Source organism: Paenarthrobacter sp. NPDC090517, from assembly GCF_044769165.1.
GTDB lineage: Bacteria > Actinomycetota > Actinomycetes > Actinomycetales > Micrococcaceae > Arthrobacter.
In genome coordinates this window covers 1,654,385-1,695,067 of the sequence record NZ_JBIVXN010000001.1, presented here as the reverse complement: position 1 = coordinate 1,695,067, position 40,683 = coordinate 1,654,385, and the positions used below count along the sequence as shown (strand labels likewise).

The window sequence follows — 40,683 nt, the reverse complement described above, 5'->3', positions numbered from 1 at the left end:
CACGCTCTCTCATGTCCCGCGGGGTTGGGCGGGTCGCTCTCTCATGTCCCGCGGGGTTGGGCGCAACGCTCTCTCATGTCCGGCGGGGTTGGGCGCAACGCTCTCTCATGTCCCGCGGGGTTGGGTCAACTGGCCGGAATTTCCTTCGGGTCGCAGCTCTCGGACTTAACCGGGACTGTGAGTTCGAGGTAAGCCGGGAACTTTGATCGGATGCTCAACGTGGCGCCAACAGCATCTGTGCTGCGCGTTACCACCCACCCGCCGGGAACGGGATCGATGCCGTCGAAGGCAGGGAATCCGTGCTTCTCCAGGACGGGATCGGCCGCAGCGAAGAGATCCTCAAAGTTCCTGGACGGTTCCACGATATCCGCACTGCTTTGCATGCTTTTCGGGTAGAGCATGCATCTGCCGTCTTGGGCTGGGCTCATTTGTGCCGAATCGTCCACGGCCCAGGTGATGCCGGGCATCTTCTCTTCCAGGGCGGCAACGAGTTCCGCGGTCAGAGCGCCGTACTTGGCGATGCTTTCAGGCACAGGAGCAGGTTCGGAAGTAACGGGAGGCGCCTTGCTGGGTTCCCGTTTGGTTTCGCCGGGGGCGCTGCATCCGGCAACCCCAACAGATCCCATGACAAGGGCAGCGGCCAGCGCCAAGGGGCGTGCTGATGTTCGAAGCGTGCGGCAATTCATTTAGTCCCCAGTTTCGTTTAGCGCTCGACGGCGGATCTCACCGAATGCTTTCACGCCGAGTCGCCGCGCGGCGATGGGCAGAACAACCCGTTGCTCCTCAATGCGCAGAAGGTGAGTGAGCGTTCCGCTCAAGTACGCGGGAGGTGAGCGAGCGTTTCGCTCAAGCACGCGGGAGGTGAGCGAGCGTTCCACTCAAGAACGCGGGAGGTGAGCGAGCGTTCCACTCAAGCGCGCGGGAGGTGAGTGAGCGTTCCGTTCAAGAACGCGGGAGGTGAGAGAGGATCAGGTGTTGCGGGTCAGGATCCACGTGTTGGTGCCGTCCTGGCGCTCGAAGGTCACAGTGGTCACCAGCGCCTCGATGAGAGCCAACCCACGCCCCGACTCAGCATCCTCGTCCGGCATGTTGGCTTGCATGTCGTTGGCGAACGGTTCCCGGGCGTTAAAGGCACTAACCCGGGCGACCAGACGGGTGGGACGGACGCTGATGTCGACGTCGATCTCCACGGGCTTCTCTGCCACAGGAAGCGCATGTTGCACGATGTTCGCCGCAGCCTCGATGACCGCAGTAGCGAAGGTCATCCGGTCCATGTCGGGCACGAAGGAGGCATCGTCCCACAGGGCGTCCAGCTCATTATGGATGGCTTCGATAGCTTCCTCGTTGGACGGCCCATGGAAGCCCCGGCGTGCGATTACCTCAGTCATCGCCGAACGCAGCTTCGGCCGTGGGGTAAGCCGTGAGCACCCGGTCCATGTTGGTCAGTTCCAGGACCATTTTGACCTGCGGCTGCACGCCTGCGATCCGTAGGTCACCGCCTGCCTGACGCGCAGCTTTGAGGCAGCCAATGAGTGCACCGAGCCCGGAGGAATCCATGAAGTCGGTTTCTGCCAGGTTCACCACCACTCGGCTTGATCCACCGGCCACAACCTCGGCCACTACTTCCCGAAGCTTGGGTGCGGCCACCATGTTCAGCCGGCCCACGCTCTTCACCTCCGCGTAAGCGTCGTTGACCTCATAGCTAAACTGCATCTGCATTCCTCTCCTCGGGGCGCTCCGGCCCGACAACTTCGGGCACGAAGCCCTTATACAAAACTGCTTTGACCAGCACGCTCAGGACCACAAGGTCGAAGGCAACCCACGCCACGTTCACCAGTGTGCCCAGGGGCTCCGACATTCCTGCCAGAAGCCGGATAAGGCCAATAACCAGCGCCACCGCCAGCAGCACCGCGACGATGATCTGCGGCCGGATCAGGCTCCAGCTGGGTCCGCCGCTCTGGCGGGCCTTGGGGGTGACGGCGAACCCGAGGGGACGGCCGAACCAAACGTTCCGGGCCGCCGTCGTGCACGCCTTGATCCAGGTGGGGAACAGCGCGAGGCTGTACTGCTGTCCGCGCCAGGTGGGAATCCCGTGTCCGGCCACCAGGAAGAGCAGTTGATTCACCACCATGAAGGGAATGAAGCGGATGAAGAAGTCGTAACTGATGCTGCTGACCGGGAGGATGCCGAGCGTCAGGTAGATGATGGGCGCCGCGAAATAGACCACGGCAGCGAAGCCGCTCAGGTACGTCCACATGGTGGAGAAGTACATGAGCCGCTGGCCCCACGTGAGCCGACGCTGGACCAACGGGTTCTCGCGCAGGAGGACCTGCATGGTGCCTTGGGCCCAGCGGAGGCGCTGCGTCAACATGGTTTTGACGTCCTCCGGGGCCAGCCCGTTGGCAAGGATTTCGTGGTGGTACACGCTCTTCCAACCCAGACCGTGCAGGCGCATGGCGGTGGCCATGTCTTCCGTGACGGAGATGGTGGCCAGCGGCATGATCGGCTGGGCCTCGTCGGTACGTTCCACCGAGATTGCGTCCAGGACAGCGTGAACCGACTCCAGCGCACCCAGGGGGGACCAGTCGCGTCCGGACATACGGTCGACGGCGTCAGTCGCCACAGTGGTCACGCCTGACTCACCGACGTGGGCGAGTTCCATGGCTGCGATCTCTTCGAGGTCGGACTGGAGCGCGGAGAAGTCGGCGGCCACGAGGGTGCGAACGGCTTCGTTCACTTGGCTGCGAACCCGGTACGTGATTTCGCTGAGGGATGCTCCGGCTTCGAGCTCCTTCTGCGCGGATTCCGTTGCGGCTTCCACCTCGTTCAGCATTTGCTCCACGAGCGGGTTCCCGGCTTCGGGTGATCGCCGGGCCTTCCTAATGGCGGTGCGTGAGGCAGCGAGGGCTCGTCGGACACTCTTCTCGGTGGCTTTGACGTAGCCCACCAGGCCCAGCTGCATGAGGGCTTCCCGCCGGAGGATCGCATTGGACCCGCAGAAGAATGCAGCGTTCCAACCGTCCTTGCCCTGCTGGATGGGGCCGTAGAACAGGGGAGCTTGGCTGCCCAGGGGGTCGTCGGCGGGGACGTTGATGAAGTACTGCGGGGTCTGGACGAGCGCCACCTGGTCATCATTGAAGTAGCCCAGCGTCTTGTCCAGGATGTCCGGCTCGGGGATCTGGTCGGCGTCGAGAATCAACAGGTACTCGCCCGAGGTGACCATGAGTGCGTTGTTCAGGTTGCCAGCCTTGGCGTGCCGCGGCATATCCGGTGTCCAGTCCGCGCCACGCGTCACGTAGCCGATCCCGTTCGACTCGGCGAGTTCGCGCATCTCCGGGCGATCGCCGTCGTCGAGGATCCAGGTGCTGTGCGGCCAGTGGATGTCCTTGGCCGCCATGGCCGTGGTCATCACCAGGTCCAACGGCTCGTTGTAGGTGGTGATGAAGACGTCCACAGTTGCGTCGGCCGGGGCAGGGGGCGGTGGTTTCCGGTATTTGATGTTCCATACGGTCAGGCCGAACAACATGACGTCGATCAGGCTGTACGTCTCGGCAATCACCAACGGAACGGCGATCCACCACGCCTCCCAGTTCAGCGACGCCATCCAACGCCACGCCACATAGTTGACGCCCAGAATGACCGTCAGCACAACGATCAGCCGAGTCCAGAAACGTGTCACAAATCCCCCCTTTTTGCGGTTTACAGACCTGAGTTTGATTTTCGGCGTACGACGACGGCGGTCACGTCATCTTCGGCGGTGGCTGCTGGTGCCAGCTCGAGCAGGGCGGCGCACACATCGTCCGAAGTAGCACCGTTACGTGCCACCTTCTCCACGTTCCGTTGGAAATCTTCCAGGGAATTGTGGGCGTCGAGCACGCCGTCGCTGACGATCACCAGGGAATCGCCCGGTTCCAGGTCCAGTTCCGAAGCGGGCCACAATTGGTTTTCCAGGATGCCGACGGGCGGTCCAGCTGAGACCAGCCTCCGCGCCGCCCCCTCAGCGGGAACGTGCAGCGCAAGCCCATGGCCGGCGTCGATATAACTGAGTGTGCCTGAGGCGCTGTCCAGCCGCGCGTGGAACATGGTGACGAAAGAGCCGGACTGGTCCAGGTCAGAGGTAATGGTGGCGCTGGCTGAACCGAAAGCTGCGTCGATGGCAGGGGTGTCCGCTACTGAACGCATCACGGCCCGGACTGTTGCTGCAATGAGCGCGGCACCCATGCCCTTGCCCATGGCGTCGGCGAAGGTGAGATGCATGCCGTCGCGGGTTTGGTACCAGTCGTAGAAGTCCCCACCCACGCTGCGCGATGGGCGGAAGGCGCCAGCGACGTCGTAACCGCTGAGGCGGACCGTTTCGCGCGGGAGGAGGCTTTTCTGAACCACTGCCGCCCGGGCGAGTTCGTCGCTCTGGCCGGTGTCCTCGGGGGTGGCGGGCGTGCGCGGGCGGCGGAACAGGGCACGGATGCGCGCCTGGAGTTCCTTGGGGCTGAACGGTTTGTTGATGTAGTCGTCCGCTCCGGTGTCCAGGCCGTTGAGCCGGTCGATCTCGTCGGCCCGGGCGGTGAGCATCAGGATATAAGCGTCGGAAAACTCGCGAAGGCGGCGGCAGACTTCCATGCCATCGATGTCCGGGAGGTTGATGTCCAGCGTCACCAGTTCAGCGTTGGTTCTGCGGACAGCTTCGACGCCGGAGAGACCGTCCGGCGCTTCCGTCACCACGAAATCGAGCTGCTCGAGGACGAGGACGAGGAGGCCGCGGATGTCAGCGTCATCTTCGACGACGACAGCGTGGCGCACGGGTGGGGAAGAGACCATGGCTCCATTAACTACTGCTGCCGAAGTTTTGTCACGTTTAGTCACGACACATGAAACGCCCGCTCACAGAAGTGAGCGGGCGTTACACGATTTGTGCAGTTATGTGAGAGAGGGTTTCCCTCAAGCACGCGGGATGTGAGAGATGGTTAGACGCCCAGCTCTTCCTTAAGCGCCTGGACGTGGCCCTGCGCGGAAACCTGGTACTGGGTGAGCTTCACGGTGCCTTCGCCGTCGAGGACAACAGTGGAGCGGACCAGTCCTTCCACGATTTCGCCGTCAACCAGCTTCTCGCCCCAAGCTCCGTAGGCGAGGGCCACGGAGTGGTCTTCGTCTGAGAGCAGCGGGAAGGTCAAAGCGAATTCACCGGTGAACTTTGCGAGGTCCTCCGGGCCGTCCGGGGAGATCCCGATGACGTCGTAGCCCTTGCCCTGCAGGCTGGCGAGGTTGTCGCGGAAGTCGCAAGCCTCGGTGGTGCAGCCGGGGGTGGCTGCCTTCGGGTAGAAGTACACAATGACGTTGCGTCCGCGGTAATCGGACAGCGAGACCTTGGTGCCGTCGGCGTCGAGAAGCGCGAAATCAGGTGCTTGCGTTCCGACGAGGAGTTTCTGGGTCATGGCGATCCTTTACGTTTCACCGGCAAACAGCCGGCCTTCATTTCAAACAACAGCGGTCATGCAAATTGCGGGCGTTGATCTTTTACAACAGCGAACTTAGATGCTGTATTCCGCAGGTCCGCGCACTGTGGCATAGGGCCCTGGCACGAACTGGTAGCCGCCACCACGGACGGTGGCGACGGTGTGTCGGGCGGAGCCTAGCTTCCGCCGCACCCTTCCAACATAAACGTCGATCGAGCGAAATGCCGCGCCGGGGAGGTCAAATGACTCCAGAAAACGTTGCAATTCTTCACGACTGATGGCCCGTGAGCAGTTGACCACGAGGTAGCGCAGCAGCTTGTATTCCATGCCAGTAAAGGAAACCGGCTCGCCGTCCAGCAGCACTACTTCAGCGGCGAGGTCCACCGCAAGTTGGCTGCGTCGGCTCGCCAACGTTACGGGCTCGACGGCGGTGCTGTCGCCAGATGCGGCCTGGCCCCCGCCAACGGACAATTCACCCTCGCGTGCGCTGGTGAATTGTCCGTTCGAGGGTGCACCTCCACGGGCACGGGCCTCCAAACGGGCCTCCGCCAGGGCATCGGCGAGTGAGACGGTACCTGCGCTCGGACCGTTGGTACCGGCGTCGGCGGCTTCCTGCGGAGTGCCGCCCCAGGAAGTGTCGCCGACGCCGGAGTGCTCTGCCCCGGTGGCGGGCCAGATGCGGACTTCCGCCTCCGGGGCAAGTTTCATGGCGCGGGCCAGCACAAGGCGTGCGGCCCGCTCCCAGACTGCGGGATCGATCTCGTCGCCCTCGGCCGGGTTGACCCAGAGCGCAAGACCGTGTGCGGTCAGGCCGTTCCGATCATTCAGGCCATTCCGCCGCCCCGCGGAGGAACCGCGGGTTGTGAGGCCGCGTGCTGCGGGTCCTCGCGACGGCGGCGGCCCGTAGGCATTGACTGCCATGACGGTTGACCTAAACGTTGCCGCGGCGGAGCAGCTTGCCGCCGGGGTTCTGGCCGTCGATCGGGGTGCCGCGCAGGTAGGTCTTGCGGACGACGCCGGCCAGGGGACGGCCGTCGTACGGCGTGATCGGGTTCTTGTGCTTGAGCTTGGTGACGTCCACAACGAAGGCTTCGTCCGGAGCGAAGATGGAGAAGTCGGCGTCGTAGCCCAAGGCGAGCTGGCCCTTGTTGTGCAGGCGGGCCAAGGCGGCGGGCTTCTCAGCCATCCAGGACACGACCTGCTCCAGCGGGATGCCACGGTGCCGGGCTTCGGTCCAAATGAGGGACAGGCCCAGCTGCAGCGAGGAAACGCCGCCCCATGCCACTGCGAAGTCGCCGTTTTCCAGGTCCTTCAGATCCAGTGTGGAGGGGGAGTGGTCCGAGACGATGCAGTCGATGGTGCCGTCCTGCAGGCCCTTCCACAGGAGCTCGCGGTTGGAGGCCTCACGGATGGGCGGGCAGCACTTGTAGGCCGTGGCGCCGTCGGGGATTTCTTCGGCCATGAGCGTCAGGTAGTGCGGGCACGTCTCAACGGTGAGGTTGACGCCGTCGCGCTTTGCTGAGGCGATCATGGGCAGCGCGTCCGAGGAGGAGAGGTGCAGGATGTGGGCGCGGGCGCCGGTCCAGCGGGCACGTTCGATGACCTCTGCGATGGCCTTGTTCTCGGCACCGCGGGGGCGGGAGGCGAGGAAGGTTTCGTAGTGGTCGCCGCCGGGGTGCGGGGCGCGGTCAATAGCGTGGGAGTCCTCTGCGTGCACGATCATGAGGGAGTCGAAGGACTTGAGTTCCTTCATGTCCTCTTCCATCTCATCCGCGTCCAGGTGCGGGAACTCGTCCACGCCGGAGTGCAGGAGGAAGCACTTGAAGCCGAAAACGCCTTCGTCGTGGAGCGGGCGGAGGTCGCTCTTGTTGCCCGGGATGGCGCCGCCCCAGAATCCGACGTCCACGAACGCCTGGTCCTTGGCGACAACGCGCTTCTGCTCCAGGCCGTCCACGGTGGTAGTGGGCGGGATGCTGTTCAGCGGCATGTCGATGATGGTGGTCACGCCACCTGCAGCTGCGGCGCGGGTGGCGGAGGCGAAGCCTTCCCACTCGGTGCGGCCGGGCTCGTTGACGTGGACGTGGGTGTCCACCAGGCCGGGGATGAGGGTTTCGTCGTCTGCGAGTTCGATGACCTCGTTGCCCGTCAGGCCGTTGCCCAAGGGTTCGATTGCGACGATGATGCCGTCGCGGATACCAACTTCGCGGGCTGCGAGGCCGGCGGTGGTCAGGATGCGCTGGCCCCGGATAACGAGGTCATAGGCGCCGATTGCTTCAGACATTGAGGTACTCCTTGTTTTCGGTCCGTTCCGCCAGGTACACGCCTATGTGCTTACCTAATTGTTCAAGCAACGGACCTGCTTCAGCGATACATTTTTGGACATCTTTTTCCAGATCGGTCAGTGCATGGACCGTGTGGAAGCCGGCATCCGTGAGTTGTTCCCGGCTCAGGGTACTCCGACCGCACACCGCGATCACGGGAACCCCGTTCCTTTGTGCCGCGCGGGAGACGCCCATGGGCGTCTTGCCGAGCAGGCTTTGCTCGTCAAGGCTGCCTTCTCCGGTGATCACCAGATCGGCGCCCTTGAGCCTCTTCTCGAGTTCAGTGAATTCAAGCACGACGTCGATACCCGGCCGCCGCTCTGCCTTCAGTGCCGCGATGGCAATGTAGCCAACGCCGCCCGCTGCTCCGGCGCCTTCTGCCTTGGCGGCGTACTTGGCGTGCTGGCCTGTGGTTGCCGCGAGCACGTCAACGAAGTGGCTTGCTGCTTTGTCGAGTTCGGCGACGTCGTCCGGCGTCGCGCCCTTCTGTGGACCGAAGATGGCTGGGGCTCCGCTTGCCCCCAAAAGGGGATTGTCGACGTCGGACGCCAACACGAACTCCGTTGCCTCGACGCGGACGTCGAAGTTGGAGAAGTCGATGCTGTCTATTTCTGCGAGGGCCGCGCCGCCTCCGGGGAGCTCGTTGCCGTTCTTGTCCAAGAAGACCGCGCCGAGGCCCTGCAGGACTCCCGCGCCGGCGTCGGTGTTGGCGCTGCCGCCCACACCCAGGATGATCTTGCGGCAGCCGAGGTCCAGCGCGGCCCGGATGAGTTCACCCGTGCCGATGCTGGTTGCGGTCTTGGCCGTCTGGGAAGTGGGGCCGTCCGGGAGGAGGGCGAGACCGGAAGCTGCCGCCATTTCGATGACAGCTTCCTGGTCGCGCACCGCGAAGTCTGCCTTCACTGGCTCGCCGAGCGGGCCGGTGACGGTGGTGGTCCGGCGGGTGAAGCCGGAGCCGATGGCGGCGTCGATGGTTCCTTCGCCGCCGTCGGCCACCGGAATGCGTGTTGCTTCTATGCCTTTGCCGAACCCCGCCTGCAGTCCTGTTGCCAGGTGCTTGGCGACGTCGGGCGCGGACAGCGAGCCCTTGAATTTGTCCGGGGCGATGACAACACGCATTCCGGTGCCTCCTTACTTATTCTCTTTACGCTTTGGTCAGGATCGCGGTGGGTGCGTCCGCCGCGGTTTCTGCCAACTCTTCGAACTCGTTCACGCCGTTGATCTCAACGCCCATGGAGATGTTGGTGATCTTTTCCAGGATCACTTCAACCACCACGGGAACCTTGAACTCGCCCATGAGTGCCTTGGCCTTGTCGAAAGCGGCCGGCAGATCGTTGGGGTCCTCAACGCGGATGGCCTTGCAGCCCAAGCCTTCGGCAACCTTGATGTGGTCCACGCCGTAGCCGTTGGTCTCCGGGGAGTTGATGTTCTCGAAGGCCAGGGAAACGTTCTGTTCCATGTTGAAGCCGCGCTGGCTCTGACGGATCAGGCCCAGGTAGCTGTTGTTCACCACAACGTGGATGTACGGCAGGTTGAACTGTGCGCCAACGGCCAGTTCCTCGATCATGAACTGGAAGTCGTAGTCACCGGACAGGGCAACAACGGTGGCATCCGGGGTTCCACGAACAACGCCCAGGGCTGCGGGAGCGGTCCAGCCCAGCGGTCCGGCCTGGCCTGCGTTGATCCACTTGCGGGCACCGAACACGTGCAGCATCTGTGCGCCGGCGATCTGCGACAGGCCAATGGTGGACACGTAGGTAGTGTCGCGGCCGAAGGCTTTGTTCATCTCCTGGTAAACGCGCTGCGGCTTGATGGGCACGTTGTCGAAGTTGGTCTTGCGGTGCAGGGAACCCTTGCGCTCCTGGCACTCGGCAACCCAACCCGAGTAGTCCGGCAGGGTCTTTGCAGCCTGGCGTTCGCGAGCCAGCTCCAACAGACCGTCCAGCGCCGCACCGGCGTCGGACGCAATGCCCAAGTCCGGGGAGAATACGCGACCGATCTGCGTCGGCTCGATGTCGATGTGCACGAACTTACGGCCGGCCGTGTAGGTGTCCAGGCCGCCGGTGTGGCGGTTGGCCCAACGGTTGCCGATGCCGATCACGAAGTCGCTCTGCAGGAACGTCTCGTTGCCGTAGCGGTGCGAGGTCTGCAGGCCAACCATGCCGGCCATCAGCTGGTGGTCGTCCGGGATAGCGCCCCAACCCATCAGCGTGGGGATAACCGGAACGTTCAGGATCTCGGCCAGCTCAACCAGCTGGGCCGAAGCGCCGGCGTTGATGATGCCGCCACCGGCAACGATCAGCGGGTGCTGGGCCGAAGTCAGCATGTCCAAGGCCTTTTCCAGCTGCTTGCGGGAAGCCTTGGGCTTCTCCACCGGCAAGGGCTCGTAGGCGTCGATGTCGAACTCGATCTCGGCCATCTGAACATCGATGGGCAGGTCCAGCAGAACCGGGCCCGGGCGACCTGAGCGCATCAGCTGGAAAGCCTTCTGGAACGCGCCGGGAACCTGGCCCGGTTCCAGAATGGTCATGGCGAACTTGGTCAACGGCTTGGCAATGGACTCGATGTCCACAGCCTGAAAGTCTTCCTTGTGCAGCTTGGCTACCGGTGCCTGGCCAGTGATGCAGAGCATGGGGATCGAATCGGCCTGGGCTGCGTACAGGCCAGTGATCATGTCCGTGCCTGCGGGGCCCGACGTGCCGATGCAGATGCCGATGTTGCCATCAGCTGCGCGGCTGTAACCGTCGGCCATGTGGCTGGCGCCTTCAACGTGGCGGGCCAGCGTGTGGCGGATGCCGCCGTGGGCACGCATTGCGGAATAGAAGGGGTTGATCGCTGCGCCTGGCAGGCCGAAAGCCTCGGTGGCGCCTTCCTTTTCCAGGATGGCGACTGCCGCATCAACGGTGCGCATCTTAGCCATGGTGTACTCCTTGTTTTTTGCCCTTGCGGGCGAAGTCTGTGGTGTTTTTGGGTGTGGTGAGGGAGCCGCCGTCGTGTAAGTACGACGGCGGGTTCCCTGCTTGTGTTGCTTTGCTGGCTTTTGCCGGGGTGCTTACTTCCGGCCGCTGAGCTGGAGGACCTGCTTGAAGAGGCCCGAGTGGTCGAGGCCGCCGTCGCCCTGGTTGACGGTTGCGGCGACGAGCTGGGCGACGACTGCGCCGAGCGGGACAGCGACGTTGGCTTCGCGGGCCGCGGAGGTGACGATGCCGAGGTCCTTGTGGTGGAGGGCCAGGCGGAATCCGGGGTCGAAGTTGCGGTCGAGCATCTTCTGACCCTTCTGGTCCAGGACCTTGGAGCCGGCCAAGCCGCCGCCGAGGACCTTCAGTGCTGCGTCGGTGTCTACGCCGTAGGCCTCGAGGAAGGCGATGGCCTCGCCGAGAACCTGGATGTTGACGGCTACGATCAGCTGGTTTGCAGCCTTGACGGTCTGGCCAGAGCCGGACGGGCCGACGTGGACGATGGTTTTGCCCACTGCGTTGAGGACATCCTGTGCTGCCTCGAAGTCCTCCGCGGAGCCGCCGACCATGATAGACAGGACGGCGTCGATGGCGCCCTGTTCGCCACCACTCACCGGGGCGTCGAGCGGACGGATGCCTGCTGCGACGGCATCCTCGGAGAGGCGCTTGGCGACGTCCGGGCGGATGCTGGATGCGTCGATCCAGATGGTGCCCTTCTTCGCGTTGGCGAAGACGCCGTCCTTGCCGCTGACTACACCCTCAACATCGGGGGAGTCCGGGACCATGGTGATGACGACGTCGGCGTCCTTGACAGCGTCCGCGATGCTCGTGGCACCCTGGCCGCCCTCGGAGACGAGCTTGTCGATCTTGTCCTGGCTGCGGTTGAAACCGGTGACCGTGTGGCCGGCCTTGACGAGGTTGATGGCCATGGGGAGGCCCATGATTCCGAGTCCGATGACTGCAACGTTGCTCATTGTGGTTCTCTTTCTGGGGAAGTCTGTGTGTGTTTTAACCCGGGTGTGCTTACCCAACTAGGTCGCAGTTCGCGTCGTTCTCAGCTCTCAGAACGCCCTGATCTGCTACTTAGTTGGGTGCGCGGTGCTTAGTTGGCGTTGGCGCGCTGGCGGATGGCCCAGCTGAATGCCGATTCCTGCGGTTCCTTGTACTCGAGGCCGATGTAGCCGTCGTAGCCGAGTTCGCGGCTGCGGGCGATCCATTCGCCGAGGGGGAGGGTCCCGGTTCCGGGGGCGCCGCGGCCGGGGTTGTCGGCGATCTGGATGTGGCCGAAGTCCTTGGCGTGGTTCTCGATGACGGATTCGACGTCGTCGCCGTTGACTGCAAGGTGGTAGAAGTCGGCGAGGAGCTTGATGTTCTGTGCGCCGGATTCTGCCTTGACGCGGGCGATGACCTTGAGTGCGTCTTCGGCGGTGAGGAGCGGGTACTTGGGTGCGCCGCTGACCGGTTCGAGGAGGACGGTGCCGCCGATCCGGGCGACGCCCTCTGCTGCTGCGGCGAGGTTCTTGGCGGCGAGTTCGTCCTGCTCTTCAGGGGTGAACTCGTCCTGGCGGTTGCCGTAGAGGGCGTTGAAGGCCTTGCAGCCGAGGCGCTCACCGATGCCGGCTACGACGTCGATGTTGTCCTTGAACTCGGAGCAACGTCCCTTCCAGGAAACCAGGCCGCGGTCGCCGCCGGGCATGTTGCCGGCGTTAAAGTTCAGGCCCGTGAGCTGAACGCCGGCGTCCTTGATGGCTGTTTCAAACTCGGTTACTTGTGCGTCGGTGGGGACCGAGGTCTCGAAGGGCCACCAGAACTCGACGGCGTCAAAACCGGCTGCCTTCGCGGCGGCGGGGCGCTCGAGCAAGGGCAGCTCCGTCAGGAGGATGGAGCAGTTCACTGTGTACGTCATCGTAGGTCCTTCCGAGGAGGGGGCTTGGATCTATCTTCCTCTGTGCTTCGGCTGGGCATTGGTGCTTGGCCTCAGTTTCCGCTTTGTGGAATTTAGATTCTGCTTTATGAAAAGTTTAGGGAAGGTGGGGGTGGGAGTCAAGGGGGTGGGTGGGGAGGTGGGGGTTTGGGATACCAAAGGTGATCTGCTTGGCTGGGTCGCCACAGTGCGGCCCGCCTCTTCGTTCCAGTCGTGCAAAGTAACTGTGCTGGCTTTTGGGCCGACGATCTGGGTGGGCAAGCGCCGACTTCGCTTACTCCCTGTGTGCCTTGAACGGTCCGTAGGATTGCCATCGTGTCAGATACAACTTCAGCCGTCCCGCCGTGTCCGCTGAGCGTCGGAGACATCGTCGTTGGTCCGAATGATCTCGTTGGTAAATGGCGAGGACGACGCATCAGATCGCGACATGCCGTCCCCGACTAAGACTTGCCGTTTTGATTTCATTTGATGAAGTACGCCGGCTCTTGCACGACATATGCCTTGTTCTCGGCGAAGGGGCCGGTCAACCTCCCGATAGCGACGCGGCGGCAGGCCGCATCGAAAACTGTCCTGACTGTCCATCGATACAGCATGCTTTTGGACAGGGTCACAAGGCAGTCAGTTAGGTGTACACACCCGGGTGCGGGTTCGCAGGGGAAGAAAGTGGTCGCGACGTCAAAACCAAAGGAATTGGACGATTCACCGGCGTGGACTTCATAGACACCTTGACCAGGAGCTTTCGAACTAACCTGCTGTCATGGGCACTGAGACTATGATCGAGTTCGACCCCACCGGAAACCACCCAGATCCAGATCTGGCGAGACGGCGAGCGGCATGGTTGGCTCACATCCCGCTGAGTTGTGGTGTGCTATTTATTGGCGAAGCACCTCCACCAGAGGCCAGGTACTTCTACTACCCGGAGAGCATCGGGCACGACTACCTATTCTTGCAGCTGCTTAAGGTTCTCTATCCAGAGCTGCAGACTGTTAGCGCAGCTCATATGAGAGCGATCAAGCCGACGCTATTACGTCGTTTTGCTGACGATGGCTATCTATTGGTCGATGCAGTGGAGGGACGAATCCCGCTAAACGGATCCTCGCATCGAATACGGGCCATCCGCGCCGCGCAGGAGGACCTGCTAGATCGGCTGAACATCATCGGACATAACGACTTCGTGGCTATTCCTTTGAAAGCGACTGTGCACGATGGGCTAAGCGCAGGAACCAAGTCGCGCATCGGAGAGCGATTCATCAACGATCGGATACCGTTTCCGAGTAACGGGCAGCAGGAGAATTTTCGGAGGAGGCTGAGCTTGGCCTTACAAAGCCTGAATGTCTGAAATTGAAGGTTCGGGACACCATGAGATGGCACCTCCCTGTTGGACCCTCATGAGTGGCCTGGGCGTGCGTCGGGATCTGGACTTCGCACCTCCGAGGCAGAAGAGGGCATCGACATCCCTCGCGGACCTCGTGTGCCCGTACTGGCTTGCCGTTGACCGCCAGATCTGCGACGAGCTCCATATAGCGTCCGTACCTCCCGCGTGAAGCGGAAAGTGATAGACCTATTGCCTCTAATCCAGTTTGAGCACGCTCGTCATATATCGCCATTCGTTCAGGGGCAGAATTCCGGACCTAAAGGTCCCTCTGAGGGACTCAGGCTTTCGGGGATCAGGGAGCCGTGCTTTGCGTCGGTCGGGTCTGGCTCCATCGTTCCGCGGTAGACGTCCACGCGTGGAATGACCTCAGAGGCTCCCATGTCGACCGTATCTGCTGCCTCGCTCGGTAGATTATCTACTTGGGTGCCTATCGAGCTGGCAGCAGATTTCTTGAAGCGATCGATTAGTCCCTTAACTTGAGCATAGTCTGCTCAAGGGCACGTCCCGAACTACTGATAGGTCGGCGCGTTAGTTGGTTAGTGGGACTACGTTGTTGGGAACGGTTGACTCGATGTGAGCCCAGGACAGCTCAGCCTCCGGTTCGTCCAGGAACCAAGCATGAGTTCCCACGGCCAAGGAAGGAATGAGCTTCTTGGCGGTTGAATGGTTTCTTGATAGGAATGCAGTCAGATAGCGAAGATTCTCGGGCGGGAGACCTTCCTTTTCGGCCCATTCGACAAGTTTTCGTTTCCGGCGTTCATTGATTGGTCCGTCTGTGGCCACAACTTCAATAACCCAAATGTCTAGTGGGTCGGTGTCCATGTCTACGATCAGAACATCGGGCAAGAGTTTACTTACGTCGAGGCTGATGCCAGCCGCGGCGAAGAGGGCAGCGTCGCCGGTATGAAATTTGTTGCCTGGCTCGCTTATGGCGAGGACAGCGGGTTCCTTCAGACGTATTTGGGCCCATCCTTCGACTACACCCTGAATGATTTCAGATGATCGACCGGGTGCAAGGTCTCGGATAGTCCCGTCAGGCATTCGAACGGGCAAGCTGAGTGTGGCTCGAGCACGGGCATTCGCCAAGCTGGCGCGCAGACGACCCGAGGACGACATATGCGTTTGGATCCAGTCATCGACAGCGCTCTGAAGTTCTGCCCCCTGAAGGTCAGGATCAAAGAGTCTGGCAAAACTGCGGCGAAGAAGCCAACGCGGTCCCGGGGATGTCGTGTCCATTAAGTACGCGCCGTCATATATAGCGCCGAGCTCTGCCCATGGGCCGAAAATGTCGTCCCTGAGAGGCTCCCTGGAGGTGTCGGCGTACCACTGCGTCACACCGATGTCCCATGAAGCCATGAGCGCGTGCGTTCGCTTCTTTGTGCTTCTCGAAATTGTGTACCACTGACGCCGTCGGCCATCGTCCGTGATATTAAGAAGCTCATCGTTCATCCAAAGAACAGTGGATGGGCGAGCGAAGGGGAGCTCAGGTGTTAGTTCATCAGTGTCTGTTGGCGCAACACATCCTGCCCAAATAAGCGCAGCTACTGCCGTGCCTGCCATTTGGCCACGAAGGAAGCCAGGCATGGCTTCGGCTGGAAAGACCATTTCCAGCCGGTGGATGCAAAGCTCAATCGGGACTACTGGTAGAAGGGGTGGCGTGGTGGTCATTGTGCGACTCCTGGAGTGTAAGCCTTTGTGACAGCGCTCTCTAGTGCAGCCCCGGAAAGACCTTCCCAAGAGGCAAGAACCGCAGCGTTGGGCAAGGGGAGGGAATCGATTTCGTAGGAGCTGACGGCAACCGAACCGGAAATGCAGCGCATAAGCCTGTCGAAGGTCTTCGTCTGTAGGACTCGCGCCAGCGTGGACCGGGACACCAAAGGCTTTTCGGTTGTGGGTCGTAGAACGTTTACGTGATTTTCGATGACGACACGGCCGCCAAGAGAATCCAACATCTCCTGGCTGAGATCGGCGGCCACAACGCGTCGTTCTTGTTCTGGTGCTGTGGTTCGCTGCACTAGCACTGCTGGCGTATCGAGGACCATTACGTTCAGGTCAGACTTAACGGTTAGCGAAAGGTACCGGAGACTGTCCCGAGCGGGGTTGCGATGGACCCTTCCACCGTCTATATCGGCACCCCAGAGAACCATTGCGCGGTTCTTCCCCGGATTTACATGGAGGTCGTTCTTTCTGCGGTTCCACACCAGAGGTCCTGTCGAGGCGTGCCAGCCAGCTTTTTCTATAGTCAACGGCATCTTACCGGCCGATGCGGCCAAGGCTGCATCGCGTGGTTCCCGGGGGAGTAACCAAAGCCCTTGCCCTTTTGGGACGGGAATCTCTGCGACGTACTCCACCTGCCCATTGGACCGAGTGATCTTAACTCGTCGGGCCGCTCGGCGTCTGAACGTAACTAAGCAAGTTTCTTGCAGGACGCCGTTGAAGATCCCGTTTCGCCCGTCAACGAAGTTGATAGAGTGCATGGGCATTGTCTCCGCCAGATATCCACGCAATTTATGAAAGTACCGACCAGCGGTGAAGCTGGTGGGAACAAGGCAGGACAGTACGCCATCATTTGTAGTGCCGTCGGCTCCGGAGGCCATGAACATGCCATAGATATTTGCGTGCCCATATAGAACATGCGCAAAGTCAGCCCTTGTGTCTTCGGTGAGCCGCAGGCGACCGTACGGAGGATTCATAATCGTCGCTCGCGCCTTCACGTCTACGGCAGCCAAACCGTCACCGCACGTGGCTATCAAGGGGATTGGTAGCCGCAGCGCCTCGGGCACCCTGGCCAGGGTGGGGAGCATTTCAGCGCCAAGAATGACATTCGTGATCCAAGCAGACCACGGGTCCATGTCGATTCCCTGGATCAGCAAGCCCAATCCCCGAAGGGTGATCGCTGGATCATCTTTGTATGTGGCTCGAAGATGCTCCCGGAGCGGAGGAAGAAGCAAAGCACCGGCGCCGCATGCTGGGTCGCGGACAAGGCCCGGGAGACGGCGGTCACGTCCCCTAGTGAGCCCTAAGGATGCTCTTGTCATCTCCCATAAACGATCGGCAAGAAACGTTGGAGTGTAGTGCTTACCGTCTCTGGAGCGCTCAACAATAGCAAGCGACTCGACATAAAGACGTCCCAGTTTTTCCGCTGAAGTTTCGGCCCCTACATCAGCCAACGGTTCGACAGCTGAGATCTTGCCTGGCGGCCTGGCGCTCAATGCGTACGTAACATCACTCCAGGGGCCCCCAATGCCGGCCAGTCGCGCTTTGGCGGCCCACCACTGACCTACTGAAGCAATTACTGCTTGAGTCTCAGGGAGTGCGGGAGAGGCAGCATCGACCCGCAGGGCAGCTACTGCCTGAACCGACACAAGGACTCCAGTTTCTGCTTCGATCAATCGCTTGGAACTCAGGATTGGATACCATGTTGTGCGCTCTGAGCCCATCTCCAAGCCTACTAGGCCTAATCCACTGTTCTGTGCCAGCGAGACGTAGAAACAGCGATTGGGACGGAACGTGCCGCCCTTGCCGTGTTATTTTCACGGGGCGGGGCGGGGCGAGGGTACGACGGGTCCCTTGTGCACTGCTGGCACGCGACTCGTAGAGACTAGGCTGGACTGGACAACTGAGTAAGGGGACCATCTATGACTCATAGGCCGGCTGGGTCACGTGCCAAAGGGTCGCTCCTGCTTGATGGAAAGCCCCTGTCGGCCGACAGCCGTGGTTTGCTTCTGTCGCGCTTTGAGCACGATCAGGAGATTGCGAAGACGTTGAGGACCTTTCCTCAACTTCAAGCGGGCAGTGTGCTGGAGGAAGACGATCGAGTTCTTGGCGATTATGCGCTTTCACGCCTAGTCCTGGAACTCTTGCGAACTGCAACACATATTTCCGACACTCTCCAGGCGATGGTCGTCGTAGAAACCGAGGACGGCTACGATGTTTCGGCGCCCCTGCACGGTCCCTATGCTCTGGTTCGTGCCCACTTGGAATCGACGAGTCAAGCCTTGTGGCTGCTGGCCCCGCAGTCGCGTCGAGCCAGGATAAAGAGGTGCATTCAATACTGGAGCGGCGACGTGAAGCTATTCAAAGGGTTTCAACATGAATGGTCGAAGTCGTTCGCTTCGAGGGCAAGCATCGGGTATGAAGATCTACGAACGATAGCTGCGGAGGTTGGCCTTTCGCTCGACGGCTTCCCTGCGAGCAAACTGTGGTCTCCAATCGGGTCGGGAGACATCCTAAAGTCTATAGAATTTGCTCATCAAGGAGCCATGACCACCTGGTTCAACGCGTGGCAGCTGTGCAGCGGCTTTGCCCACAGTAAGCAATGGGCTTCGAGGTACTTCAATGAACACAACAGGACTAGTGAGGGCGCAGCGCCTCACTCATACTCGGAAAGCAGGATTTCTTTGCCTGTGCTGGCTACTGTTGTACACGAGGCCGGAGTATTTCTTGATGAGGCATCGAGGCGTTATGGTCAACTGTCATCCCGTCCCCATGCGGCATGGCCACACTAGCGGCGTTCATCCAAGCGGGGGCTAGGGGCCGCTGGCATTGAAGACCTAGTGACTTAGCGAACAAAGGATTCTGTTGTGATCAAGCTGGCCATTGGCGCGTCCCCCAAAGCGGCGCTTAGCAGCCTCTCCCACGCTGTGATGGAAGCCGAAAACGCGAGAGGTGCTGGAGGGCACGCAATAGACCGTTATAACCGCTACCTGGAATGGGCCGGCGACCAGATCTACCAGCTCACAAGCGCTCTCAGCAATGATGAGATTGAACGGCTCGTGGCTACGAACCTCTATTCGATGTTGCTGTCACTTGATCCCTCAAGCGTGTCGACGGTGACCCTTCGGCGCCTTGTAGACGGTGAACTTGCGCAGTGCGTGCGGCGGTTGGAGGCTGCCCGAGAGCGCATCTCCGCAGAGCAGCTGAAATGGGACCATGGTAATGCGGTTGCTGTCATACTCGATACCAACGTCTGGTTGAAGTACTATGCGGACCCGCTCCAAGTAGATCTGAATCAGGTGCTTGGTGAGAGTGCAACTGTTCCCTTGGTGGTTGCTGTTCCTATGAAGGTCGTTGACGAGCTCGACGGCCATAAACGAAATCGCGCTAATCCTCCCAAGGGTGGCCTGCCCATCAGGCGTCGCGCTTCATTGGCGCTCAAGTTTCTCGAGGCGAAGGCTTCCGCTCCTGGCCAGAGGATCTTGTTAAGAAAGCAGAAGATTGCCAATCAATTCGCGTCCTCAGACATCCACCTGACTGTACTTGAACAGCCTCTGCATCAGTCGTCAAACCCGGATGCCGATCTTGAAATTATTGATAGAGCCGCCGCCATCAGCCCTTATGCGAAACGCGTCAGGATAGTCACCACCGACTACGGCATGATTTACCGGGCTAGACAAGCCGGCCTCGAAGCAACACGAATCACCGACTACGAAGAGGAAAAAGACAGTCCCGGTGAGGTTTGAGGCTTGAAAGCCGCCTTCAACATGCACTTTGCTCAGGCCGGTCTCATGTTCGTCAAACGTGACGGATCGAGAGAGAATCGTCATGGACACGAGCGCAGCCACGCTCGTACGTGCTTGAGGTCCCCTGCCACCACCGGTGCCAGCCTGCCTTGGCTCTATCGAAGTGTCGGTCGAACTCATTGCGGTCAGCGTCCTAACCCAAGGCGAAAGCTCGATGGCGCCCCTGGCAGCCTAGTCTGGGCCACTCGTGGGCTAAATCACTCATCCCTAATTAACTCATCCCTAGTTAGCGGCACCGTCGTCAGGCGGGCTCACACATACACTGACTGAGCAGACGACTGGCGCAGACTCAACGGCGCTTCTCGTTTCAATGCGATTTGATGACTTCAGCTTCCTCCTGACGGCAACACCAACTCGCCAAGGTATGCAAACTTCCGGCCAGAGGCCGAATCTTCGAAGCAGCACGCGTCGTTCCGCAGCCGAGCTTGCAACGATCTCCGGGAGTTCCAGCATTGCCAACCTCCGAAGACGGTGACTGTACGCGTCAAATCCCTGAAAGTCGCAATCCGATCGATGTGTGCGACGGGGAAGCTGGAAGGCGATACAGTAGGAATTCATTAGAAGTCATGGCCCATCAATGCAGGATGAAATGTGTGGGCTTTCAGCAGATGTGACGAAGGCATAGGGGACGCAATGGCCGACGAGCCACTTCGCCGAGTAGAGCGGGTTGTAACAACATACGATGTCACTTGGCTTTTGGACCTTCATAAGAATGGTCAGCTGAATCTAGACCCTTCCTATCAGCGAAAGAGCGTTTGGACTCCGAAGGACCGAAGATTCTTTATGGACACGGTCTTTCGTAACTATCCATCTCCGGCTATTTTCCTCCATAAGACAATCGATGACTCCACCGGCAGTACCACTTATCACGTGGTTGACGGAAAACAGCGGATCCTGACGATTCTCATGTTCGTTCAGAGTCGATTTAGCCTCGCATCGGACTTCGGAGATCAGAATTTTAATGGTAAGCGTTGGAGGGACTTTGACAACACACCGTCGATCAAACGGCTGCTGTGGAATTATCGAATTACAATCGAGGAACTTGATGACACAAGTTTGTTTGATATTAATGACGTATTTTCGAGACTGAATAAGAATGCAAATAAGCTAACGCCGCAAGAGCTGCGTCATGCGCGCTTTGATGGTTGGCTTATAACCTTTCTCGAAGCGGAAGCACAAGACGATCTATGGAAGTCATTCAAGATTCGCACCGCTGCAAAAGAGAAGCGAATGGCTGATGTTCAGAATCTGGCTGAACTGGCTGCGGTCATCCTTCGCAATGATGTGTCGGGCTTCAGTCAGGATGACCTTGACCAGCTATTCGCAGATCACGATGACCCTAGCGGCGAAGAAAGCGAATTCGATACAGAAGCCTTTGTCGAAAGCTTCTTGCGGGTCCGCGGAATGCTTGCAAGACTTGAGGCTGAATGGGCCGTAGTTTCAAGTGCTGCGCAGCCATTCTTCAACTTCTACACTCTTTGGGCCGCTCTGACGAGAAACCTCGTTTCTGATGATGATCTTCAAGAATTTGCCAAGGCTTATGTTTCGTTCATGGAGGCCGTTAAGAACTACCAGTTGGATGAAGCGATTGAGGATGCCCCGGAATTCGAATCGCTGAACGGACTGGATTTGCATATCGCCACGTACAAGGCGGCGACGCTTGGTGCTACAACTGAGGAACCGCAACGTAGAGAACGACTGAAGGCATTGGAAGCTGCGCTTTTCCCCCTTTCATCCTCTAATGAAAATTGATGACGAACTGCGCAAGGCCTTTAGAGAGCAGCGCAGAATTGCCGAGCGCCTGAAACTTGAAGTCGATGCGGAGATTCAGTCGCGTAAGCCTAGAACTTGGCACTATGAGAGTCGACCAAAGGAGGAGGAGAGTTTTGCTCTCAAGGTCGAGGCCGGTCGTGCCAAAAACCCGTATGCGATTGAAGATGCTTTTGCATGTGCGCTGATCGTTCCGAACTATTCGGATGTGAGAAAGGCTGAGGAGCTCGTTATTGAGCTGTACGGACCTCTGCAATATAAGCGTCCAAACTCTCATATTGTGACCTCAAAATCACCATCGGATTTCAGGTTTGATGATTTACGACTTTTTGTGAGATATCGGGATAAAGGCTTCGGTCCGCCTAGTGGTCTGGAGGGAGTGTTGTTTGAGATTCAAGTTCGCACCTTTCTGCAGCATGCTTGGAATATTGCCACACACGATGTGGTCTATAAGGCGGAGGATGTGAGCTGGCGTCGGGAGCGGATCGCACATCATGCGAAGGCTGCTTTGGAGCAGGCTGAGGTGACAATTGCAAGCATGGCCGCTCTTGAAGCAACGGAAGCGCTTCCCCAGACGAATGCTCAGTTCACTCTGGTCAATGGCATAATCCAGTCTCTCAAGTCTCATTGGAGTCCTGAACAGTTACCAGTTGACTTACGGCGTCTGGCCGATGCTATTCATGACCTTCTTCGGAATCTTAATCTGAATAGTGTCAAGACTTTTCAAAAAATTCTTGAATCGGGACGTATTCAATACGGTGGTACCCATAACCTCAATTGGTCCCCGTACAGGGCTGTTTTGCAATATATTTGTGAACAACATCCAGATCGATTCAAGGAGTTTTTGTTGAATGACGAAGCCAAGGGTTCGGTGTTCGTGTACGACGAGGTTCTGGAGCGTCTGGGTATCGAACCAAGACTTGCATCTCGTGCCATTCTCCTAAAGCGGGTATCCACGAGCCCGCCGCAAGGTCAATAGGGACTGATGACTTCCTGTGTGTAGACGAAGATTTGTAGGCTTCCCACTTCGGTGATCGTGCCTTCCATCAGGGGGGCTCGGCTGCACCTGGTCCAAAGGAGCGCATTCGGTTTGTAAGACTGGACAGTCTAGGGCGAGCTATCAGTCGTAGTCGACCGACGCGGCTGTGCAGCAACCTGCTGCACAGCACCATCATGCCCGCTCAAGAGATGTGCCCGTAGTCAGTTGGGTCTCGTAAAAGATCTCGTGACGCGACCACTCTCCTAGGGTCATGGTCCAGTCAATACATCTCTGAATCGGGGTTTGCGGCGCCCACGCAAACTACTTGATTTTGATTTTCTCAGGGCTAATAGTTCACCCCCTTATTGTGACTTTGGGTGCATGTTCAGTTGCGATGAACGCCTGCCGTGGCGAGGCCCGAGGCAATCAATGAGTTGAAACCCCTGCGCAGCTTTCTGTGACGGCTCCGGCTATCGAACTGCGACTGACCGTCGGACCTGAATGCTTTCCATACTCCGGCTAAGCTGAGGAATGCCGGCGGGCACGGCAGAGACGTGGCGGCAAGGACCATCGGCACTGCTCGCGGAAGGACAAACGAATGGCTCGGCCGACAGTTCAGGACGTCGCCAGAACGGCGGGTGTGTCCGTGGGGACGGTGTCGCGCGTCTTGAACGGGAGTTCAGCTGTCAGTGCGGCGGCCAAGGAGAAGGTCAACGCCGCCATCATGGAGTTGAGCTATCGTCCTCTCGCCTCGGCGCGGGATCTCCGAAGAGACCGCACGATGCGCGTCCTGGCCCTGGCCAAGAACCTGGACTCGCTCGTGATCAGTGAGGTCTTCCGAGGTGTCGGCGACGCTGCGGCCGACTCGGGTTACGTCAGCCTCATCGCAGCCACCGACGGAGACCTCGATCGCGAGCAGCAGCTCGTGGATATGCTGCGGAACGGCTCCGTGGACGGGCTGGTGATCTTTTCGCCGACAATGCCGGACGAGGACGTCAATACGGTCGCCGAGCAAATGAGCGTGGTCCAGGTCTGCGAGATTGTCGACGCCGAGGCGGCATTTGGGGTGTCCATCGATGACCGGCAGGCCGCTTACGACATCACCAAGCACCTCATCGACACCGGTGCCAAGAAGCTGGCCATGCTCGCCCACGGGGGAGCCCGCTCGGGTCGGCTCCGTGAGGAAGGCTTCCGCCAGGCACTCAAGGAAGCGGGCTTGGAAGACGACCAAGTCCTGCTCGGTGAAGGCAACTTCGGGTTCCATGCCGGCCGCAGCCTCACGAAGAAGCTCCTGGAAACAGAAGACCTTCCGGACGCGATCTTCTGCGGCACCGACGTAGTCGCCGCCGGCTGCGTCCGAGAGCTCAGCGATGCCGGACTAAGAGTTCCCCAAGACATCGCAGTCGCTGGTTTCGACGACTCGGCCCAGGCAGAAATGTGCGTCCCGGAGCTGACCACGGTCCGCCAGCCGGCCTACGAAATGGGCCGTGTAGCCTTCGCTGAACTTCTGGACCGGATGACCGTCGAGGGCTCACATCGCAAGGGAAGAACCTTCCTTCCGCACGAATTAGTCATCAGGAACTCCACCAGATAACGAGGGTTGACAGCCCTCAGTGGTCCCTGTCACACTATTTTGGAATCGATTCCACGGCCGCAAGGCCGATTCTTTTGAACACTTTTGGAATCGATTCCATGGATGACAAGAACCACCGGCAAAGAAGCCACCCTCAGGACGCGGGACAGCCAGAACGCGCACTGAACCCTACCGCCCACAGCCACCAAAGGAGCCACTTGTGGACTTGAACCGACCTGCTTCCCCGCTCCAGAACCAAGCATCGCCCCGAAACCGAAAAGCGCTGGCGGCTACCGCAATCGCAGCAGCAGCCCTCCTTCTCAGCGCGTGCGGCGGGGGAGCCGCACCCCAAGGCGCCGAACAAGCGGCAGCTGCCGACCCGGCGTCGGGCGCTGATGCCAGCGGCAACGTGAACATCTGCGGCGTCAAGGACGCGAGCGGGATCTACAAGGGCACGGCGGAGGCGTTCACCAAGGCGAACGGCAAGGTCACGGCCAAGTACACCGAAATCGGCGCCACCACGGATGAAGCCCGCACGCAGATCGTGCAGCGGCTCGAAGGCAAGTCCACCGAGTGCGACATCTTCATCACGGACGTCATCCGGACCTCCGAGTTCGCCTCCCAGGGCTGGCTGCTGGACCAGACCAAGCTGGTGGAAGCCAACAGGGACCGGCTCATTCCCTCCACTGTGGAAACCACCAAGTATGAGGACAAGTACTGGGGCTCGCCGTTCTTCACCAACGCCGGATTGATCTACTACCAGAAGGACAAGGTGGCCAAGCCCGAGACCTGGCAGCAGCTCTACGCAGAAGCCGCCAAGGCTCCCGGCAACGGCTTCGTCTACCAGGGCAAGCAGTACGAGGGCCTCACAGTGAACTTCCTCGAAATGCTCTACAGCGCAGGCGGCGAAGTCCTTGATGACCAAGGCAACGTCAAAATTGATTCCGAAGAGACCCGAGAAGTACTCGACTTCATGAGCAAGGGCCTCAAAGACGGCTCTGCCGACCGCGCCGTCCTGACCTACAACGAAGACCCGGCCCGCCTCGCCTACGAGTCCGGCGACTTCGGATACCAACGCAATTGGCCGCACGTATACCGCCTGCTCAACGCGACACCGCTGGCGTCCAGCTTCGCGGTCGCGCCGCTGCCGGCATGGGAAGGCGGCAAGGCCTCCGGCGTGCTGGGCGGCTGGAACCTGGCGATCTCGGCTCACTCCACCAACCAGGCCGGGGCTGTCGCGTTCATCGACTTCGCCACCACCCCGGACTGGCAGAAGCACGTGGCCATGGATTACTCGCAGGCTCCGGTCAACGAAGCTGCCTACTCTGATGCCGCGGTACTGCAGAAGATGCCGTTCGCCACCGAACTCCTCGCCTCCGTGAAGGGTGCCAAGCCGCGCCCCATCTCCCCGGTCTACCCGCAAATCAGCCAGGCGATCTACAAGAACGTCTACGCAGTCCTCTCCGGCACCGCCTCCAGCGAGGACGCCGTGAAGAGCATGGCCGAGGAAATCACTAGCGCCAAGGCGAGCTTCTGATCATGACCACCAGAACAATCTCGCCAAGCCGCGCAAGCGGCCGCGACCGCGCCGAGCGCAAGCTCGCGCTCCGCATGACCGCGCCGTCACTGGTCATCATGGCTCTGGTGGCCGCGGTCCCCATCGGCTACGCAATCTGGCTCTCGCTGAACCAGTACAGCGTCCGCACCGCCGGTCTGTCCCGCTTTGTCGGGTTGGACAACTACATCGCCGCGCTCACCAGCAACGAATGGTGGGCTGCGTTCGGCCAGACGTTTCTCTTCGCGGGCCTCTCCGTCAGCCTGGAACTCGTCCTCGGCACGGCCATGGCGCTGCTGCTCAACCTCGCGTTCAAGGGCCGCGCCGTCCTGCGCACCGTGGTTCTGCTGCCCTACGCGATCATCACCGTGGTCAGCGCCATCACCTGGCAGACCATGTTCCAGCCCAACATGGGCCTGGTCACCAACGTCCTTTCCACACTGGGGCTGCCCGGCGGTGACGTCGTCTGGCTCGGAGAGCATGGCTACGCGATGGCCGTGATCGTAATGGCCGACGTCTGGAAGACCACGCCCTTCGCGGCGCTCATCATCCTGGCCGGCCTGCAGGTCATCTCCGCAGAAACGTACGAGGCCGCCGAACTCGACGGTGCCAGCAAATGGCAGACCTTCGTGAACATCACCCTTCCGCTCCTGCGTCCGGCAATCGTCCTCGCCGCCATCTTCCGCACCATGGACGCCCTCCGCGTCTTCGACCTGCCGTTCGTCCTCACCCGCGGCGCCAACGGCACCGAATCCATGTCCATGCTCGCCTACACCCAACTGCGCGAAAACCGGCTCGTGGGCGAAGGCTCGGCGCTGTCCATCCTGACCTTCCTCACCGTCATGGTGGTCTCGGTCATCTACGTCCGCTTCGCCGGCGGCAACATCCGCGACGTCGCCAAGGGGGAACAATGAGCACGCTGACTGCAGAACGCCCGACGCCGGCACTCACCACCGGGCGCAAGTCACCAAAGCGCCGCTTGCGTGGGGAAGCGAAGCTGCACCCGTTGGTGTGGGTGTTCGTGGTGGCCGTCATGGGTTTCTCGCTCATCCCGTTCTACTGGCTGGTCAACACCTCCCTTAAGAAGGGAGCGAGCCTTTCCCAAGGCGAGCTCTTCCCGAGCCAGCCGACGCTCGAGAACTATCTGGTCGTTTTCCAGAACCCCGAGTTCCTCCTGGCCTTGCGCAACTCGGTGATTATCGCCGTCGTGACTACAACGGTGGCGCTGGTGTTCGCATCCTTTGCCGCGTATGCGCTGGCCCGGTTGAAGATGCGCCGCAAGGCGATGATCCTGACGCTGATCCTCTCGGTCACCACGTTTCCGGCCATCGCCATCGCAGCCCCGATGTTCTCCATCTGGCGTGAAATCGGCCTGTACGACACCCTGCTTGGCCTCATCATCCCGAAGCTGACATTTGCGCTGCCGCTGGCGATCTACACGCTGACGTCGTTCTTCAAGGAGATTCCGCGCGAGCTCGAGGAATCCGCGTATATGGACGGTGCCACACCGTTTGTCGCCTTCCGGAAAGTCATCCTGCCCTTGGCCGTTCCGGGGCTGGCGACGACGGCGATCCTGGTGTTCATCTCGGTCTGGAACGAATTCCTCCTGGCCGTCACGCTGACCACCTCGCCGGAATCACGTCCCGTCCCGGTAGCGATTGCGTTCTTCAGCGGCACGAGCGAGTTCGACCAACCCCTCGGCACCATCAGCGCCGCATCGGTGATCATCACCATCCCGCTCGTCATCCTGGTGCTCCTCTGCCAGAAGCGCATCGTGTCCGGCATGACTGCCGGCGCCGTCAAAGGCTAGCCCTTTTTCAACCCGAACCTAGAAACCCCAGAAAGAACAGGAACAACGTGAGCATTCAGCAGCAGGTCCCGTCCGCAACCCTCAAGGTGGGAGTTGTGGGCATCGGTTGGGCCGGCCAGCAGCACCTCAAGGCGTACAGCAACATTGACGGCGTCGAAATTGTCGCCGTCGCCGGGATGGAAGAAGAACTCCTGGCCCAGCTGACGGCGGAGTACAGCATTCCTCACGCCTTCGCCCGCTGGGAGGACATGATCGAGCTCAAGGACCTCGACGCCGTCAGCATCGCCGTGCCCACCTTCCTGCACGCGCCCATCGCGATCGCTTCACTTGGGCGGGGGCTGCATGTGCTGAGCGAGAAGCCGATCGCACGCAACGCCGTCGAAGGCCAAGCGATGGTGGACGCCGCCCGGAAGGCGGGACGCGTCCTGGACGTTGCATTCAACCACCGCCGCCGCGGAGACATCCAGGCGCTCAAAGAAGTGATCGACGCCGGCACGCTGGGACGTCCCTACTACGCGAAAGCGTCGTGGCTCCGTCGTCAGGGCATTCCGATGCTGGGCAGCTGGTTCACCAATCCTGAGCTCGCCGGCGGTGGTCCACTGGCTGACATCGGCGTCCACGTGCTGGACTACTCCCTGCATTTGCTGGGGGAACCGAAGGTCGTGTCGGTCTCGGCGTCGACCCATTCCGAACTTGGCCCGCGAGGCCTCGGCGGCAACGCCCGCTATACGGCGTCGAACTCCAGCCATAAGTTTGAAGTGGAAGACTTCGCTTCGGCGTTCATCCGGCTGGAAGGCGGCGGTACTTTGATCCTGGAAGCGGGATGGGCTACTTACCGCGACGAGAAGGACCTGATGGACTTCACCGTTTACGGGACCGACGGCGGAGCGGACTTACGCTCGGTCGGCGCCTCGGAGAACCCCGTTGCGGATGTGCACGTCTTCACTGAGAAGGACGGCGAGAACGCCGATTTCGAGGTGGTGGCCGAACCCGGACGAGCCCATCAGGCCGTCGTCGACGATTTCATTGCCGCGGTGCGCGGCGGCGAAACTGTGTGGGGGAGCCACGACGGCTCGCTTGCCCTGAGCCGTGCTTTGATACTCGATGCTTGCTACAAATCCGCCCTCGAACAACGTGAAGTGGTGCTCTGAAATGACTGATTCGAAATTGAAGATTGTCGTCTGGAATGAAGCCGTGCATGAGGCCCGGAACGAGCCCGCGACAATCGGCGAGATGTACCCGGAGGGGATCCACGGCGCCATCGCCGCAGGGCTCCGCGGCTTCTACCCGGACTCCGAAATCTCCACCGCCACGCTGGCTGACCCGGAGCATGGCCTGTCAGAGGAAGTCCTTGAACAAACCGATGTGTTGCTGTGGTGGGGGCATATCGCGCATGGGGAAGTGGCTGATGAGGTGGTTGAGCGGGTGCAGCGGCACGTACTCGGCGGCATGGGCCTGGTGGTTCTACACTCCGGGCACTTCGCCAAGATCTTCACTCGGCTGTTGGGGACCACCTGCTCACTGAAGTGGCGCAACGAGGGCGAACGCGAGCTCGTGTGGACGGTCAAGCCTTCGCACCCGATCGCGGCCGGTATCGAGAGCCCGATCGTGATCCCTCAGCAGGAGATGTACGGCGAACTGTTCGACATCCCCGAACCCGACGACCTGATCTTCATCAGCTCGTTCACCGGGGGAGAGGTGTTCCGTTCCGGCGTGACCTTCTCCAGAGGCGAGGGCCGGATCTTCTACTTCAGCCCCGGCGACCAGGAATACCCGGTGTACCACCAGCCGCAGATCCAGAAGGTCATCGCCAACGGTGTTGGCTGGGTTGCTCAACCGGGTGTTTTCCGGGCGGCACCCGAGGTTTCGAACGCTGCGCGAGGCTGGTTCGAGGGAGCGTAAGAAGTTGGTGCCGTACAACGCTGAGGAGGAAATGAAAAGCCGCGGCGCAGTCTACGAGAAAGCCCTGCTCCCGTTCGTCTCCTACGCCATCGCGGACGGCAATCTCGTTACCGGCTAGAACCCAGGTTCAGCCAAGACGACTGCGGAGAAAGTAGCCGCGCTTCTCTGAAGCGTCGGGTGGGGCTAGCGCACAAGGCGCGTGCCGGCGTCGTTGGTCCTTGTGATCCGGAGGGCTGACACCAGCATTTAGGCATACCGCAAGGGCCGCGACCCCCGAGGGTCGCGGCCCCGATCGGCACGGACTGCTATTTGATCAGTGCTGCGGCCTGCTCCATGAGGTCGCTGGCGGTGGCAACACCGTTGGCTTCAGCGCCCTTGCCGGATGCCGTCGCGGAAATCAGCACCCCATCCTTGATGGCGTAGGCCATGTAGGTGGTTTGTGCCGAGCCGCTGGCTGTGGACATTTCGGTCTTGTACGCCACAGTTCCGGGGACCGTGCTGATGCCGTCGAACTTTTCAGTTGAGACGTTCATCGATTGACCGGACATGGACAGCGTCATCTTCGCGCACTTCTCGGCCTGGGCACCGCTTTTATCGATGCTGTCCTGAAGCTTCTGCTTTTCGAGCCCGGACGTCAGCGTCACCATTGTCATGACCCCCGATTCAGAGTCGAGATCCGCGCCGGCCGCCGTGGTTGAACCGGCGAGGGTCTCACTGCTGCCCAGCGTTGCAAGGTCCTTGCACTCAGCAGGTTCTACGGTGAACATGCTCAGGAGCGCCTTCATGGGATTCTCCTGGGCGAGTTCCTCGCTGGAGGCAATGGTCAGGTCTTTGCCGGACTTCGGCTTGATCTGCTTGACCAGTTCAACGAGCTCGTCGTTGGTGTACTGCTTGGCGACGGTGGGCGTAGGCGACGCCGTAGCCTCCGGCGAGCCGGTGCCAGCGGAGCCTGTTGACCCACCACATCCGGTCAATGCCATCACGATCAACGCCGATATTCCGACGCTCTGCAGCGCAATCTTCTTCACTCTATTTCCCCCATTGGGTCTGATTTTACGGCCGGGCGGTTCCCAGCTGAGATAACACTATCGGTCACAAACGTCTGGGCCATGCTGCTGGGTTGGAGGAGACATTCACCATTCAAAGACCTATTGCAATGCCCGTGTGCCCGCCAGCTCCCAACCCAGTCCCGCGTCCGGCCAGAATCAGCTTCCGCCGCTGAATGCTCTGCTCCACATTGGATTTAGCCGGCTCCACTAAGCCGGATTCATCTGCCCGGGTCCGAAACGAGGGAAGGAAATGCAGAAAGCGCGCGTGGCAGCTGTGCTGACGTGGATCTACGCTGCGGCGTTCGGGATCCCGGCGATACCGGTCAGCATTTACCTCCTCCAGAATGGGTTCCTCCCGATGTTCATGGACCTGTTCCTGATGTACGCGGGGCCGTGGGACGGCCTGCAAAGCTGGGCTTTCGTGGCGCTGCTCATGGTGTTCCTCCTCGTAGTCCTGTGTGCGTCGTGGGCGGCTTGGCTGTCCTGGAAGGGGCGTAGTTCCGGGCTGGTTCTGGGCCTGGCTCTCCTGCCTGTGGAAGCGGTGTTCTGGTTGGGCTTCGACCTGCCGTTTCCTTGGTTGTTTGGGGTGGCCCGCGGCCTGCTTTACGCGCTCGCCTTGATTTCCTGGCGACAACATCCGGAGGGGCGGCTGGCTGGGTAGTCGAGGTCCGGACCCGACCGGCAGCAGGAAGGGGTGATGCAAACACCGGGTCGTCAATCACTGTGATCTGGTCCGGCTGCTGGCTGGCTAGGCGGTATGTGCGCTGCCAGTCGAGTAAACCTGATCAAGTTTTCGTCGTTGTCCCGTGGGTTGGGACCGACAATCAAAAGATCCTGATTCCAGGGAAGAGGAGCGAAAAATTGTGAAGCGTTTAGGGTACCTTCACCGGGCAGTTTTGAGGGCGGGTCTTACGGGAATTACCAAAAGCCGGAACGGTGGGCTTATTGGAAAGTGCGGCTAGATCTCTAGTAGCGGGCGGTGGAGGACCGGCTTACGGGCGAGGCTGAGTAAACCAGAGTGGGTTCACGAAATCCCTATTTGGTGGCGCTTTTTCTCATATTGGCGCGCAACGCGTTTACGTCGGCCCTTGCCGGTGTCGATCTTTACGCCCAGTCTGGCTGTGGGGGCGCTGGCACGAGCATCTGGGTGAGCCGTTCGGGCATGATCTCGGCGAATTGATCTTCTTCGTGGGGGTTCGGCACGGCCATGAGTTCGGCGGGAACCCATTGGGCGGCTTCGGGCCAACGTTCGATGATTTGTTCGCGGTCCAACGGTTCGTCTCCGAATCGGTGTAGCAAACCTTCTGGATGATCCTCAATTGTGCCGCGCAGGTGGGGGCGGACGAGGCCGGTGTAGATCGGAGAGAACCAGGCCATCCATGTCGGATGGGCGGTGAGGCCCTGCCAGCGGCCCCATGCCGTCTTTTGGTAGTAGTTGTGAATCGGTGACGGAAGCGACCATAGAGTGCGCCCTGTCCATTCCCATCGTCTGGGGTCTACCTCGGCTGTTGCATAAAAGCTGCGAAGCTCGAGGGCGACAGCAACAAAGAACCGTTTGAATGTGGACTGCCACTGCGGGTCCTCGAGAACGTCACGGTGAATCATGAGTGATACGGACTGTATGTCGCCTTGACGGACAGGGCGGTCCTGATTCCAATTGCCGCCGAACACGCCACTAAAGCTTGTGCTCGTGACTGGGAAGGTCCCGACAGTCGAGACGTGGTTATCCTCAGCAAAGAACTGTGTGAACGACTGGTCGCCGTCCCGAGATAGGTTGCCCTGAAGGGGCTCATAGCTGCCGAAGCGCTTGGGTACTGCCTCAGGCAAGTACTGCCTCGCGAGATCGAGGTAGCGCTGGGGGAAGTCATCCGGGACCTCATTTATGAGGTGGTACCAGCGGACTTCAACCATGTCGATCGTGGTTCTTGGTTCGGGTTTGGCCGTCCCGCGGGTGCTGGTCTTGGGCCAGACTTCTTCGGTCTGGAGGTCCTGCGCCGCCCCGTTGCCTTCCTTTGCCAAGCGCTTGCTGAACCTGACCGCATGTGGGATGGATATCGGGTCGGTGCCTTCCACCATGATGCTGTACATGACAGCTGCACCCAGGACGGCTGCTGTCACTTCATGGGGAACATCCTCCGGCTCCGATAGGGAGGGGCCTTCAAGCGTAAAGCAGTACGCGGCTTTCTTGCCGCGGAGTATGTGCCAGTTTCGAGGCTCATCAGTGCTACCGCCGGCACTTTCCTCCAACTGCAGTCCCGGTGATGCGGAGACGAGCCGGCTTACTGCTTCTAGGTCAAGGGCTGCTGGCACATACACGTTGAGGTCATAGGACATGAGCACAGGCTAAATGTGTTTGTTTCTCCATCAAAACCTGACCAGCAAGTTTCCGGAACAACTACTTTCCTGAAGCGCGTCCGGTAAGGGATCCCCATGCGGGACGAATTTCTGTAGAGCGATGCCTGAGACATGCTCAATTGCGGTAAAAGCTAGCCATGGCCTCTTTCGCGGGTCCGGCCATCGTCGATGGACGCAGTCCATCAACAGGGAGTCGTTCGGTCGTGGCTGCCCAAACGGCACCCCAGAACGTCTCGTCATCCAGGTCGTCATTGGATGGGCGACGGATGAACCAGTCGAATCCGCGAGGTCTCGGCGGGATGCCTGCCTCGGCCAGATAGGCGTCAATGTCGTCATCAATGGATGACAGGTCGGCTTCAGTCAGCTTGAATTGCTGTTGTTCTTCTTCCCCTGGCAGCCGACGTAGAAGCGAACCGAAACGTTCACTCGATGGTGGGCTTACCCTCGCAAGGTTGTCAGGACCGGCTGCCCAGATGACCAAGGCCCCCAGCCGTTCTCGGTGGCGAGCATCCAGTCTTTAGGAGCTTCCGACAATTCAGCGCACTCCCACGGACCATGTGTCATGTTCACCATCTTTCACCACTGCACGGAGATGGCAACCCCGTGGCTCGATAGAGGATCCCTTGTCGGGCATCGAACTTCTCGGGGGGGCAGGGCAAGCTGGGTTCGGATTCTGCTAGGAAGCCCCGTCGGCGCACTTCATTTCCAGGCATCGATGAAGTCCGCGATCAAAGTGTTGCCCATACGACGCGCGCAGTCAGCTGCGGTCATACCTACGAATTTTTCGTCCGTTCCGTCGTCCGTTATTCGAGGATCTGCTCCGGCCTGCAGAAGGACTCTTACCGTCTCCATCCCGTCCGAGGACTCCGCCGCCGTCATCAGAGCCGTAACTCCACGGGGTTTCTCGTCGATGCGCGCTCCTGCATCAATAAGCAGCTGAACAACTTCAGCATTTCCATAGTCGGCGGCGCATGACAGTGGCGACCGTAGCAGGCCGAATTCCCTGACGTTAGGGTCGGCTCCAGCGGTAAGGAGGCGACTGATCGTCTCGGTGTTTCCTGGACCAGCAGCGTTAAGCAATGGGGTGAAACCGGAGTCGTCCATGACGTCGACCGGACACCCCGCATCGAGCAGTACCCGAATGATCTCAGTATGGTTCCGCGATGCAGCGGCATGCAGCGCGGACCATCCGTCGGAATCGGCCTCAGCAGGTGAAACACCCTGGGCAAGCAGTGAACAGACTTCGCCAAGGTCTCCGATTCGGGAAGCGCGTACTAATGGTGGGAGGCCTTCCAGAAATTCCATTTCATCAAGCCCGTCTTCATCCAGCTCGTCCATGCCGTACCTCCTTAGTTTCAAAAAGATCTAACCACGGCATCATCGGCCCAATCACAGAACATTCACGCCCTCGATGTGCCCGCAAGCCGATCCTTTACCGGGCAGCTAGAGAGGTGCGAGCCTTTGCGGACACAGGAAGGCCGTCAACGCCGATTCCCCAATGCCCGTACACTTTCCCGAGGGGTGGGGACAACTGCCCGAGACAAGAGAATAGGTGAGCTCCGGTGGCGTTATTGAAGGCAATGAACGGGTCCCGCGAGACATGGGAGGATCCCTCCGAGGACGCCCTGTTTTTCCTGCTCGAGGACATCGAGCAGGGACGCAAGAAATTCCTGGTTATCGAGCGCGTAGCTGACGCAACCCGCCAGACGTATATCCAGTCCATCCGCAATGACGCTGGAGAGTTTGTAGTGGAATTCCGCGACGGTAGCCCAGACCAGCACTTCGGCACCGTCGTTGCTGACATGCGCGCCGCTCATGACCTCATCACGGCGTGGTCCTTCGGCAGGGGTGGCTGGCGCGAGGCGGCCGACTGGAGCCACATTTCGTTCGATGAATGAGTTGATGCATCACAGCGAGCTCTGATGAGCCTTCGCTCGCCATGGCGCAAAAGCCTTGACACGGTGTGTTCTTCACTGGAAAGGAACTACATGGGCGTTTTCGAGACATCCGTTTACAGGGCGGGGTCGTGGTCCGGGAACGAAGACTCGAATGACTGGCTACTTCGGATCTCGGTGCATGACAGCGACATCGCGACGATCGACTACCGTTCCGATGAGGGAGCCTCGGGCCGGTTCTATTTGGGCTTCCAGCCGCGGGACTATTTCGATAACCCGGATGCCAGCAAGCCCGTGGACCTAGTGGCCGTTTCGAGCAGCTTTTCCTCCTGGGCTTCCAGTGAGGTCGGTACTGTTGTCTCCCCGGAAGAACTGAGGGCATTCATGGCCTCTGAAGCCGTTGAAGAACCAGACGACATATTCGTAGAGGACACCGTCGTCCGGCTTTTAAAGCGCCTCGGAATCCCTCTGCCCAAGTGGCTGAAGGACTGACGGGGGCAGACCTATCGACAATGTGGGGAGCGAGACTCAAAGCTGAGGTGGCGCTGTGACCGACTCAAACGGCGTCCGTAAGCCGATCCCTTACCGGGCGCCGAAAAGGGATCCGAGCTGCTCCGGTCACGCACGGCTATGGGTTCCAGTTGAGTGCATATCGTTGGGCTAGTGCTTCAACGGCGAGTATGCCCACGTCCCCCCAGAAGGTCTTATCCACCCATTCGAATGGTCTATCGCTACATGCCTCAAACTCTGTGCTGAAGCGGGAAGGCTGGGAACAGATAAGGGCTAGTTCGAGATCAGCGTCATTAACTAGCCACCAGTCCATTTCCTCATCCCATAGAAGGAGACGGCCGACGCTGCCGTGAGTGTCCGACACCCAATGGCACAAGGAGGCGCTGATTTCGAGGGCAGAATCCGGTACTTGGATGGGGCTGGTGGGGACAACAAAGCCATTGCTTGGGGGTGGGGTTTCATCTATACGAAGACTCTGAATGCTTCTTCTCCGTAGTGACGCCCAAGACTGATCGCTGAGGAAGATGCTGCCCAGGATTGACCCGGCTTCACAAGCAATCACGGTGTTAGCCGGTATGGCAGTGGGCCAGCCTCGTTCAATCTCGAAAGGGACAGGCGGAAGATCAATAGGCATGCATGGGATTCTGCCACGGCGTGCCCGTAAGCGATCGTCTTACGGACGCGGCCCTGGGTCGCCGATTATGGCAACGGCGAAGCAAGGTCGGACTCTATGCCTACTGCTTAGCCATTTGAGGGTAGCGCTCGGCGGAGTCGTATCGAGGTCAGACATATGGTGGTCCTATGGAGGTCCATAAATAGTGCATGATTCAGTCGAAAAGTACCTGCTCTCCCGATGGGGCGATCCCACGAGGAAGGCCAAATTCGAAGGTGAAGGATTCTCCATCCAGGTATGGAAATGGGATGCTGCGGTCACGGGAGAAGGTGTGGATACATATGTGACTGTGGGAGCTGCAAGTGGACCTTTGGGCGATCCAGGCACAGTAGAGCATCGCGCAGAATTCCTGTTGGGTTTGCAACCGGGACAGGACGCAGTGGCTCGCTCATTCGCGGCTTTGGCGCTCTACGGCGGGCGGAACGGAGTCTCCGTAGCGGACGGACACACCGTCCCGTCGGACGGTCCACTCTGGCCGGGCACAGAAATGATGGCGTTCCTGATCCGTGAACAGGAAGCAATAATTCCAACTGTCCAACTATCCGATGGGTCGCACGTCCACTTCCTCCAAGCTATGCCACTGCACGAATCCGAACTGCTATACAAGCGCCGTCACGGGATGGACGCCCTGATGGCTCACTGGAAAGAGCGCCTTGTCCCTTTCTGGGATTCAGAGCGCGGGCCTGACACTCCGATCTTCTAGTTTCAGGAGCGTTGCGTTGAAGGATCCCTGACCGGACATCCGTTCCTAACAAGGAAGGAGTACTCGCTCAGCGCACCAGAACCAGCTCTCGCTCCTAGACGGTCTTGTTCACGGTTGTTGCCACACACAGATCAAGATGGACTCGTGTCCACGAGACGGCTTCGCGCCACGCCAGCAGTAAGGCGTAGTCCTCTGAGAATGGCTGTATCAGTACCGATTCGAGCGAAGATTCAATGTCCCACAAGATGCGCCGCTCGGCTTGGTCAGCAAAATCAAGATCCTTGCGTTCGTTGAATCGGGCCAACCAGTCAAAAAGCACCAGTGTCTCGTCTTCGCAAAGCTCGATGTACCCTGCGTTACTCACTCCAACCCCTCCGCGCTGCATCACTTGACTTCCTCTATTTCGTCCTCCACGTCAGACAACCCACGCGCAGCCATGAACGCTCTGAAGTCCCAAAAAGCCTTCAAATTGGGTTCAATTCCTATGGCCCAAACCGCGTCGCATTCAACACAAAGCTGAAAGAGATCGCCGGTCTTTACAATTCGATATGGTTTGACCCAGTCTTGCCCGCACCTTGGGCATACGATGTCGTCCCTCATGGTGACAGGAACGCCGTAACTACATCGGGCGTCCCGCGTTCGATGAAGATCCTGCCACCTGTTCCGAGGCCTGCGCCGATTCGCTTTCGCATTGCAGCAACATACCTGCATGCACGGGTCGCGCTAGCTAGGGCCCAGGCTTCCATGGGCCAGCTTCTGGCCACAAGGCTTAGAGCGTCCGGTGAAGGACCGGTTTACGGGACGAGTCTTACCGGGAAAATCGGGCACCACCGGCTGGTGCCTAAGGTGCATAACTCCGGTTTGTGGACTGGACCTGGATGCGCTTCAGCTCGGCGGATTGAAGGATTCGTCATGGTCCTCGGCGATTGCACGGAGATACTGACATTCCGGTGGGACGCCCTTTGCCAGCATGATCTGAAGAGTCCTGCATCGAGATTGTTCCTTGCCAATTTGAATGGCCACCAGGGCATCATCGAGATTTAGGTAGCACCAAGGCGGGAGCGGAGCCGGCAGACTGCTACTCCAAGCCTCTTCCCGGGTACGTTTCGGGCGGATTCGGGTCATCGCGTTCCAGAGGCAGCTGGGTTTCGATACGGCGCCGGTCCTCCTGCGCCGACTCGCGCAGTCGTTTCAACCGCGCCCCTCCCCGGGAAACCACTATGACACCGGCTATGACAATGAGCAGTGCCACGATTGCGATGGCCCAAAAAGTAGCGGGATCATCGGCATTAGGCCTGATGATGACTAGCACGAGAATGGCCACGAGCATGAGGATACTGGGGACCTGAAACGAACCGAACATGGAGAAAAGAACGCCCCAGGTTGCGTTACTAGTCCGCTTCTTCATACCAAGTCGCTCCCTGTTCCCTGAATTCCCGCGCATACGTATTGAACTTAAGCCTTTTTCGGATTCCCCAATCCCCCAAAGGTAACGCTCCACGCCCGCGTTCAAGTGCAGCACCGGTGGCCCCACGTCCTAATCGCCACGTGTCGGCAAACCAACAAACGTGCCCGACGAGCGTCCCGCTCAAGGATCCCTCACCGGACTCGCTGCGCGCTACTTCCTAGGCTGCGAAGGGACTACGTGAGCGCCAGTGCGCGGACCATCTCAGGAAAATGTGGCCCCACCCGAACGGAATATTGTGAGTCTGGTGCAGACAAATATGCGGGTTCTCAACCCGTCGCGAAAGAAAAACCGGGCTGGTAGCGTGTTTGTGCTGCAGATGCTCGACGGCCTGTTCTCCTTTGGACGCCTTGTGAAGACGGATGTGAACGCAGGGTTTGGACCAGGTGCCCAGCTGATCTACGTGTTCAAATACCGGTCGGAGTCCAAGGAATTGCCCCATAGGTCCGAACTGCGGGCCGAGAGATTGTTGCTTCCTCCGTTGATGACCAACCGCCTGCCGTGGTCCCGCGGATACTTCGAGACCATCGCGGAGATGCCGTTTGAGGACGGAGACGTCTTGCAACAGCATTGCTTCTACAGCTCAGCATTCGACAAGTATTTTGACGAGTACGCCGATGAACTACTTCAGCCCGTAGACCCAGTCGGGATGTATGGTCTGGAAAGCTACAGGACAATCGACGATGCGATGAGTAAGGCTCTGGGTATTCCGTTGATCCCGGAGGACCAGGTGTAGTGCCACGGCCGGTTGATTAAAACTGCGCCGTAAGCCCATCCTTCAGCGGACGCCGGCGGGTATGAAGTTCGGTGTTGTTCCTTCCCCCGATACGCTCGTGAGTATGGGGATCGAATCTATCCGAGCCGCGTATGGGGTGCGGGCCGCCGAGTACACGCGCATTCTTGGTTCCGTTGAGGACATGCACGAGAAAGATCGGGAACGCATCGGACGATGGGCATCAAGTATCAACGGTCTACTGATTGATGTCGGATGTGGGCCCGGTCATTGGACCGACTTCCTGTATCAACGCGGGGCGTCTGTGCAAGGAATCGATCTTGTTCCCGAATTCATTGAGAGCGCCCGCGTACGCTTCCCTGAAGTGCCTTTTAGCGTGGCATCATTCCGCAATTTAGACGTACCAGATGAATCACTGCATGGTGTGCTGGCCTGGTACTCCCTCATTCACGTACCACCGAATGAGCTGTCCTTGGTGCTCAGGGAGTTCTCTCGCGCCCTTGCCCAGGGCGGGCAGCTACTCGTTGGATTCTTCGATGGGTCTCCGGGCGATTCTTTCCCGCACGCTATTACAACGGCGTACTACTGGTCCCCGGAGCAGATGGGGCACTTGCTGGGCGACGCGGGTTTCGAGGTGATCGACGTGGAGACACGTCAGGACCCGGGCAAGCGGGCTCATGCAGCCATAACTGCCGCCGTCCGGTAAAGGATCCCTTACCGGACACTTGCCGCTTCCCGAAAAGGTCGGCGTCTGTCAGGCATGTAGTCTGAGATCTTCGATTTGGGGGAACAAAATGCTTCGGACGTCCATGGCTCAGTCTTTACTTCGTGGAGCAATCCTCGGACTTGTTGGGTGGGTTCTGGCCGTTCCGCTTGGTGGACGGGCCGCTCACCAGGAGTATCGCAATGACGAAGACTTCTACACCCTGCTTACGCTGGCCGGGGGCGTCCTCATACTCCTAGGGTTTAGCCTCTTGCTCCTTGGGCTCGTCCTCCTGACCGTGAGCATTTTCAAGAGACTGAACAAGCAATTTGAGCGAACCCCGAGACCAGGGAAATCAATGGTTGCCCCGAAATGACTCGCCAGCGCGTAGGACGTCTCACGGTGCTCGCTCTTGGGATCTTTCTGATCGCATGGGTCGGCTCCATTCTCTGGACCGCCATAGATGAAGGGGCTGTTCCCTCAGACTCGGCCTTCCAGGTTGTCCCTCTGCCAAGCCAAGCGGGGAAGATCTCGACGGGGTGTGGATCGGGCGGCTGTTGGAGGGAAATGTCTGTAGATGTCAGGCCCCCTCATACATCACGGTCGCTGGCAGCCGAAATGGGGCTGCTAAAGGAGCGATGCGAACCCACGAACCTATGGACTTTGCGAAAGACCTGCACCGGGATTTCTAGTGACGCTGGGGGGCTCAAGGTCTACGTGCGCCACTCCCTCATACTTTCCAAGTACTGAGAGTGCCACTCGCGGGCCCACTTACCCGGAAGCGGATCCATTAACGGTCAGCAGGCGGCCGGTATACCACCGGCTAATAGACGGGCCTTACGCCGGATAAGCAGGGCCTCTGAACCGGCAGGATAAGCCTCAGGCACCGGTCCACGAAATCTAACTCTCTGGCTAGATCACCCCTATCCCTTCGGGGAAAACGCTGCCTGGGTTCTCACCATTAGGGAAGAGAACTCATTATGTTCCATCCCGAACCAATCTTCTGAGGTGGTAACCATGAACCAACACCGTTCCCCGGGTACATCCACAATGATCCGCCACTATCCCTGGCCAAGACGTCCACGTGTCCGTCGCCGCTGAAATCACCCGGGCCAGTCAGTTCGGACATCACATTCCAGCCCTGACCCACGAGAACCCTCGGCAGCCACCCTCCAGAACCGTTCCCCGGGTACATCCACAATGCCCCTCCGCCGTCGCGGGCCAAAACATCCGGATGCCCGTCACCGCTGAAATCACCCGGGCCAGTCAGTTCGGACATCACATTCCAGCCCTGACCCACGAGAACCCTCGGCAGCCACCCTCCAGAACCGTTCCCCGGGTACATCCACAAGGCCCCTCCACCGTCGCGGGCCAAAACATCCGGATGCCCGTCACCGCTGAAATCACCCGGGCCAGTCAGTTCGGACATCACATTCCAGCCCTGACCCACGAGAACCCT

Annotated in this window: 38 protein-coding genes and 1 pseudogene; 18 read left to right on the top strand and 21 right to left on the bottom strand. The window is 59.8% G+C overall.

Annotated features, from left to right (window positions below):
- Positions 1–125: 125 nt before the first annotated feature.
- The 12 genes from ACIQTW_RS07825 to ACIQTW_RS07770 form a co-directional block, all read right to left on the bottom strand.
- A complete protein-coding gene (locus tag ACIQTW_RS07825; protein WP_402935679.1) occupies positions 126–533 on the bottom strand; it encodes a hypothetical protein in 408 nt (135 codons plus the stop codon).
- A gap of 435 nt (positions 534–968) precedes the next feature.
- The gene (locus tag ACIQTW_RS07820) at positions 969–1,388 is read right to left on the bottom strand and encodes an ATP-binding protein (RefSeq protein ID WP_402935676.1); all 420 of its coding nucleotides are present in this window, start codon (positions 1,386–1,388) and stop codon (positions 969–971) included.
- On the bottom strand, positions 1,381–1,713 hold the full coding sequence (locus ACIQTW_RS07815) for an STAS domain-containing protein (protein ID WP_402936272.1): 333 nt from the start codon (positions 1,711–1,713) through the stop codon (positions 1,381–1,383). Before ACIQTW_RS07815 ends, ACIQTW_RS07820 begins: the two co-directional genes overlap by 8 nt.
- Positions 1,703–3,679: a glycosyltransferase family 2 protein gene (locus tag ACIQTW_RS07810; protein ID WP_402935673.1), complete on the bottom strand. Its 1,977-nt coding sequence runs from the start codon at positions 3,677–3,679 to the stop codon at positions 1,703–1,705. Before ACIQTW_RS07810 ends, ACIQTW_RS07815 begins: the two co-directional genes overlap by 11 nt.
- 20 nt (positions 3,680–3,699) lie before the next feature.
- A complete protein-coding gene (locus ACIQTW_RS07805; protein WP_402935670.1) occupies positions 3,700–4,815 on the bottom strand; it encodes a PP2C family protein-serine/threonine phosphatase in 1,116 nt (371 codons plus the stop codon).
- Between the two features lie 146 nt (positions 4,816–4,961).
- On the bottom strand, positions 4,962–5,429 hold the full coding sequence (gene bcp / locus ACIQTW_RS07800; RefSeq protein WP_011776131.1) for a thioredoxin-dependent thiol peroxidase: 468 nt from the start codon (positions 5,427–5,429) through the stop codon (positions 4,962–4,964).
- 96 nt (positions 5,430–5,525) lie between these two features.
- The gene (locus ACIQTW_RS07795; protein WP_402935667.1) at positions 5,526–6,371 is read right to left on the bottom strand and encodes a winged helix-turn-helix domain-containing protein; all 846 of its coding nucleotides are present in this window, start codon (positions 6,369–6,371) and stop codon (positions 5,526–5,528) included.
- A gap of 10 nt (positions 6,372–6,381) precedes the next feature.
- Positions 6,382–7,731 (bottom strand): allantoinase AllB, encoded by a 1,350-nt coding sequence (allB, locus tag ACIQTW_RS07790; RefSeq protein ID WP_011776129.1) that lies wholly within the window; start codon positions 7,729–7,731, stop codon positions 6,382–6,384.
- Positions 7,724–8,890: a glycerate kinase gene (locus tag ACIQTW_RS07785; protein WP_402935664.1), complete on the bottom strand. Its 1,167-nt coding sequence runs from the start codon at positions 8,888–8,890 to the stop codon at positions 7,724–7,726. The genes allB and ACIQTW_RS07785 overlap by 8 nt, the downstream gene beginning before the upstream one ends.
- Positions 8,891–8,915: 25 nt before the next feature.
- On the bottom strand, positions 8,916–10,691 hold the full coding sequence (gene gcl / locus ACIQTW_RS07780) for a glyoxylate carboligase (protein WP_402935661.1): 1,776 nt from the start codon (positions 10,689–10,691) through the stop codon (positions 8,916–8,918).
- Positions 10,692–10,823: 132 nt separating this feature from the next.
- Entirely contained in the window at positions 10,824–11,759 is a 936-nt protein-coding gene (locus ACIQTW_RS07775) for a 2-hydroxy-3-oxopropionate reductase (protein WP_402935659.1), read from the bottom strand.
- 71 nt (positions 11,760–11,830) lie between these two features.
- Positions 11,831–12,634 carry a hydroxypyruvate isomerase family protein gene (locus ACIQTW_RS07770; protein WP_089596273.1) on the bottom strand — a complete coding sequence of 268 codons (804 nt, stop codon included), beginning with the start codon at positions 12,632–12,634 and terminating at the stop codon, positions 11,831–11,833.
- Between the two features lie 775 nt (positions 12,635–13,409).
- Here ACIQTW_RS07770 and ACIQTW_RS07765 point away from each other — a divergent pair.
- Both ACIQTW_RS07765 and ACIQTW_RS07760 read left to right on the top strand, forming a co-directional pair.
- Complete coding sequence (locus ACIQTW_RS07765; RefSeq protein WP_402935655.1) at positions 13,410–13,991, top strand: hypothetical protein; 582 nt, start codon at positions 13,410–13,412, stop codon at positions 13,989–13,991.
- Positions 13,984–14,196 carry a hypothetical protein gene (locus tag ACIQTW_RS07760; RefSeq protein ID WP_402935652.1) on the top strand — a complete coding sequence of 71 codons (213 nt, stop codon included), beginning with the start codon at positions 13,984–13,986 and terminating at the stop codon, positions 14,194–14,196. Before ACIQTW_RS07765 ends, ACIQTW_RS07760 begins: the two co-directional genes overlap by 8 nt.
- A 359-nt stretch (positions 14,197–14,555) precedes the next feature.
- Here the strand turns inward: ACIQTW_RS07760 and ACIQTW_RS07755 are convergent, their stop codons facing one another.
- A complete protein-coding gene (locus ACIQTW_RS07755; protein WP_402935649.1) occupies positions 14,556–15,383 on the bottom strand; it encodes a BsuBI/PstI family type II restriction endonuclease in 828 nt (275 codons plus the stop codon).
- 1,100 nt (positions 15,384–16,483) lie between these two features.
- Positions 16,484–16,720, bottom strand: a pseudogene (locus ACIQTW_RS07750) (Eco57I restriction-modification methylase domain-containing protein); the annotation flags it as partial.
- Positions 16,721–18,610: 1,890 nt separating this feature from the next.
- On the opposite strand from ACIQTW_RS07750, the gene ACIQTW_RS07745 reads away from it, so the two are divergent.
- The 9 genes from ACIQTW_RS07745 to ACIQTW_RS07705 all read left to right on the top strand — a co-directional run bounded on the left by ACIQTW_RS07745 (position 18,611) and on the right by ACIQTW_RS07705 (position 29,138).
- Positions 18,611–19,489 (top strand): PIN domain-containing protein, encoded by an 879-nt coding sequence (locus ACIQTW_RS07745; RefSeq protein ID WP_402935646.1) that lies wholly within the window; start codon positions 18,611–18,613, stop codon positions 19,487–19,489.
- Positions 19,490–20,182: 693 nt separating this feature from the next.
- Complete coding sequence (locus ACIQTW_RS07740) at positions 20,183–21,301, top strand: DUF262 domain-containing protein (protein ID WP_402935643.1); 1,119 nt, start codon at positions 20,183–20,185, stop codon at positions 21,299–21,301.
- The gene (locus tag ACIQTW_RS07735) at positions 21,291–22,298 is read left to right on the top strand and encodes a hypothetical protein (RefSeq protein ID WP_402935641.1); all 1,008 of its coding nucleotides are present in this window, start codon (positions 21,291–21,293) and stop codon (positions 22,296–22,298) included. The genes ACIQTW_RS07740 and ACIQTW_RS07735 overlap by 11 nt, the downstream gene beginning before the upstream one ends.
- Before the next feature lie 598 nt (positions 22,299–22,896).
- Positions 22,897–23,892 (top strand): LacI family DNA-binding transcriptional regulator, encoded by a 996-nt coding sequence (locus tag ACIQTW_RS07730; RefSeq protein ID WP_402935638.1) that lies wholly within the window; start codon positions 22,897–22,899, stop codon positions 23,890–23,892.
- Between the two features lie 199 nt (positions 23,893–24,091).
- Positions 24,092–25,408: an ABC transporter substrate-binding protein gene (locus ACIQTW_RS07725; RefSeq protein WP_402935635.1), complete on the top strand. Its 1,317-nt coding sequence runs from the start codon at positions 24,092–24,094 to the stop codon at positions 25,406–25,408.
- A gap of 2 nt (positions 25,409–25,410) precedes the next feature.
- Positions 25,411–26,340, top strand: a complete 930-nt coding sequence (locus ACIQTW_RS07720) for a carbohydrate ABC transporter permease (RefSeq protein WP_402935632.1) — start codon at positions 25,411–25,413, stop codon at positions 26,338–26,340.
- The gene (locus tag ACIQTW_RS07715) at positions 26,337–27,236 is read left to right on the top strand and encodes a carbohydrate ABC transporter permease (RefSeq protein WP_402935629.1); all 900 of its coding nucleotides are present in this window, start codon (positions 26,337–26,339) and stop codon (positions 27,234–27,236) included. The genes ACIQTW_RS07720 and ACIQTW_RS07715 overlap by 4 nt, the downstream gene beginning before the upstream one ends.
- Before the next feature lie 47 nt (positions 27,237–27,283).
- The gene (locus tag ACIQTW_RS07710; RefSeq protein ID WP_402935626.1) at positions 27,284–28,387 is read left to right on the top strand and encodes a Gfo/Idh/MocA family protein; all 1,104 of its coding nucleotides are present in this window, start codon (positions 27,284–27,286) and stop codon (positions 28,385–28,387) included.
- Between the two features lies 1 nt (position 28,388).
- Entirely contained in the window at positions 28,389–29,138 is a 750-nt protein-coding gene (locus ACIQTW_RS07705; protein ID WP_402935623.1) for a ThuA domain-containing protein, read from the top strand.
- Positions 29,139–29,443: 305 nt separating this feature from the next.
- Here the strand turns inward: ACIQTW_RS07705 and ACIQTW_RS07700 are convergent, their stop codons facing one another.
- Positions 29,444–30,166 carry a hypothetical protein gene (locus ACIQTW_RS07700; protein ID WP_402935621.1) on the bottom strand — a complete coding sequence of 241 codons (723 nt, stop codon included), beginning with the start codon at positions 30,164–30,166 and terminating at the stop codon, positions 29,444–29,446.
- Positions 30,167–30,437: 271 nt separating this feature from the next.
- On the opposite strand from ACIQTW_RS07700, the gene ACIQTW_RS07695 reads away from it, so the two are divergent.
- Positions 30,438–30,848, top strand: coding sequence for a hypothetical protein (locus ACIQTW_RS07695; protein ID WP_402935618.1), 411 nt, complete (start codon positions 30,438–30,440; stop codon positions 30,846–30,848).
- 443 nt (positions 30,849–31,291) lie between these two features.
- Here the strand turns inward: ACIQTW_RS07695 and ACIQTW_RS07690 are convergent, their stop codons facing one another.
- The 3 genes from ACIQTW_RS07690 to ACIQTW_RS07680 form a co-directional block, all read right to left on the bottom strand.
- Complete coding sequence (locus tag ACIQTW_RS07690; protein WP_402935615.1) at positions 31,292–32,521, bottom strand: hypothetical protein; 1,230 nt, start codon at positions 32,519–32,521, stop codon at positions 31,292–31,294.
- 136 nt (positions 32,522–32,657) lie between these two features.
- A complete protein-coding gene (locus tag ACIQTW_RS07685) occupies positions 32,658–33,023 on the bottom strand; it encodes a DUF5956 family protein (RefSeq protein WP_402935612.1) in 366 nt (121 codons plus the stop codon).
- 218 nt (positions 33,024–33,241) lie between these two features.
- On the bottom strand, positions 33,242–33,880 hold the full coding sequence (locus ACIQTW_RS07680) for an ankyrin repeat domain-containing protein (protein WP_402935609.1): 639 nt from the start codon (positions 33,878–33,880) through the stop codon (positions 33,242–33,244).
- 224 nt (positions 33,881–34,104) lie between these two features.
- Here ACIQTW_RS07680 and ACIQTW_RS07675 point away from each other — a divergent pair, with 224 nt between their 5' ends.
- The 3 genes from ACIQTW_RS07675 (at position 34,105) to ACIQTW_RS07665 (ending at position 36,323) form a co-directional block, all read left to right on the top strand.
- Entirely contained in the window at positions 34,105–34,440 is a 336-nt protein-coding gene (locus ACIQTW_RS07675) for a hypothetical protein (RefSeq protein ID WP_402935606.1), read from the top strand.
- Between the two features lie 90 nt (positions 34,441–34,530).
- Positions 34,531–34,929, top strand: coding sequence for a hypothetical protein (locus ACIQTW_RS07670; protein ID WP_402935603.1), 399 nt, complete (start codon positions 34,531–34,533; stop codon positions 34,927–34,929).
- Positions 34,930–35,765: 836 nt separating this feature from the next.
- A complete protein-coding gene (locus ACIQTW_RS07665) occupies positions 35,766–36,323 on the top strand; it encodes a suppressor of fused domain protein (protein ID WP_402935600.1) in 558 nt (185 codons plus the stop codon).
- A 94-nt stretch (positions 36,324–36,417) separates the two neighbouring features.
- Here ACIQTW_RS07665 and ACIQTW_RS07660 read toward each other — a convergent pair whose 3' ends face one another.
- Both ACIQTW_RS07660 and ACIQTW_RS07655 read right to left on the bottom strand, forming a co-directional pair.
- Complete coding sequence (locus ACIQTW_RS07660) at positions 36,418–36,687, bottom strand: hypothetical protein (RefSeq protein ID WP_402935597.1); 270 nt, start codon at positions 36,685–36,687, stop codon at positions 36,418–36,420.
- 714 nt (positions 36,688–37,401) lie between these two features.
- Positions 37,402–37,731: a hypothetical protein gene (locus tag ACIQTW_RS07655; protein ID WP_402935594.1), complete on the bottom strand. Its 330-nt coding sequence runs from the start codon at positions 37,729–37,731 to the stop codon at positions 37,402–37,404.
- A gap of 361 nt (positions 37,732–38,092) precedes the next feature.
- Here ACIQTW_RS07655 and ACIQTW_RS07650 point away from each other — a divergent pair, with 361 nt between their 5' ends.
- Together ACIQTW_RS07650 and ACIQTW_RS07645 are read left to right on the top strand one after the other, a co-directional pair.
- A complete protein-coding gene (locus ACIQTW_RS07650) occupies positions 38,093–38,524 on the top strand; it encodes an Imm26 family immunity protein (RefSeq protein WP_402935591.1) in 432 nt (143 codons plus the stop codon).
- Between the two features lie 103 nt (positions 38,525–38,627).
- Positions 38,628–39,227, top strand: coding sequence for a class I SAM-dependent methyltransferase (locus tag ACIQTW_RS07645; protein WP_402935588.1), 600 nt, complete (start codon positions 38,628–38,630; stop codon positions 39,225–39,227).
- A gap of 958 nt (positions 39,228–40,185) precedes the next feature.
- Here ACIQTW_RS07645 and ACIQTW_RS07640 read toward each other — a convergent pair.
- Positions 40,186–40,569 (bottom strand): FG-GAP repeat domain-containing protein, encoded by a 384-nt coding sequence (locus ACIQTW_RS07640; RefSeq protein WP_402936270.1) that lies wholly within the window; start codon positions 40,567–40,569, stop codon positions 40,186–40,188.
- Here ACIQTW_RS07640 and ACIQTW_RS07635 point away from each other — a divergent pair.
- On the top strand, positions 40,459–40,683 hold a 225-nt coding region (locus ACIQTW_RS07635; protein ID WP_402936286.1), incomplete at its 3' end, for a hypothetical protein. The two genes, ACIQTW_RS07640 and ACIQTW_RS07635, sit on opposite strands and share 111 nt — an antisense overlap.

Coding starts and splice junctions, on each gene's coding strand:
- ACIQTW_RS07740 (WP_402935643.1), top strand. CDS start 20,183: ATGGCCGACGAGCCACTTCGCCGAGTAGAGCGGGTTGTAACAACATAC.
- ACIQTW_RS07690 (WP_402935615.1), bottom strand. CDS start 32,521: ATGTCCTATGACCTCAACGTGTATGTGCCAGCAGCCCTTGACCTAGAA.
- ACIQTW_RS07640 (WP_402936270.1), bottom strand. CDS start 40,569: ATGTACCCGGGGAACGGTTCTGGAGGGTGGCTGCCGAGGGTTCTCGTG.
- ACIQTW_RS07695 (WP_402935618.1), top strand. CDS start 30,438: ATGCAGAAAGCGCGCGTGGCAGCTGTGCTGACGTGGATCTACGCTGCG.
- ACIQTW_RS07815 (WP_402936272.1), bottom strand. CDS start 1,713: ATGCAGTTTAGCTATGAGGTCAACGACGCTTACGCGGAGGTGAAGAGC.
- ACIQTW_RS07670 (WP_402935603.1), top strand. CDS start 34,531: ATGGGCGTTTTCGAGACATCCGTTTACAGGGCGGGGTCGTGGTCCGGG.
- ACIQTW_RS07755 (WP_402935649.1), bottom strand. CDS start 15,383: ATGGCTTCATGGGACATCGGTGTGACGCAGTGGTACGCCGACACCTCC.
- allB (WP_011776129.1), bottom strand. CDS start 7,731: ATGTCTGAAGCAATCGGCGCCTATGACCTCGTTATCCGGGGCCAGCGC.
- ACIQTW_RS07805 (WP_402935670.1), bottom strand. CDS start 4,815: ATGGTCTCTTCCCCACCCGTGCGCCACGCTGTCGTCGTCGAAGATGAC.
- ACIQTW_RS07785 (WP_402935664.1), bottom strand. CDS start 8,890: ATGCGTGTTGTCATCGCCCCGGACAAATTCAAGGGCTCGCTGTCCGCG.
- ACIQTW_RS07720 (WP_402935632.1), top strand. CDS start 25,411: ATGACCACCAGAACAATCTCGCCAAGCCGCGCAAGCGGCCGCGACCGC.
- ACIQTW_RS07760 (WP_402935652.1), top strand. CDS start 13,984: ATGTCTGAAATTGAAGGTTCGGGACACCATGAGATGGCACCTCCCTGT.
- bcp (WP_011776131.1), bottom strand. CDS start 5,429: ATGACCCAGAAACTCCTCGTCGGAACGCAAGCACCTGATTTCGCGCTT.
- ACIQTW_RS07655 (WP_402935594.1), bottom strand. CDS start 37,731: ATGAAGAAGCGGACTAGTAACGCAACCTGGGGCGTTCTTTTCTCCATG.
- ACIQTW_RS07680 (WP_402935609.1), bottom strand. CDS start 33,880: ATGGACGAGCTGGATGAAGACGGGCTTGATGAAATGGAATTTCTGGAA.
- ACIQTW_RS07715 (WP_402935629.1), top strand. CDS start 26,337: ATGAGCACGCTGACTGCAGAACGCCCGACGCCGGCACTCACCACCGGG.
- ACIQTW_RS07730 (WP_402935638.1), top strand. CDS start 22,897: ATGGCTCGGCCGACAGTTCAGGACGTCGCCAGAACGGCGGGTGTGTCC.
- ACIQTW_RS07770 (WP_089596273.1), bottom strand. CDS start 12,634: ATGACGTACACAGTGAACTGCTCCATCCTCCTGACGGAGCTGCCCTTG.
- ACIQTW_RS07645 (WP_402935588.1), top strand. CDS start 38,628: ATGGGGATCGAATCTATCCGAGCCGCGTATGGGGTGCGGGCCGCCGAG.
- ACIQTW_RS07765 (WP_402935655.1), top strand. CDS start 13,410: ATGGGCACTGAGACTATGATCGAGTTCGACCCCACCGGAAACCACCCA.
- ACIQTW_RS07735 (WP_402935641.1), top strand. CDS start 21,291: ATGAAAATTGATGACGAACTGCGCAAGGCCTTTAGAGAGCAGCGCAGA.
- ACIQTW_RS07820 (WP_402935676.1), bottom strand. CDS start 1,388: ATGACTGAGGTAATCGCACGCCGGGGCTTCCATGGGCCGTCCAACGAG.
- ACIQTW_RS07795 (WP_402935667.1), bottom strand. CDS start 6,371: ATGGCAGTCAATGCCTACGGGCCGCCGCCGTCGCGAGGACCCGCAGCA.
- ACIQTW_RS07705 (WP_402935623.1), top strand. CDS start 28,389: ATGACTGATTCGAAATTGAAGATTGTCGTCTGGAATGAAGCCGTGCAT.
- gcl (WP_402935661.1), bottom strand. CDS start 10,691: ATGGCTAAGATGCGCACCGTTGATGCGGCAGTCGCCATCCTGGAAAAG.